This window comes from Paenibacillus silviterrae, assembly GCF_030167925.1.
In the GTDB taxonomy this organism is placed as follows: domain Bacteria; phylum Bacillota; class Bacilli; order Paenibacillales; family NBRC-103111; genus Paenibacillus_G; species Paenibacillus_G silviterrae.
Genome location: NZ_JASKUT010000002.1, coordinates 2,133,843 through 2,191,513, shown reverse-complemented (window position 1 = coordinate 2,191,513; position 57,671 = coordinate 2,133,843). Strand labels below are relative to the sequence as shown.

Below are 57,671 nucleotides of genomic sequence, written 5' to 3'. Positions count from 1 at the left end.
AGTGTTTGCCGCTTCTTGAATGACCGGAATGATTTTACTACGTAATTCTTGGAGCGGGACTTTTCTCGTTTCGCGTATCTCTTCAAAAAGCTGACTCACTTGAATAACTGCCTCATCAACCATCTTTTGATTTTCTGCCGTTCCCGCAGCGGTAAAGGTGTCAACCGAATACAAATCTTGGCTGGTGAGAACAATTCCGTGTCTTTCAAGCAGTTTACTATGATCTCTCGTAATGATCGTGGAGGCTGCAACCAACAGAACGCCGCTTGCGCTATAAATGTCCCTATTTACTGCTTTTCCTATGGGATTATTTAGAATCATCTCTTCATGTGCCACAACGGGGCCCCTTTCTTTACCGTAGGGAAACGGGAACATTTACGGACTCGGTTGCCGCGCAGCTTATTTTATATACAAATTGATGTCTGGATTTATGATATGATGGATCTTCTCCGTAAAAGTTGACCCACATCCGGTCCAGCTCCTCTTTACGGTATTGTTCTAATGGTTTGATTTGTTCATCCCGTTCACGGTTCTGGTCTTTGTCGAATAACATCTTGTCAAATTCCGAATGACAGGCCAATTCGCTTGCAATTTGCGTAACGCGCTCACCAAATGTCTCCGCCTCGAAATTATCATCAATTAAACCTATGGACTTGGCATGGGTTGTACTAATCGGCATACATTCTTCCGTTAGCTGCATCGCCTTATCCCTACCCACCCATCTAGGTAAAAGGTATGTCCAGTATTCCGAACCATACAATCCGCCCATTTTCTTGTAGTGCGGATTGAGGACTACACCATTTCGGGCATACACATAATCTGCAGCCAAAGCTAGTATAACGCCGCCTGCACCGGCATTTCCCTGAATTGCGGAAATAACGAGCTGGTCCGGGGTTAGAATAATTTCACGTATCAGATCATTCATCGCATGAATATTAGCCCAAGATTCATCAGCGGGGTTCTGTGCGTGCTCGATGACGTTTAAATGGATGCCGTTGGACCAAAAGTCAGTTCCGCTCATCAGCACAATGACTTTGACATCTGATTTTTTTATTTCAGCTAATGTATTTCTTAGTCGATTGCATTGTTCGGTGGACATCGCCCCATTGTAAAATTGAAAATGGATGTAGCCTACCTGGTCCTTTTCTTCGTAATAAATTTCACGATAGGTACGCCCCTTATATTGTGCCAATGGGGATAGGCTTACATCAGGAACTTCATTCATTCTGTCTTGCATAGCAAGGGTTGCCGGAAGCTTAAAAGAACCCTTTTTTTTCAAATGGGTAACCCATATCGCGCCTTCGCCGGTTGCACGGCATATAGCCCCATCCCGATATCCCAAGATTTCGCCCGGTTCTCCTCTTAGGAAATCCTCCACATGAGCGCCGAAGAGGTAGACCGGTTCACCGAACATTTCATCCAACACTCCGGGCTGGCTGTCAGCAGCCCGAATTTTTCGGAAAATTTCTTCGGTAGGTCCGCTCCAATCCAATTTCCGATCGTTCTGTACGATGCACGGGTGGGCCTTCCCGCGAATGTCCGGATTCGAATAATCCAGCGGCTCCGGGCAGCTTGTCCCGCTCTCAATTGAATCTATGGCTTGAAGTACGCAATTCACAGCCGCTTGCGTCACTTCATTACGATATAAATGACTCTTACTTATCTCTTTCATGCTAAATGTGCTTGAGGACCATATGTCCCCTCCATCCATGACTTCGTTGGCCTGCAATAGGGTAACGCCCCAAGTATCCTCCGCATTCATTATAGCCCAGTCCAATGAATAAGGGCCACGATCTCCTTTGATTCCGGGGTGTACAACGAGACAGGTATGTTTCTTCCAGATGGACTCGGGAATGATCGTTTTCATAAACGGCGCTATGATAAGCTCCGGGTTTATCTGAGACACCGCCTTGGTCATATCTTGTTCCGTCTTTGAAATATGAATTTTGACGTCATGCCCTCTGTCTGTTAACTCAACATACAAGCGTTGACTCATGCTGTTATGAGCGGTTGTCAAAAATAAAACGCGCATGCCTTCTCCTTCTTTCTTCCGGTTCTAAAAAAGATGTCTTTCTTAACCTAACATGATAAACTCTACAAAAACTCGACAATTTCCACAATTTTTCTACAAGGATACGAAGTCGGCAATCCGCTCGTTTAATAATATAAGCCTATTGCAGTGCTCATACTGCAATAGGCTTTTTGGGGAATCCGCAGCTCAATGAACCGATTCGAGCTATGGTTTAGGGCTTTACAGTAATGGTCACTGTATTATTCAATAGTAATATGAACGGTTTACGGATATTATTGGAAATTGCTAGAGTACCATCTACACGTGGTACAGTGAGCCATAGGGTTCCACCTCCTTCTAATACATTGATATTCGGTAAGGTGAGATTGGCGTGGACTAAGCGAACGCAAATAAGCGGCAAGCCGGGTTGGCCGCCGCTCTAATTATTGTGAAACATAAGATCTCGCTAGATTCAGACTTACTCATACTCCAACACGGGATCTGCCGTTCCGGCGCCCGTCATGTCAATAAACGCTTGAAAGAGATTGGGCGGATACTCGGCGATCCGGTGGCAAAGGTACAAATACCATTCATGGCCATAGGTTAAATAAACGCGAACCGGATAACCCGCCTTCTTCAATCGGCTGCTCAAATCCGGCCGAATGCCATACAGCAATTCGAACTCAACGCCCGGCTCATGGATCCATCCCCGTTTGATTACCTCAGCTACGATGGTCTCATCATGGGTGGCAATCGACACTCGATGCCCCTTGCGGATGGCGCTCTCTACTTGCGTCAAATACCGCTCGTTCAAGGCGGCCGAACGCGGTATCGCCAGGTGCCCCGGCTCCTGGTATGCCCCTTTAACGATGCGGACCCTACCGGGACTGTTCTGTAAGCCGTCCAAGTCCTGCGCCGTCCGGTTCAGCTGCGCCTGCAGCGTGATGCCGATGTTCTCATATGCAGCTGCCGCTCTTTCATAGATCGATAATATCGCATCGGTCTTAGCCGATTCCTCCATGCTGATAAACAGCTCGATGCCGTGCCGCTGAGCTTGCGCGGCAAGCTCCGTCAGCTGCTTATACGCCAGCCCGCCGTCCAGCGATAAGCCGATGTGGGAAAGATCGAATGAGACGCGTGCCGGCAGCTCGCGCTCCGCTAGCGTTTGAATGAGCATCGACAGCTCCTGTGCCGCGGCTTCGCAGGCTCGGACATCCGCCGTATTTTCTCCGATATATTCAAGCGAGACAGCATACCCTTTATCCGCCAGCCTTCGTCCGGCCTCAAGGCCATCCTGCCTCTCCTCTCCCGTCACATACTTTACCGCCGCACGCTGCAGCAGCCGGTAGATGGCCGGAGTCTCCTCAACATAAGTCTTCAGATCGGCCCGTCGGGCAATCGATTTCATCGCATCGGCAAAGGTTTGTTCCACACTCTTCTTAGTCATCGCCAACTGGTCCCTCCTCTTGTCTTATAAATTCAGTGTACAATCGGACAAGAGGAATGGATTGTAAAAAATTGCGCTTTGTTAGACGGACACGGCGTAAGCCTGAGGTGTCGCCCCGACGATTTTGGCAAAGGCCTTTGAGAAATGACTTTGATCATAGTAACCGGTATCCACGGCAATATCGGCAATGGGTCGCCTATTTTTTAATTCCTTCTTGGCATGGTTGATACGAAGCAAATTTTGATACGCATGAGGAGGCAGATGCGTGCTTTTCTTGAACATGCGAATGAGATGATACCGGCTGACCCCGGTTTCCCGCTCCAGCATGTCAAGTGTGATCCGATCCGTGTAATGCGCATGGATATACTCCTTGGTTCGCTTAACGTAATTCTGTTCCAGCACTCCGTAAGGCTCATGCGCCGAATCGGACACATGCTTGGTTACGAGCATATGCACCAATTCGATTAACCTCGTTTCAATTTGTAGCGGCGAGCCGCCTTCCGTTAGCAACTCCATGGTACGATTAAGCAGCATGCTGCAGGCGGCATTTCTGCCCTTTTCGAGTAAAAATGGCATTTCTAACCGATCGATCCCGGGCAGTTCAAGATGATCGAACCATTGCGCCTTCAGAAACAGCATTTTGTATTCCCATTTAGCAGCATCCGCAGGCTGACAAGCGTGGAGCAGGTGTGGCGGAAAGCTGATCATTCTCCCCTTTTCTACACGCCATAAGACACCTTCACACCATGCCTGCGTTTCACCTTCATCAATGAGACCGATAGAGTACTCTTCGTGAAAATGCTTCTGATACGCCAGGTCGTTCTTCCGGCATCGCTTCGCTTCCAGAAAAGACAGCGACTCGTCCCGGTAAAAGGCCACTTCCTCCATAGATAAACCTCCGAAATCGAATATGGCTTATGAAGTCGTTACTTTCGCATATACGGCAAAGAACAACATCACTTCCCCGATAATGATGTAATTGGGCATGATGAACAACATATCCACTGCAAAAAAAGCACCAAGTAATCCTATAAACACCGCCAGATGAGATTTACCCAATCTTAGATGCTTATGTCTGTATTTGTGGAATACCAGCGTCGTTGAAGCAAAGTACAGCAGTACGGACCCGAGAGTAAAGCTTACCATAAATGAGTAATGTAATTGTTCCAGGAATATCAATTGAATCGAAGCCGCGATCATACACATGGATAAATAAACGAATAAATGGCCGTAAATGATCGTTTGACCGGCAGTCGCTATCGTTTTGTCCACTTTCTTTTCTACATTGTCAAAGTACTGCCACCATATGAAGATAATCAGCAAAAAAGTGAGGGATGCGAATAAAATCGATTGCCACGTCCAATGACTGGAATGCAAAACGGCTAGTATGCTTATTACGGATTCACCAAGTAGAATAAGCGTAAACAGTGCGAACCGTTCTAATAAATGGTGGGTATTTATCGGGCTTTTCACCAAATATTTCCGACCTAGTAAAGGGAGCAAGATGTCCACAGCAATTCCCGCATACAAAACGGCATAACGAATCCAAGAGTCAAAAAATAGCGATAAAGCGGAGATCACCAAACCAATCCAAAAGCGGCTTCCCAAAAAACGGGCGGTGCTCCGTCTGTCCGCTTCTTCTCTTTTCTGTACCGCAAGGTATTGAATGGCCGTCATAGCCCTTAAACCGAGATAGCCTGTCAAAAATGGAATGTAGTATTGATCAAAATCAACGGACAGGCTTGCCGTCATAATTAAGACAAAAAATAATTGCAGAATCAGAAATATACGGTGAGAAAGGTTATCCCGTCCGAACCGGTTGACGAAGAGCGATTGCCCTACCCAAGCCCACCAGATCGGAACAAAGATTAGAACGAATTTCATTAAATATTCCAGCGGAATAAAGCCGTCATGTACATGTAACAGGACGTGACTTGCCTTGGAAACCGCCGCTACAAACAGAAGATCGTAAAAAAGCTCCAGCCACGTTACTTTCTTCTCCGCGAATGCCGCATTGTGCTGGAATCCCGATGCATGTTTATTCACAAATGTGCCCCTTTGCTTTAGAGTGAACAGGAAGAAACACACCTATCGCAAATGGAAAGGTGTGCTTCCCTCGACCTAGTCAGCTGATTCAGTGATCATCAAGTGTATTTTTACCGAAAACGCCCTCGAAAAGAGATTCTTTCAATAAACGTCGGTTGCTCGGTTGTTCCCGCTCCCGCAGATTCTCCGGCAGAGCTTCAGGTTCGCCTTGATATCCAATGGCGATGACGGCATGAGCTTCATATTCGTCAGGAAGATGCAATACGTCACGGGCTTTCTCCTTGTCAAATCCCCCCATTGCATGGGTAATGAGACCTTTCCGATTTGCCTCTAAAGCAAGATAACCCCAAGCAGTCCCCGCATCAAAAGCATGCCAAGCATTGGGTCCGCGTTCTGTTGTTGTCTGCGACAAGACGACGGCTAAGACAGGTGCGCTTTTACACCATACAAGGTTGGCCGGTACGATAAAGGAATAAAATGCTTCACGATCTTCTTCGGTCCGGGCGATAATGAATCTCCAAGGCTGAAGATTCGAAGCGGAAGGCGCCCAACGCGAGGCCTCAAACACACTGTGAAGAACCTCATCAGGGATCTCCTTCTCCAAAAAAGACCTCGGTGACCACCGATCGATAAATTGTGGGGATACTTCGAAGCTCGGTTTTCGTATATCTGTTTTATTCATTATTGTTGATCCTCCATCAAGGGTATAGGCTAAATTTACCATTGAATCGTCATTGAATCAAATCATTTAGCAAACCGCCTTGTGTTTCCTTTACCTCGAATAAGCACCTCCGGGACAATCATCAGCAGCACGATCGAGCCGTAAAGCCCTAGGGTGTAGCCGGTCGCGTAAGGGATGCCGATCATTTTGTGAAGCACAAAGGTAAACAGATGGATCAGCACGTTCGTAAAACAGAAGGCATAGCTCCGTATCATCCATTGACGGTGCAGGCGAACCCGTTTCTTGAAGATGTGGATAAGAGCTATCGCCGTCACGGCAAGCCAGACGATATTGAGAAGATTAAATCCTATGCTGCTCATCTTTCCCCCCGTTGCGTAAGGCGCCATGTATCCGGAAGTCAACACGACAATCAGCACGGATGATACATATACGTAGCCGTTCATGCGATGAAGCCTAGGGCGCTTCTCATAGCTGCGAGTAGAAAAGTTGATGAGCCCCGATGCCAACGCTATACAAGCGAACCCCACGTGAATGTACATAACCTTTAACCAGATCCAAGGCTTAAGCTCACGAGCAAGACCTGCTTTTCGACTCAAAAATGTCTCGGCTCCAGGATCAATAATGAAATTGCTGACCAAGACATAAACCATGTAAATCAAAAGCAAACATACGATCAGCTTATAGAAGGCTTGGCGATTGTCCATGCTTTTCTCCTTTTTCTTTTTCTGATAATAAGAATAGCAGGAGAAGCTCTCAAATGAAGTGGCAAAAAGGTTACAAAACAATAAACAAACCGTCACAATATGCAGGAAGTCGTTTGTTTTTACAAAAGAGATGATACACTTACAGTTAGATGGGCTTTATATGATGGATCCTAAGTAGGAAGGCGGGATATAGTGAAAGAACGACCTGTAATCTTGGTTGTGGACGATGATCCGAGCATCGTTGAACTTATGAGGGATTTTCTGGAGAACGATCATTTTCAGGTCGTAACGGCTGCTGACGCAACCCAAGCCTGGACTGTGTTTCGCCAAAATAAGGTTGATTGCATGATCTTGGACATTATGATGCCTGGACACAACGGATTTGATTTATGCCGGCGCATTCGGACGGAGAGCAACGTACCCATCCTGTTCTTAAGTGCCCGTGGCGATGATGTGGATAAAATCCGCGGACTGACGCTTGGCGGCGATGATTATATCGTCAAAACCGCTTCCCCCGGCGAAATCGTTGCCCGCGTGAAGGCCGTTTTGAGGCGTACCGGCACGGAGCAAGCAAGCTCGGTCAAAGTGTTGGACTATGGCCGCATCAAGCTGGATCTGGCTACAAGAGAGGTACTCGTCGATGGAACGAACGTTTCGCTCACACCGAAGGAATATGAGCTGCTGCGATGGTTCGCGGAGCATCCGAGACATGTGTTTACCTACGACCAGCTGCTCTCGAGGTTCTGGGACGGCATCGGCGATAAGCATACGATTCGCGTCCATATGAGCCGTCTTCGCGAGAAGATCGAGCTCGATCCGGATCAACCGCAATATTTAACCAACGTGTGGGGCGTCGGTTATCGGTTTGAAGGGCTTTTCGTATGAGGAAACCTACAATTCGAACGTATTTTGTACTCAGCCTGCTGCTCCTTCTGCTGATGCCCTGGCTTTTCTTTGTGGCTGCACACCTCATAACAACCCAATCATTGAATATTGGTGCCGAGCGGCCGAATTCGTATACGGTTCAATGGGCTGCCGCGCTCGCAGGGCTGCTGCTTGCGTTCCTGATTGTAGGCGTTCGAATGAGAACACTTCTTCTTGTGCCCCTGGAGAGGATGGGTCAGGCAGCGCGGCGCATTGCCGCAGGCGACTGGGACATTCAGCTGCCCCAATCCGCCATCCGAGAGATTGCCGAGGTTCGAGACGGATTTGAAGTCATGGTGAACGGACTTCAAAGCTCCCACCGGAAGCAGGCGGAGCTGGAGGAGGAACGAAGATTCGTTATCGCCGCTGCAGCGCATGACTTGCGGACCCCGTTATTTGCTCTACGCGGTTATTTGGACGGGCTTGAGCAAGGCATCGCACGAACACCGGACCAAGTCGCAAAGTATGTGGCGGTTTGTAAGGAGAAATCGGCGCAATTGGACCGGTTGGTCGAGGATCTTTTCACTTTTACGAGGATGGAGTACCTGGAAACGGGGATAAGTGAGAACACGGATGACTTTGCCGTTATTGTTCAGAAGTCGGTTGACAGTCTGGGGCCGCAAGCACAGCAAAAACACATCTCAATTGCTGTTTTTTCCTCTGCGGATGACTGTGTGATTCGAGCCGATTCGCATTTAGTGGAGCGTGCCATAAGCAATTTGTTGGATAATGCCGTGCGGTACACACCTGCTTATGGTCGAATAGCCGTCCAATGCCGCAGGGAAGGCGAGCAAGTGGCCTTCACCATTCACGATTCAGGACCGGGCTTTGCGCCGGAGGAGCTCAAGCGAATCTTCGAACCGCTGTATCGAGGAGAGCAATCGAGGAATCGTTCGACCGGGGGCGCCGGGTTGGGGCTCACGATATCGCAGCGAATCCTGCGCCAGTATGGAGGCGAGCTTACGGCTTGCAATCATCCGGACGGAGGCGCCATCCTGTCAGGATGGATTCCTGCCGCCAACAAGTAAGAAGGCTGCCCATGCGGCAGCCTTCTTCTGTGCTTATGTATATAGATATGTATGCTCTTGCTTGTCCGATCAGTGAATGTCACGTTTCCGGAAATTCCCTCCGCGCACCTCGGAAACGTCCGAGATGACAACGAACGCGCCTTCGTCAATGTCCCGAATAATGGACAACAATTTCGTTTCTTCCATCCGGTTAATTACGCAATTTAAGATCTCCGTCGATTCATTCGAGAAGCCCCCGCGCCCTTGCATATACGTAACGCTTCGGCCCAGACGCGCTTGGATGGCCTCGCCGATCAGGTCCGATTTCGGACTGACGACTCGAACGGACTTCGATTTTTCCAAGCCCACTTGGATGATGTCGATGACGTTTTTCGCGATGTAGTAGGTAATGGCGGAGTACAACGCACCCTCCAAGCCATAAATGAAGCTGGCTCCGACGAAGATGAATGCGTTGATAAAAAGGATCACGTCACCTACCGAGAAGGGAATATTGCGGGACACCAGGATGGCCAATACCTCTGAGCCGTCCAAGGCTCCGCCGTTCCGAAGCACGACTCCAATGCCGACACCAAGCAAGATTCCTCCCGCAAGCACGATCAACAGAGGGTCTTCCCGCCCCAGTATGGTCTCAACGTGATGCAGCAAGGACGTCGAAACGGATAAGGCGGCGATCCCTATGGTACTTCGGATCGCGAACGTCCTCCCCACTTGTTTATAACCCAAGTATACGAAAGGGATATTTAGAACGAATAGCAGTACTCCTAATGGAACTCCGAATAAATAGGCTCCCATCATGCCTATTCCGGTAACGCCGCCATCCACGACATCGTTAGGAATCAGGACGGCCTCCAGCCCGTACGCAGCAATGACTGCACCGATGACAATCATGACAATGCTGCGAATGTGGTCAACGGTATGGTTTTCTTTGTGTTCCTTCATCTCTCTTCTCCTTCATCTATATAACATTACGGCAGGCCCGTGAACGACCCGATTCATCCATTATAACGTACAATGATTCCGCGTTCATCCCGGCCGCTAGAAGTCCTGGGAGTAAGAAGATACTTTATTTCGCCATGACTTACGAATTACAATAAGAAGGGCATGCCATTTCTTGGGTATAGCCACCCGTTGCAAGGGTATAATAGGATATTCGAATGTAAAAGAGGGATAAACATGAGTGCGCATGTAGTATTTTGCTATGCCCATCCGGATGATGAAACCTTTCTAAGCGGCTGCCTCATTCGCATGCTTGCTGACCGCGGCCATCCTCCTGGACTATTGCTGGCTACGAGAGGCGATGCGGGAAACAAGAACGGCGCTTACACGCATTTATCCAGGGCAGAGCTCGGAGAGCTGCGGGAGAAGGAGATGGAGCTAGCCGCAAACATCCTGCACCTGGGCGAAGTGGAATATTTGGGGCTTCCTGACGGGAAGCTGTCAGAGGCGGATGAAACTTTATTCCTGAACCATGTCGTAGATTTTATTAACCGGCTCCAACCGGCGGCGGTATTTACCTTCCCTCCGGACGGCGGAAACTTTCACCCGGATCACATGGCGATATCCCGGATTACAACAAAGGCTGTCGTCGGCGGAAGCTGTCCTAGCGTGGCGCAGCTATACTATATGTCATCGGACACGTTAGCGAAAGAGGGGCACCGTCCGACTTTTGCGATTGATACGAAGCCGCTTTGGAGTGTGAAAGCGGATGCTCTAAGAGCGCATGATTCTCAAATCCTTGCTATCGAAAGATACTTCGGTAAGCTTCATGAATTTCCTGAAGAAAGAAGATACGAGGCCTTTGTTCTGGCATGGGAACGAGGAAGGCACTGGCCGGTAATTTCGGAGGAGAAGGCTCATAAGGATCTCAAATTAAAGTAAGGGGGCACAGGAAGAACGTATGCCACAGCTTGATCTGCCATCCGTTGTGCTGCTTATCTTAGCGGCGTTGGGAATCCTCGGAAGTAATTCCTCGATTGCCATTGCCGCCGTCTTCTTGCTGCTGCTAAGGGTGATGCAGCTTCATCAGGTATTTCCCTGGCTTGAAAAATACGGACTTTCCCTTGGCATTATCATTTTAACGATCGGCATCTTTGCCCCTATCGCAAGCGGCAAGATCGATATACAAGCATGGTATGGCTCCATTTTTCATTGGAAATCCCTGGCAGCTATCGCCGTGGGGGGACTTGTAGCTTATCTGGGCGGAAGAGGCGTCACGCTTATGACGAATCAACCTACGATCGTCGCCGGATTAATGCTGGGCACCGTTCTCGGAGTCGCCTTTGTGAAAGGTGTGCCTGTAGGGCCGCTCATCGCCGCGGGGATATTGTCCCTGCTTATCGGCAAAACGTAAACTGTCATATCCCCCGCCGATTACATAATTGTCCAAGCGAATGAACACATTACAATTGTTATTCCAAAAACAGGAGGCCAATTCGAAATGAACATTCAGCGTGCAAAGGAAATTTCGGAATCCCCCGTGATGGCGAACGTCACGTGGGACGGGAGCGCCATTTACATTCAGCACGTCGATGAGACGACGGAAATGGTGAGAATTTATCCGCTCAACCAACCGGAGCACGAGCAAGAGGTTCCCGTCCGTGCCTTGGTTGAACATTGAACACTGATAAAAGCAGGCTGTCGCTAGTGGGCAGCTTGCTTTTTATTAGGCTTGGTAAATTCAACCCCTCCGGGCTGCGGGTAAAATAACTGACCCAGCACGGGAATACGAAATTTCGTGTGCAAGATTGTGAAACTTTTCCGGTCATAGTGCTGTCTATAACGTGAAGCAGATGTCATATCGGGGAGTGATTATCATGGCAAACATTCTTCTTATTTTGCTTATCGTCTTAGGCCAGTACAGCCATACTGAATTTTCAGCATACGAAGAGCTTCAGCAGCAGGAAGCTAGAACTTTCACCCTCTCTCAAATCTACCCCGGAGATATCATGAAGGCTACATCGGTTGTGTTGGTGGACGGAAGGAATGGGGCGCGTAAGACAATTACGAGTCAAGACAAGGTCAAGCGAATAGTCTCGGTCATGAAAGATATTGAACTGACGCCGAGTAATGAGGAAACAATCGGTTATATCCACAGAGTATTAGTGTATGAGGATAGCGAACTCAAATTAGACTTGAGCAACAACAGTGTAAATCATCTGTCTTTTTCCAGTAATGATCGATTGAATACCATACTAACTGAATTATTTGATAGTGCAAGCTTTTCACCCGGAAAAAATTGAATACCCCGGCGCCGACTTCTTGACCCTGCAGAAGGTCCCCAGGGTTATCCGATCTTTGATAGGCGCATTTCTGCACAGGTGAGTTGCTACGATCCCTATCGCACAAAAAACCGACCAGTTGGCCTGCTTAATCGCACTTCTGCCACTACACGATCCCTATTGCGCAAAAACTAACCAACTGGCTTAATTGCAAATCTGCCATTACACCCACGTATCCAGGCCCTCGGGGCACCAGTAATCGCACATCTGCCATTACACATCCCTATTTCACAAAAAACCGACTAGCTGATCCTCTTAATGGCAATTCTGCCATTACACTCGTGAATCCTAAGCAATGACCGCCAGTAATCGCATATCTGCCATTACACAGCCCTATCGTGCAAAAAACCAACCAGCTGGCCTGCTTAATCGCATTTCTGCCATTACACCCACGTATCCAGGCCGTCGGGGCACCAATAATCGCATTTCTGCCACTACACGATCCCTATCGCACAAAAACCGACCAGCTGGCCTGCTTAATCGCATTTCTGCCACTACACACACGCATCCACGCCCTCGGGATGCCAGTAATCGCACATCTGCCATTATACAACCCCTAGTGCATCACTAGTTGGTCATGTATAGGTAAACAGTCTGATTGCATCGATGAATGTAAATTAAACTTGACATTATGATAAAATTTGGATACTTTATGTATATAATACTTTACATTATGTAAAAAGAAATATACAGGAGAGTGTATCCATGACTTTTCAAGAGAAGAAAAGCATCGTTTCATTGATCAGCGTCATACTCATCTTTGGGACTTATTGCTTGTACATGTATCCGCAGCACCCCGCAGGAGGGCTGGAGTCAGCGGCAACCTTTCGCTATTGGGGGTCCTTCGTGCTTACCTTGGTTTTGGTTTCCATTGTCGCCCATATCCTGATCAGTATCCTGTTCAACATCATCTTTCGAATCACAACAGGTGAGAAGGAGCCCGGCTTTGCGGATGAACTGGATAAGCTTATTGACCTGAAGGCGACTCGCAATTCCTTCTACGTGTTTGTCCTAGGCTTTCTAGCTGCCATGGGGTCGCTGGTAGTGGATCAGCCATCCCAAGCGATGTTCATGATTCTGATCGTCTCCGGATTCATGTCCGAGGTTACCGGCTCCGTCACCAAACTTTATCACTACCGGAAAGGAGTATAAGATGGGCAAACCTCTTGTCGGCAACCATATTCGAAGATTACGCTTCAACCATGATGAAATGACCCAGCAGCAATTAGCTGACAAAGTAGGCGTAACAAGACAAACCATCGTAGCTCTGGAGAAGGGTAATTACTCCCCGTCTCTGGAATTGGCTTTTCGCATTGCCCGCACCTTTGATTTGCCATTGGAAGAGGTATTCTTTTATGAGGAAGTGGAGAAAGGGGAATGAAGATGAGTGCGAATCAAAAGACAGCAAAGATTGTAGGGGTATTATTCATATTGGCGGCGGTTACGTCGATTATTGGACTGCTTTTATACGATCCTATTCTCAATCATCCCGATTACCTTACGAACGGCTATGCAAATAAAACCCAAGTCATCAGCGGAGCGCTGTTTGAATTAATTCTTGTCTGTTCGGCGATTGGCACCTCAATTATGATGTATCCCTTATTCAGAAGGCACAATGAAAGCATCGCTTTGGGGTATGTTTGCTTCCGATTTCTTGAAGCCGTACTTATCACGGTGGGTGTTCTGAGCGTGTTAGCCTTATTGACCTTAAGCCAGGATTTCGTAAATGCGCCGGCCCCGGACGCTTCCTCTTATCAAGCGGCAGGGACCCTCTTAACAGCTATACATGACTGGACCTTTATGCTTGGGCCTAATTTCATGTTGGGCATTAATACGATGATGTGCAGCTATTTACTCTACAAATCCAAGCTTGTTCCCCGATTCATATCCTATATGGGACTTACCGGCGCGGCGCTCATTTTCATTGCAGCCTTGCTGGAAATGTATGGAGTCATCCTGCAGCTCTCAGCATGGGGAGCAGTGTTGGCAATACCGGTAGCCTTGTATGAAATGACGCTGGCGGTGTGGCTGCTCGTAAAAGGATTCCATGTAGCTCCCCAAATGAATGAGGAGTATTCAGGTCAAAGTGCTCTTGAAACCTATACCTAAGATCAAGGAAGTGACCGTATCGACCTTTAGCTTTACGCTCGCAATAAGAATAGAAAAAGTCGTTATATAGATACTATGGTAAATTATTCTTTAATATGGTCGTGCACGCTGTAGGGCGGCCGGCTAGTCCTCTGTGAAAGGAGGATGATGCCTATGACAACACAAGAAATGTTAGCCTTTGGGTTAATGCTGATTGTGATTTTGTCTTTCCTGAATAGGAAATAGACCGCCCACCATCGCAAAGGTCGCGGTCTACCGTGTTACCAATGCAGTACAGCCGACCGCTTAGCGGTTGTTGCACTGGAGGTCGTGTTTGCCGCACGGCCTCTATTTATTTATATCCTACACCATTCAAATTATAACATCAAGGCCGTAATGCTGCTTTGTTTATCTTACCGCCATTCATTGCTGCTACAACAATCTATGGGAATCGCGAGCACCCATGGTTCGGCTTAACAGCTGAGTACGGCTCTTCACGTTGAACTTGTGAAACAGCGAGCGCAGGTGCTTCTTCACGGTCACCTCGGAGAGAAACAGCCTTTCACTCATTTGCCCGTTGGTTAGCCCCTCAAGGAGTAATGACAATACCTCCTGCTCACGTTCCGTCAGAACGGGCGCTTCCGTTACCGTTGTCGTTGAGTCCGGCCGCATCAGAAGCACTTCTTGCTGCCCGATCTTCTCCAGCATCCGCTGCACGAAGCTTTCAAGAGAACCGGCTCGGCGATCCAACACAAACACAGGTGCTGGAGTGACCCCATCATAGAAGGTGTGCTCGCCCTCATCTGCTATCTCGAACCCCATGCTCCGATGCGGCAGCTCAAAGAGCGGATGAGGCGGCGGCGAATTGATCACAAGGTAGTCCGAGAACATCAAGCTGAGAAAGAAGTGGCCTAAAGAATCCCGCACGCCTCCCAGATCCTGAAAGTCGATCGTTTCAATGCAATAGCCTGCCGGAGCAGCGGCTGGTGCGGATAAGCGCTCCCATTCCTCCTTGGACAACGCCTCAAAATAGGCTTGATATCTTGGAGATGTCCTCAGGTAAGGGAGCGTCCCTTCATGAATCGGGATGACGGCGGCGAATGCCTCTATTCTCCCTTGCCCATCCCTTACAACCCGGATCACATCATCTCCCAAGGATAGTAGGACTGTGAAGTCAATTCCCTTTAGCGTGGCCAGCGTTTGCTCTGCCGTCAGCTCAAAGCGATAGGCTTCTTCCGTAAAGGGGTCCTGAAGCAGCAGCTTCGCCGGTCGCGCCTCCCGCCATCTTCGCTCCACATACGCCTCAAGCTCGGCCAGAGCCTCCGCCCCTACCGGCACGAAGGGTCGCGTCCAAGGATTGACACTGTGAAGCAAAGCGCGAATGATGCCATCGCCCAGGTAATAAGTTAGCTCCCCCGCTTCCCAAGATACAAGCGACCCTTTGGGGCTTCTCTGTACCTTATGATAATAATGAAGGAGAGCCTGCTTCATGTAGCCCGCGAAGCGCTCGGGTGATCTATCCCTCAGCTCCCGCACAACCGCCACCCGCATCAGCTCGTGCACCTCCCAGCCGGGGGCTCTCCTGCGAACAAAAGAGTAGCGCACGAGCTGTCGAAACTTAGCGGCGCTAATCTCCCGGCCCGCAACGAAGGAGAGACTGTCCTGATTGAACCGGCTAAGCACACAGGCCGCTTCGATGAAGGGAACAAGCTGTTCGTCCGGCACCTCTCGAAGCCATTGATGCACAACATAGGCAAAAGCATCGCTGCAGGAGCCGGCTTGAGGACCCCCCACACCCGAAGATGGTAAAGCACATAGCAAGGACATCATCAACGGGTGGCCCTTGCTATGTCTCCATATGTACTCAAAACGTTCCCGATCCGTATATCCGCAGCGATGCAAATATTCCTGAACGTCCCCTTCCGTAAGCTCCGTCAACCTTATCGACACGATCAGGTGCCGCCAGCCGGAGAGCATCCATGGCTCGGCAAGGGGCCTTCTTCCCGCTATGACAACAAGCAGATTCTCGTGCAAACCCGGCAGCCACGAGCACCGGAACCAATCGTCCAGAGCCTCCAGCCGCTCGTAATGGTCGATAAAGAGCACGACGCGGTCATGACGGGCCATTTCATTCAGCGCCTCCGTACACAGTTCCTCGGTTGGCTTCGCCGTGAGCCGCTGTATGTAATATTGATCCTGGAGGAGCTGCAGAATCGAAGAGTAGATTTCGGACGGCTCGGAATGAAGCCCCAAACCGCCGATCGATAGCGTGATGCAGCCCGCCGCTCTTGCCCTGCGGCCGAGCTCGGCGAGCAGAGTGCTTTTGCCTGTTCCCCCGGTGCCGTGTATGGAAATGATTTTCTCTATGCCGGTGCGCTCAAGAAGAAGCCTCTCGAACGCTGCTATCTCCCCGCGGCGTCCCACGAGCGACTGTCCCTCCAGTTGCTCAAACGTATCCACGATTGGCATCATATCCTCCAAATTGACCTATGGTTTCCTCCTTTCATCATATACAAAGATTGTTTTCATAACAATGTGAAACTTTACACATATTGGTAGGAAAATAGACCGAGAACGGGAAACAGATCTCGCTTCCCAAACAACAAAAGCTGCCCTCCGAAGAGGACAGCTTCCGTAACATTACCATTTCTTAGAATAACATCCTTTTGCCTTCAATGCCGCTTCAAACCCGAAGCCCGGCTTCCCGTTGCGGATCGCATCCGCAGGAGACTGGAACTTCTTGTCCGTGATCTTCTTGGTCTTCGCCTTCGACTTCGTCGGATCCGTGAGGTCCCCCTCATAGGAGCCGATGCTGAATTTATCCACGAGCTTCACCTCGCGGCAGCCGGTCCCGAACGGTGCAAATCCTTGCACGCCCAGTGTAACGGACGCCGGACCGCCTTTGATTTTCACCGTAGCTTCTAGGGTAACCCCGCTATTTGGAATGCTCTCGGTTGGGCTGACCTCAACGCCTGCTCCGACGCCAAAGCCCGCTTCCGCACAAGCGCCGAAGCCGTCTTTATCGATACAGAATCTCGCTCCGCCGCCAACACCTTGGTAGAAGGAGGCACCGATACAGAACAGTCCGCAGGTATCGCGCAGGGTGACCGGATTATTCCCGACATAGGCATACAGGTTCGCTTGGCGCCCCTCGAACAGGATCGGGTCGATCGCCGTCCAACGGCCGGAGGCCGGATCGTAATCCCGCGCGCCAAAGCGAAGCAGCTTCGTCTTCTCATCCTTTAAGCCGCCGGCATAGCCGATTTCAAGCTCAAACGCCGGGTTCGAATCCGACAGTTGCACGCCAAAGCTGTCATAACGCATAGCCTTCACCACGTTGCCCTCAGCATTCAGCACCTGCAGTGGAGTGCCGACCTGGTCGCTAACGACGTAGTAGCTGCTGCCTTCACGCTCCATACCAAGCAGCAAGCCGCGCTCGTCATACTGGTACAGAGTGACGACGCCTGCGGCATTCACAGTGGCTGTTACCGTGAGCGGCGCGTTCACATCGCCATAGAGATACTGCGTTTTACCGCTCGCATCTTCCCTGGAGGTACGTCTTCCTATGCCGTCATATGCATACCGGATCGTTTCTCCCTGGACGGTCGCTTCCAGCAGCTCGCCCTTCACGCCGTAGCGGAACGTATCGCCGCCTCTTTGGGTTAAATAGCCGTCGATATCGAACTGATACTCCGTCCGTCCGACCTGCCTCAGCAGATCGTAGCTGCCATAGGTGCTGATCTGCTGTTCAGTGCCCGTGACTTCACGGCTGCGGCGGTTCTTGTTGTCATCGTAATCGTACGCTTCCACATACGCACCGCTTACACCGCTGCGAGTGACTTTGCGAAGCTGGTGATCCTTGTCATACTCATAGACATAGACGTCAGAGCCCTCTGTCGTCGTCACCGTTTTCCGAATCAGCAAACTTCTCACATCATACTCGTGGTTGACACGGTAAACCTCTTTGCCCGCCAAGGTATAAAGCATCTGCTTCACACGGCCCATGTCATCGTAAGTCATGCCCACCTGCAAGCGGTCGTCACGAATCGTACCCACACGCTTACCGGGACCTGTACGGTCAAAATAGAACTTGCCATACTGAATCAGCTGGTTATCCTTGTTCCAGTTCAAAGCTGCGTTTGCCTGGAATGTACCTCCATAGACGCTTCCGGTTACCGTGGTCGAGATGTTCGTCAGACGGAACTGGCTGTCATACTGGTAGCCAAACCGTCCGTTCGCTTGCCCGGACCATGCAGCGGACTGCACCTGATCTCCGTCGTACGTGAATTCGATCGCCTGGCGTAATCCGTACGCAGCTCCCGTTACCGTTGCTCCGTAAGTGGAAGAGGCCACACTTTCAATCAGCCTTACCCGGTCTGTAGGATCTCCGTCAAAATAAGAATAAGTTCGGCTTACATCCGGATCGATCACCTGATGAATTCTTCCTGTGTCGGTCTCTTGTTTGTACTGCACCACACGTCCGCTGCGGAGCGTGGATTGCTGCATATCTCCGTCCAGGCTGCGCTGAATCGTAATCCCTGCCGCAGCACCCTCCTGGCGGAAGCCGACGTAGAGATCGTCTTGGTCAAAGTCTTGCCGGTACCTGTCTCCATTCGCCGTAATCACCCCGGTAAGATTGCTGTTGTCGTCATATTCTTGACGAATCAGCTTGCCTTCCGGTGATTTGACGCTCGTAATCCGGTTTAACCCGTCATAGCCGAACACCTTCTGAGCTCCATAGGCATCCGTTACGGTCTCCAGTCGATTGAACGCATCATACGTATAGTCGAGGTACTGATCCCCCTGCAACTTGCGCTTGAGCAGTCCTTTTTCATTATACTCGTATAATACAGGCGCAATCGCCTGGCCGACCTCCTCTTGCTTGGTCACACGGTCGTAAGCATCCATGTACGTGCGTCGCTGCAAGCCTTCCGGACTCGTCTCCAGGATGCTATGGGTTGCCCGGTCATAATGCACGGTATATACGTCGTTCCCCGTCTTGTTCTCTATCGTCAGCGACTGCAGACTGAAAGGATCAAGCGAGTTCGCCAGCACGGCTTTCCTCGTTTCGGAATAGTGCGACACCTGCCCCTTCGGCGTGGTGTATTGGAACTGCCTGACTACCGGCACATCCATGCCCCAGCGCGGATCCGCATCCAGCTGCTTGATCAGCTTGGAGCCGTCCGGGAACGTAGTCTCCTCCGGTCCGTGAAGCTTGCGTACCACCGTCGTTTTCTCACCCGTAGGCTCAATGGTCGCGGTAGTCATGCTCTTATCGCCGGGATAGGTTTCATATTGCGTAACCTTGCCGTCAGGGTTCGTGAACTGCACCCGGACTCCGTTCTCAAGCGGAATCGCCTCGAGCTGCTTTAACCCGTCCTTCGGATTTTCCGCACGAATGAGCATCCCCCGCGGGGTGTAGCCATAATCGCGCACATTATCGCTAGTGTCAGTAAACTGCTTTAATAAGCCCTTCTCGTCATACACCATCTTATGTGTCTTGCCGCCCGGATGCGTTACGGTAACCAGCTGTCCGTTCTCTACCGTCAGCTGGGTTCGCTGTCCGTTCGGAGCGATGATCTCCTCAGGCTTACCCGCACTATCTCGAACGATGGTCGTTACATTGCCGAAAGGATCCCGCATCGCGGTCAATCTGCCTGCAGCATCATACTCCAGATTCATGAGCACCTGACCGGTGTAGCCGCTTCGTGTTGTCAGGTGCCGGCCGCTCTTCTTATCGAGCTCGTAAGCGACCGTCCCCGTTTCGTCCGGGAGGATGGCATTGACGCCCTCTTTTACCCTATAGTGATAAAAGCTCTCTCCTGTCGGCAAAACGGACCCAAGCGTGATTCTGACGTACAGCTCTTCATTCGGACCGATTCCGAACAGCTGCATAGGGACTCTTCCCGATTGATCGTAGCCTTCTTCGCGAACGCGTTTGGCCATACCCAGAAACACTTGCGGCTCCACCTCTTCAATAAAGCCGTCAAGATTGATTTTGTAGAAGACGCCTTGCTCCAGCTCTTTAAAATAGACAACGCCGACAGGGCTTACGTAGATGCGGTCTGTATGGAAAACCGCTTCTTCCGGCTTCACTCCCGTCATGATGTTGGTCACCTTCATTTCGCCTGGGGCGTCGGTGAAGGCCTTACCGATCAGCTTCGCCATCGTTCCGTCAGGGCGAATCACGCGGATGCGGCTCTCGTTGCTATTCCTGCCTCCGATATCCAGAAGATAGATGCTTCCGTCCGAGCCTACTTGAAAATCGTTCACCCGGCCGATATTCTCCGGTGTAGCGCGGCCATCATCTCTCGGATTCGCCTCAAACCGGTTGCCCCGGTGATTATAGGTCATAATGTAGCCGTCTGCACTCAGCTTATGCAGTGCATTGCCGTCCATGAAATACAGGCTACCGTCCGCTCCGGCCGTCAATCGGTAAGGATCGTGGAGCTTCGCCTGCAGACCGTGCGTTCCGTCAGGTATCGAGTCGTAGATGCCGCTGCTTGGCTGACCGCCCGCAATAATCGTCCAATCAGAGTCACCGGGGGAACGGCGGGCGATGTACATGATCGTCTCTTTGATAATCACAGCGTAGATGGTTCCGTCAGTGCCTACGGCAAGGCGGCCAGGATAATTCGGAACCTCCAGATACGTATTCGGTTCGTAGCTGAACAGCTCCCGGACCGCCCCTTCTTGGTCCACTCGGTAGAAGGTATGGGTTTTGGAAGACCCCCAAGGTGAGTCATAGGTCTTTTTGACAAAATAATATTGTCCGTCGGGACCGATCACTCCCGTCTCAGTGCCTCTCCCGTTCTCGAGCACCAGACTGCCCGGTACATCGGCTCGGCCGCGGAAGTTGATTTCTTGACCGCCGGCCGCACGCTTGCGCTCAGAGGTGCCGTCCCCCTTCAGCAATTCGTCGGTGAGAAGCATGTGGTGGTTATCCAAGCTCCAGCCGGCGATACCCGTCTCCTGATACGGATTAATCGGACTTAGCACGGAGCCGCTCCATGTTTCGCCAAGAGTAATCTGGTTTAAGCTGCGGTTCATCAGCACATGCTTGACGCCCGCTACCCGGCCGAAGCTGCTGGCTGCGCCGCTGCCCGAACCCCCGGAGCCCCCTCCGTTCGCGTAATACTGGGCTTGATATACATAACGGATATCAACGGAGTACCTCACATCTCCGATCATGTCGCGGCCATAGACGTCCTTGCCGTCCCAATCGTATTCGAACGTCTGATTCGGAAAAGCAGGGAACGATTTCTCGATCGTCCGGCCGGCAAGGTGCAGTTTCACTTCTACACTGCGTATAAACGTGCTGGGCTTGAACGTCGGCTTGGTCACCGGCACCGTAATGTGGCTCTTCTCCATATAACCCGGCGTCCGCTTGCTCTGATAATTGAGTGTAAGCGCACTGCCTTCGATCGGAATTGATTCGCCGAGCGTTTGATTCTGACAGCCGATGACGGAGTTCTGTTTATTGCAGAGCTCCATCTTGAACTTATCCTTCCACTCATCCTCCTGCTCCGGCGGATTCTCCGAATCCTCGGGCGGTCCGTAAGGCCAATTCGCATCCCATGGGGTAAAATGCTTTACCGTCACGCGCCACAAGCTCTTGCCTGCGGGATATAGGGCAGCGAGCTTCGCCTGCTCTTCGGCGGTGATGCCAAGTGCGGCCAAGGCTGTCTCCGAATCCGGCAGCTCGTCGCCGTTCGCATCGATGGCCGCTGTGCCGCCCTCCACGGAAAGCACCTTGATAACAACGCCGTCCTGAGACGGCATCCACCCGCCGGCCTTATAATCGTAGTAGCCTAGCGGCACGATGGTTCCCGTCGGAAATTGCAGGAAGTTATCCACGTAAACCGGAACCGGCTGATTGAAGCGGACCTCTGTCGCCCCTGCCGCCACCGCTTCGTCCACGGACAGCTCCACTGCATAGGTGTAGCCGACATTCGCCGGCAGCTCACCCGGCATCGCTTTGAGTCCGTTATCCCCTACGGTGTATTCGGTAGCCCGTACGTGAAGTGCGGAAAGCTCCTTCATCGTTCCATCGATCAGCTTCATCTGAGCTGTCGTTCCCGGCGTAAACAGCAGAGTAGCCTGACGGCTTCCGTCTGCATCCGTTACAGGACTGCCTTGCGCTACTTGAATGCCTGCCGCACCGCTTAGCTGAATCTCCGTTACGTTACTGTCATACGGAGTCATTACCACATCCGGTACGGTGAGATAATCGTTCCAAGGCACGGTAGCCTTACGCTGTACCGGCATATACCCAAGCTTCTCGTACTGAAGAGTCACGGTCGCGCCGCCGTTGATCACAAGATCGAAGGCGCCGTCGGCGCGGCTAACCGTATAACCAAGCTTGCTCTCGTTCAGTACGCGAATCGTTACTCCGGATAACGGCGCTCCTGCGCGATCTTGTACCTTACCGCGAAGCACGGACATACGTTCTTCATCAAGAGCTCCAGGCTCCACCTCAAACTGAACAGGACGGCTTCCCTGATATAGGAAGTCTGTCGCATCGGCGAAGCTCGTCGTTCCGGTGGCGGATAGCTGCGGCGCCGAGGCAGCAGGATCTGCCGGAATGCCCGGCGCCTTAGGGCTTACTGCAACAGGTGCCGAGAGCTCCGAGGCGTTCCCGCTTTGATCCACTGCTTTGACTGCATAATGATATGTCGTCCCGTTGGTCAGGCCGCCGGCATAGTAAGCCATTCCCTGAATGGAGGCTTGCAGCGACCATGGACCCTCTGCGGCTTCCGACAGATAGACTTGGTAGCCGGAGAGGTCCGGTTCCGTGCCCGCTTTCCAATGAAGGATCACCGCTGAATCCTTGGCGGTGGCCTTCAGGCTAGTCGGCGCAGCCGGCGGCACAATGTCATTGTTATTGGGTGTAGCCTTCACGAAGGCAGACCGCGCGGACTCGTTCCCGTTCTCGTCCACAGCAGAGATGGCTACAGCATATTCGACGTTGTTCGTAAGTCCCGTCAGCGTATATTCCGTAACCCTGCCTGTCTCTGCCCCGAGACTCCAGCTATTGCCGTTGTCTTGAGAAAGGTACAGCTTATACCCTGCGAGGTCGGCATCGGTCACAGCCGTCCATTGGAGCTTGATAAGCGCATCCCCAGCCGACGCGGTCAATCCCTGTGGAATGGCCGGAGACGTGCCTTGCGGCGTCGCTTGAACGGGCGTCGAGCGATCCGATTCCTCTCCACGATTGTTCATGGCTGTGACGGCAAAAGCATAGGCGGTACCATTGGTGAGACCGGTCATCGTGTAGCTCGTTTCGTTCCCGGCCTGCTGACCATAACCCCAAGTGGCTCCCCCGTCCATGGAGACATACACCCGGTAGTTCGTCACTTCGCTGTTATTCGTCACGGCGTTCCAGCTTAGCTTCACGGCTCCTTCGAGCGGCTGCGCCGTTAGCCCTTCAGGCGCTTGAGGCTTGCCGATGAATACATGATAGAGCGCCGATTTGGCGGACTCCGAGCCATTGCTCTCATAGGCCGTTACGGCAAAAGTATAGCCTCGGCCACTGACCAGTCCGTTCACCATATAAAACTGCATTAAGCCATTGTCAATGGGGTCTCTCCAAGTGATGCCTCTGTCTTCCGATACATAAACTTTGTAGCCTGCTACCGCCGGATTCTCCACCGCACTCCAGCTGACCACGCGGGAGGTCTCTCCGGCATAGTGGACCTGGATTCCTGCCGGCGCCGGTAAGGAGGAGGCCGGAGCACTCGGAGTAGCCTGCGCGGGAACAGACTTGGCGGATTCATTCCCCGACACGTCTGTCGCTGTTACTGCAAAGGTATAGGCAACTCCGTTCGTCAAGCCCTCGGCGATATAGCTTGTGAGCTTGCCCGTTGGTTTCGCCGACGACCAAGTACTTCCTCCGTCCTGGGAGATATAGACCTTGTAGACGTCCAGATCACTGTCACCTACCGACTGCCAAGTGAGCGACACCTTGGAATCGCCTGCTGCTGCAGATAATCCGGCAGGAATTGCCGGTGGAGTGACATCCGCAGACTCCTGTACCTTGATAACCGCCGCTTGGGAGTTCCAGTGATACAGCTTTCCCCAGCCTGGCTTAAACAAGCCGATACGTACGGTATAGTCGCCTTCCGTTGCTCCGGCAGGCACCTGCCATGACATCGGATAGGTGTGGACTTGATTGGCGCGTAGCTCCTGAAGGTCCAGAAACTGCTGATGCACCCTCTCGCCTGTCGGACTATAAATCTCGGCATCCACGAGCACCGTATCCTTCTTCGTACTGCTGACCTCTACCTTCAGATCGACTTTCTCACCGGGAGCCGTCTGTGAAGGCGTTGCCGTCGCGCTAGACGTGTACTCCGCCTTCCCGCCCGGCTCGCCGTTCGCCGTGGCCGGCAGGACGTTAATCACGGCCCGCTTCGCCCGATCGACATAAGTTACGGTGCGGTCAGGACTTAAGACGCTCATTTCCACAGCGTATTGCCCTGCCGGAGCCGCTGCCGGTACATTCCAGGCTAACGGGAACAAGGTTTCCATGCCTGTGTTGAGTGTCCGATTTGGAAACTCCTGATGTGCAACAACCGCACCCTCCGCGCTGCGCAACTGGATCTCAACCAGCGTCTCGAGCGTGGTAGAGCTGCTGGCTTTGGCCAAAATCTCCACAGGCTCCCCCGCGCGAACCGCACTTGGTGTTACGGTAACCGAAGTGCTTACGCTCGGTCCTGCCGCTTTGCTTACCGTGATGACGGCTGCGCCTGCATGCCAGGCATACTGCACCCCCCAGTCGGGCTTAAAGATCCCTATGCTAACGGTATACTTCCCTTCCGGGAGGGTCTCCTCGAGATTCCACTCGAAGGGAATGCTTTTGGTTTCACCCGCTGTAAGGGACAGCCCATTCTCGACCTTCTGGAAAACCCTCGCTCCGTTCGAGCCGAATACCTCCAGGTCCACCAGCACCGATCGGCTGACCGCAGCTGTAATAGAAGCCGTCAAACCGACCGCTTGCCCCGGCTGCACCTGCGATTCCGAGACGGCTACGGTGGTTACGTAGTCTGTCACGGGTTCGGCGGCGCCTGCCGTCGTGGCAGGCAGCACCGAGGTAACAACCAGCACCCACACGAGCAGGGAATGCAGCCATCGCCTGTGATGGGGCTTCATCATCTTGCCGTATTTCATCATTTCTCCTTCCTCTCCTTCAGCTCATTATGCACGAGGTTCAGCTTAGCACATCGCCTTAGGAGCGAATAAGTATCCAAAAGGATACTTTTGGGGTTTATCTCTCAAAGTGTGTAAAATTTAACAAATGGCGATAACGGACAAAAAAGAAGGTGCTATCCGAGGCCGTGGAAGCGGCCAGCGGATAGCACCTTTCGGTCCATTCTTATTCATCCGAGCACGATTCGCTCGACGACGGCTTCGAACCCCGCCGGGGGTTCAATAGAAAGCTCCAAGTCGGCAGGCCCCTCGATTCTCATGTACAGCTTGCCTCCAGGACGGTCGGCACGCCAGGAGACGTCGATTCTGCCTCTGCCGGGAAGCGGAACCGTCCCGCGGGCCCACGTAAGGTCCGCGATCTGCGGCTCGATAGCAACCTTCGACCAGCCGGCGTCCATGCCACGCACGCCCAAGACGAAGGCACCGAGGAAATAGCCCGGACCTGCCGACCAAGCGTGACAATGACTGCGTGTCAGCATATTCGGATGCGTTCTGTTTTCCGGAGGGTTTGGATACATTTCCCAGCATGTCGTCGCGTCATTTTCGAGCATTTCCCCGTATCGTGCCCGAATATCGTCCAGCATGATATCGAACCGGCCGAGCTTTGCCAGCGATTCATGGTAGAAGAAGGACATGAAGGCGCTGCCGATCTGCACGAAATGCCGCGGAGGAGACACAATGTACGATTCCAGCCGCTGCAACCGAGCTCCAGCCGCAATACCGCACAAATAGGCAACCACCTGCGTCTGCATGCTGAAGGTCCGGGAGCTCGTGCCGTTGGTGTGGATGCAATCCACATAAGCCTGGTTCTCCTCCGACCACAGGAAGGTATTGATCGCCTCCTGCAGCCGGTCGGCACTTGTCATAAATCGCGCAGCACATACCGGCTCGAATTCGTCCGCCAGGGAAGCGGCGGAACGAAGCGCCTGAACGAAAAATAGGTTCTGGTGAGTAACGATGCCGTCATTCGGCTGATCGATCGGCGCCCAGTCAAGCAGATTCCATCCCTTCATGTTCAGCAGCCCGTTCCCGTCAAGCTTCTGCAAGTAATGGTCAAGCGTATAACTTACATGCGGCCATATTTGCTCGGCAAATTGTCTGTCCCCACTGAACCGATATAGCTCTAAGCAGGCAATAGCCCAAAAGAAGGTCCAATTCGGTATTACGCTGCTCCAGCCGCTGGGAACCTGATCCGCGTATAAGGGAGATTGAAATTTCGAGCCGGGGACAAGACGCAAACACCGTTTCACGATCGCATCGTCGCCGAATACATAGTAGTTCACCAATGCTTCGTTGCGGGCATCCCCTACCCAGAATGCCTGTTCGAACGCCGGACAATCGACGAACGTATCTTCCATGCACAGCCGCGTCGTATGCTTGCTGATCTCCCAGACGTCATTGAGCAGGGGATCCGAGCAGCGGAACCTGCCGATTTCCGCAACCGCGTAATTGCTTTGAAGTACAGTCACACGGTGAAGCTTGAGCGGCCTATCCGCGTTTCGCACGACAACCATGACATAGCGGAATCCTCTGCGAACGGGTGAAATATACGATTGGCGCCCTTCCCGGCATACGTACCTCAGCGTATTGTCCAAACCATAGGTGATCTGCTTCCAGCCATCCCTCATGTATTCCAATCCGTAAAAGTCGATGATCGTTCCGTCGGACGCTTCCGCTTCGAAGGAGAGATAACCGGAATACTCTTTGCCGAAGTCGATGACCAGCTCCGTGTCCTCTCCAGGGTAGACGGGTACAACGGCGGCTGCGTCATTGGCAATGACGGCAGTTTGCAGCGCATAAGGGATCGGCAAAGGCTGCGATTGTCTTTTCCATACACATCGGCTGAATACATCATCACGGCTTACATGACGCGGATCGACCGGCTTCAGCCACGAGGCGAATTCGTCCAGATCAGCCGGCGCGGCTATCCGTTTGGCCCGAAGATAGTCCGGGTGGTTATCTTGAAACGACGGCTCGGGCTGGTGATCGATGATCTCGATCGCATCAAACGGTCCCAGCGTCGCGAAAGGAGTACCACGGCCGCTGCCCTCACCATTGTAGAGCGGCGAAACCACCTCGAGAGCTTCCTCGCAATCGATGCCGAAATGAAAGCCATGACCATGGGTGACCCCCCTGACCTCCACCATGAGAAAGTTGTCCCCTTCTGCGAGCTCGACGTCCAAATACCGCTCCGGCTTGTCTCCGTACTCCCTGTTCTCATCGTACCAAACGCCGTTCAGGCTGAGCGGTCCGGACAAACGGCCTCCGTCCACGATGCCGATGGTCGCGCGGGCCGGGCCGTTCGCTCGAATGACGGTGGTCAAATAGCCGTAAAGCCTAATGTTGTTCGCATGATACTCGCTGCTGGGAACGAAATGATTGCGCAGATCGAGCACGACGCCCCACGATCTCGGCGTAACACGGCTTAAAGATTCCACACGGACAGGGTACACGAGTTCCTCGGTTAAGGGCGGAATATCCCGCGGCACAAGCTTGGTCCACGGCTCCATGCCGACCTCGCCGATCTCGGTTGCCCTCCCCCATTCCGCTCCTGCGGATCCGTCCTGTGTCCAAGCCTCGTCCCAAAGTCTCGAATCGATCACCTCGGTAAAAGGCAGCTGGCAGGATATGCGGGAAGAACGGTTATCGTAGCCGGCGTGAACAGCTGTAGCCCAGGTGGAATCGGTCGCGGCAATGACATCCCACCGATTCCCGCAAGCGCTCTCTACTTGGGCGAGAAGACCGCCGCGGCCGCGCAAATATTGGAACGTCGGAACTCCGTAATGCATGACCATCACGGCGATCGTATTATCCTCCCCGGCGGTAAGCAAATGGCCGATTTCATATTCGTCGTAAGGGAGCTCGAACGGCCAGGATCGGACAGGACCCCGCCCTATCAGCGTACCGTTCACATAGAGAACATACCGGGAGTCCGCCGTGATTCGGATCCTGGCCTGCCTCGAAGCACATTCGTCCGCATAGCGAAACTGCTTGCGAAAACAGCGCCATTCGTTCCGGGGACTTTCTTCTTCACCGGTCCATATCCACCTGGCTTTCCAGGTCGTGTTGTCGTCCATCGTATCCATTTCCCACTCAGCTCCTTCTCTAACATCTTCTGAAACCTATTATAAAGGAGCTATGAAGTTGAATAGGGGGTTCGATCGGACATGTTAGTAGGTCGAATCAGACGAATATCACAGGAATTTCCACCAAATCCTGAATGCTTCCATCACGAGCACTGCGTGTGTACACCATGACTACCCCGCTTGGGACGGTAGGACGCTGATCGAACTGGAGCGGTACGTCGAATGTTCCGAATGCCGGAGCACCTTGGGAAGCCATGGCCGCCTTTTCCTGCGTTACGGTCTGCCCCATCGAATCGAGCATTTGGTAGTTTACCGTCGCTTCGAATGCACGGGCGCTGCCTGTCAAATGCTGTCCGGGGGCAACTGTCGTTCCGGGCAACGGCTGGTATACGACGATATTCGTCGAGGACGGAAGCGGCACAACCAGGCGAAATCCGGGATAAATGACATCAGGCGATAAACCCGGCCGATTTCGGTTAGCCCGAATCAATTCGCTCATCGATGTGCCGAAGCGCCGGGAGATCCGGTACAATGTGTCTCCTTGCTCTACTTCGTATACGAAGCTCGCAATGTAAAGCAGTTGAGCGACACGGAGAATGTCCGGCTGCTGTATCTGATTCAATCCGGCCAGCATGTCGACACTTACGGAGAATCTTTCGGCAATCCGATATAGCGTATCTCCGGGCTGAACCTGGTATATCACAGAGCTTTGCTCCGCCATACCCGGCAGTCTTGCCAGCAGGACCAGCCCCGGATAGATTCGATCGGGATCCATTATGGGCGGATATAATGCATTCATTTGCACTAGCGACGGTACGTTGGTGCCCAATTGTTCTGCTATCGTATACAGGGTGTCACCGGGTCGAACGGTATACAGCAAGTGGGTGCCTGGTGAAATCGGCATGGGTACGCCACTCCTCTTTTTAAGTAGGTTAATACCCATCATATGCCGTTTCCGTCCGCTAATGTGAATCTATTTTATCACTTATGCAGGTAGTGCGATTTCTTCCACTAGTTTTCGATTCGTAAAGTGCCCTGTCGGCAGCACGAAAAAGCTCCTCATGGGATTCTGCGTGAACCGGAAATTCGGCAATACCTAGGGAAATCGTAATTGTTTTACCAATTGGAGTTATGGTATGTTCTACAGCCGCTCGGATATCTTCTGCGATAATGAATGCTTCAGACGCTGCAGTATTAGGTAAGAGTACAACAAACTCCTCTCCTCCGAAACGGAAACAACGATCCTCGCTTCTTACCTTGCCGCTTACGATCACCCCCAAGTGTTTGAGTACTTCATCACCTGCTTGGTGCCCGTAAGTGTCATTTACACTTTTAAAGTGATCTATGTCTAATACAATAATGGAATATGTTCTGTTATCCTTTGACCATGATTGAAGCGTTTCATCTAACGACCTTCGATTCGCCAGACCGGTTAGTTGATCATTATATGCGTCACGTTTTAGTAAATGAGTGTTCTTCTGAACCGTTTGGATAGCAATAATAACGGACTTCGTGAGTAAATCCACCTCTCGGTTCCAATGAGAGTGCTTTTTCGGAATGGAGATGGTTTCACCTGTTGAAAGCCGGTTCACAAGATTTGCTAAATTCATAAAAGGGGATGCAAGCTTGCGGGCAATAAATACGGAAAATAGCAATAGCATTATGAAGGGAGCGAGCGTATATAGGATAAGCTTTTTGGTATGATCCATCAACATAACATTAACTGATGACACCGGCGTTTGCTGTACGACTCCCCAACCGATCTCAGGGACAATGGTGTAGGCAGCCAACATGGGAACCCCTTTAGTATTCTCTATAATTTCCATGCCGCTCTTACCTTGAGCGAGTTTGCTCACTATCGGATTTGCGCTTACCACTTCCCCCAGACGATGTTTATCCGGGTGAAATAAGAGATCTCCTTTAGGCCCTATCACATAAAAATAAGAGCCGATGGAGTCAATCTCATTATTTCCAACAATTTCGTTTAATATATTTTTCTCTTGAAGATAAATGCTGCCCCCGATAATCCCTCTATATTTCCCATTCTTGTCATAGATAGGTTGGCTCATTAATACGATTAGTCGCCCGGAAGCAGCATAATAAGGTGGCGATAGAGACGGTTTTCTTGAGTTCAGTGCTTCGTTCGTTGGACCGGAATTAACGGTCTGGCCCTTCAGACCAACACTAATCGGGGCGATATTTTGTACCACCCCTGTTTCATCGACCCAAGAAAGGGAATTAAAATATCGGCTCGTCGATTGTAAAATCTCTAATTGTGATTGGATATCTTCAGCCGACCGTTCGCCGGTACCGAGATAATTAGCTGTATTCTCCAAGCTGCTTCGCATGTTTTTGAACAAGGAATCAATCGTACTGCTAAGATTTTTCGACTTTGAGTAATTTAAAGAAAGACTCGTATGTACCAACGATTCTTTCTGCGAGTGATAGGATGAAATCAATAAAACAATAAGAGTACTTACCACGGAAGCGGTTACTAGAGCGGCAAGTAAAGTAGCTAATTTTATTTTTTGCTTATGCAGCCGATTCCTCACGGTCCGCCCCCTATATAAAACAACAAAATTCGACGTTAATCTACTTAATTATACATTGTTTTACAATAGGTAGAAAGGGAAAATGCATTTTTTCCTGAGCTCCGCTCAAAACTTATAAATTCTAATGTTATAAAAAAAAGGAGTCGCATCTCTGCGAACCCCTTATTGAATACATAACGGCATCTATGGAAATCATGTAAGACAAAGCTTGATTATCCAGTCAAGACTGCGTAATGTTAGGATACCGTCCGGTTAGCCGTCTGAACCGGCTGATTATCGCTTAAGCCAAGCGTCCGTGCTGTTGAGTTATGAATTTCATGAATGAGCTCCGGATTCTTGATTAAGGACACGCCAAAGGAAGGAATCATCTCTTTGATCTTCGGTTCCCACGCTTTCATATGCTGAGGGAAGCATTTCTGGATGACCTCCAGCATGACGGAGACAGCGGTAGAAGCCCCAGGAGAAGCGCCGAGCAATGCGGCTATGGAGCCGTCAGCAGCACTGATTACTTCCGTGCCGAATTGAAGCGTTCCTTTGCCGGCAGCCGTATCTTTAATAACTTGGACACGCTGGCCCGCTACCACTAAATCCCAATCCTCGCTCTTGGCGTTCGGTACGAACTCACGCAACGCTTCCATGCGTTGCTCCTTCGATTGCATGACTTCCTTAATCAAGTATTTCGTCAAGGACATGTTGTTTAAGCCTGCCGCGCACATCGTAACGAGATTATCCGGCTTGACGGAAGTGATCAAGTCAAACATTGAGCCGGTTTTCAAGAACTTAGGCGAGAAGCCGGCAAACGGACCGAAAAACAACAGCTTCTTCTTGTCGATCACCCTTGTATCAAGATGCGGAACCGACATAGGAGGAGCACCCACCGGAGCTTTGCCATAAACCTTGGCATGATGCTGCGCTACAATCTCCGGCTTCTGACATACCATAAAAATGCCGCTTACCGGGAATCCGCCGATACCCCGTCCTTCCGGAATACCGGACTTTTGAAGCAAATGGAGGCTTCCGCCGCCGCCGCCGATAAAGACGAATTTGGACGTATGGCGCTCGACAGAACCGCTGTCGACATTGCGTACCTTCAATTCCCATAAACCGTCGCTGGTACGTTTAATATCATCAACCTGATGTTTGAAACGAATGTCAACGCTCTTGTTCTTTAGGTTATCAAACAATAGACGCGTTAAAGCACCAAAGTTGACATCCGTTCCGGAATCGATTTTGGTCGCCGCGATCGGTTCATTCAGTGCCCGGTCTTTCATAATAAGCGGAATCCATTCCATTAATTTATCGGGAGAATCGGAAAATTCCATCCCTTGGAACAGGGGATTGGCGGACATCGCTTCAAAACGTTTTTTCAAAAACGATACATTTTTTTCCCCTTGAACTAAACTCATATGAGGCAGTGGCACGATAAAGTCCCGCGGATTCTGGATCAGCTTGCTGTTAACAAGATAAGACCAGAACTGCTTGGAAACCTGATACTCTTCGTTAACCTTAATAGCTTTACTAATATCGACGGATCCGTCCGGTTTTTCGCTAGTGTAGTTAAGCTCGCACAGGGAAGCATGTCCCGTTCCCGCATTATTCCATTCGTTAGAGCTTTCCTCTCCTGCGCCCCCGAGTTTCTCGAACACAGTGATTTTCCAGTCCGGCACTAGTTCCTTCAGCAGTGACCCCAAAGTCGCGCTCATAATTCCGGCACCGATTAAGATAACGTCTGTTCTAGTTTGTCTGTTACTCATTTTAAACCGTCCTTATACCCTAAGATTTGCAGAAAAGGAGTAAGCCGGCAGCCAAGGCTTGACCTAGTCAAACGCCTTCTCTGGATCAATTAACCCTATACATTTTAATATTTATTTTACTATTATACGATAGTTAGAAGCTATTTAAAAGCTAGTAAAAAGTGTGAAGTCCGCAGGCAGGCTGTTTTCACTCTTATTATCCCTTATATAAAAAAAACGGCCTCGTCAGAGACCGGTTTTGCCGCTTGCGGGGCCAAGCATCACACCTTCTGCGCTCTGGGTGCGCTTTCGAAGCCGATCGACTTGTGCGCGCCGTCACAGAACGGCTTGTTGCCCGATGCTCCGCACCGGCACAGAGAGAACGATTCCTTATGCTCGAACGGGTTACCTTCCGCATCTACCAGCTCAACCGGACCTGTTACCCGAAGCGATCCGTTGTCGTTCACTTTGATCGTCACTTTACTTTCATTCGCCATGAGATGCCTCCTATGTACGGTAAGTTATTACAAGTATATCCGGCAAGTCGGATAATAAGAACAAACTCTCGGCAACGGCATCGGCAGTCGCTTGGCAGCTTGCCTCACTAAGGTTCCCTATTCGAGTTTCTTCATGCGATAACAGCGTGCCGAATCCTGGAATTTGAATACAACGAAGCATGCCCGCCGGTGATCGAGATCGCCTGGCGGGCTTCTTTGGTTACGTTGGCTTTCCATTCCCCAATCGGTCGCTCATCACGGCTAGATCGTGGCCCTTCAATGCTCCTTCAATCAGCTCCGGCAGTTTGTCCGGAGAGCAGCCGAAGCACGGGATCCCTTGCTGGGCCAGCCGCTTCGCCACGGCCTCATCATACGAAGGCACGCCCTGGTCGGACAAAGCGAGTAAGCAGATCGTCTTCACCCCGGCCTGGTGCATATCGATCAGCCTGCGCAGCATCTCCGTTCGGTTGCCTCCCTCATACAAGTCGGAAACCAGGAGGAACAGCGTTTTCTTAGGTTCCGCAATAAACTGCTCACAATACGCAATGGACTTGTTAATATCCGTTCCTCCGCCGAGCTGAATACCAAACAGCATATCGACCGGATCGTGCGCACATTGCTCGCTCAAATCCACTACCTCGGTATCGAACGCCACGACCCGGGTGTCGAGTGAGGGCATGCTGGCGAAGATGGACCCGACAATCGACGCATAAATGACGGAGCCTGCCATCGATCCGCTCTGATCGATGTCCAGAATGACCGTCCACTCCTTGCTGCGACGGGCACGGTCGAAGAAATACACCTTCTCGGGAATGAGCAGCTTACGCTCCTGATCGAAGTGCCTCAGGTTTTTGCGGATCGTCGTATTCCAATCCAGGCCAGTAAAGGAAGGCAGCGGGGAGTGCCGCCTTCGGTTCAAAGCCCCTGTCACGGCACGCTGCAGCTCCTGAGAGAGCCGCTTCACGATTTCATCCACCACAGCCTTCACCAGCTGCCGCGCGGATTCCTTCGTTTTCTCGGGAATTTGTCCTTTGAGCGCCATCAGCGTGGCCACCATCTGAATGTCCGGCTTCACCTGAGAGAGCAGCTCCGGCTCAAACAACAGCTGCTTCAGCCCTTTGCGCTCAATCGCATCCGACTGAATGACCGATACGATGTCCGGAGGGAAAAAGGTGCGGATATCTCCCAGCCATTTGGCCAGCTTCGGCGAGGATGGCCCGAGACCAGCCCTGCGGGAGCCGCTTTGGCCGCGGGCATCGCTTGCAGATACGAACGTCTCATCATATATGGCGGCAAGCGCTTCATCCATGATGGCGGCCTCTTCGTCGAGAATGCCGCCGCCGGTGCCGTACGACTGCAGCTTCTCTTCGGAAGAGGCACCCAGGATAAGCCGCCAACGTTTTACTTGCTCCGGATTCGGGTTAGGTGTCGTCATGGCTACAAGTCTCCAAAATCGAATTGGTTGAGTTCATCCAGCATCTCCTTCTCTTCCTGACTCAACGGCTGCTGCAGCCTCGCTCCGATGTCATCGGCTCCGGCACCCCAGATCTCCCCCATCATCTCGGCGACAGAGGCTTTCTCCCGTGGTTCGAAAGAGCTGAACGCTCTGCGCAGAAACACCAGCGACCGACCGAATGCTTCCGGCTCGAGCGATTCGATATAAGCGTCGAGCTGCTCCCACAAGGACAATCGGGAGAGCAGCGCATAGCGATTGCGCATCGACAAGCCCTCGAACCAGCCGGCGCCCACATCCGCGGGAATGCCGGGAGACAACCGGCGCGACACTTCTCTGGCCACCTGCTCATCCTGACAATCGCCCCGTTCCAGAAGAATGGCGAAGGCAAGCCCCGACAGCAGTGCATTGCGGTCGTCCCGCTCCGCCAGCTCCCGCACCTTGACACGCCACAGCGCATCATCGACGACAGCATGATCGTCTTGTGTAATCAAGTGCATTATCTGCATCGACTTGGCCATGCCGTGCGCGGCGTCATCGTTGCAGGCCGCAGCGTCATTCAGCAGAAGGCAGCCCCGAAGAAACAGCTGCTCCAGCAAAGGCACAAGCGAGGCCGTATCCACCCGGCGAACCGAGCCGTACCGGATAAATACGGACAGCTCGTAGGCAGCCGCCGCAATTTGCTCGAAGCTGCCCGAATCCACGGCGAGAGCCTGCAGCACAGACCTAGCCTGCTCCATCAGCGCGGTCAGCTCACAATCGCAGGCTTGCCGAATCAGGCGCGAGGCTTCCGCCAGCTCCCGGCAGCTCTCCAGCCGCTCCTTCAGCACGAAGGCAGCCGCCAGCTCGACGGTTTCTCCTTTCAACGTCGATTCTACCGCTTGAATCTCCGCCTCCGGCGTCCATTGCAGCACCCAGCTTTCCGCCCACGAGGCGGAATCCTGTTGCACGCGCTGCTTCCGGGCAAATGATATTCCCAGCAGCTCCAGCCGGTGAAGAAAAACAGATCGATGCAAATCCAGAAAAGCGGCTGCCTCGGTCTTCACTCTGCGGTTTTCTCGCAAATCCAGCTCCAGCGTAGCCGCGACGGCCGACTTGTATTTCTCCAGCTTGAGCCGCTTCAGCTCGCGATTCATGTCATCCTGAACAGGCGTCTGGCTGACGCCCTCAGGCAGGTGGCCGATAGCCGTGCCGATATCGGCCCTTGCCAGCGCCTCCGCTACAACGGAAAGCTCACCGTAACCGAGGCATACGACGGCGGCATCCCGCAGGTCTTTCCAGGTAGGGCGGCTTCCGCCGTGCAACGACGCAAGCGCTTCGGCGAGCCGTACACCTTCAATGAGCGATGCCGTGGAGCGGAACGTCCCCTGTTCCCGAAGATAGGAAACCACCTTGGATAAATACAACGAAGGGAGTCTATTCAAATCGCCCTGCTGAAGGCACTCCCAGAATAGTCCGAAATAAGCCGGTGCCTGATTCCCCGCCCCGTAGCCCGAATGCGAGGACAGCTTGTAATAGGAATAAGGCATCAGGGTAAGCTTCGTCGTTGTCTTGGGAAGCCCCTTCAGCTCCTTGTCAGACATAGCCGGAAGCCGCAAGGTAAGCGCGGAAGCATGATGAGCGCCCGTGACGACAACGATTCGCTCCGGACGGTGGCCGGCAGTGATCGCTGCGGCGATTTTCCGCCGCATATACGCTTCGCGAATGTCATTGTAGGCCGCTTCCTCAGGGGCAAAGCACCGTTCCTGCGGCTCCGTAAGCTCACGCATCTGCAGCGAAAACTCGGTTATTGCTTCCCGATAGGCGTCTTTGCGCGTTTGATGCTCGAATTGCCGTTCCCAATAAGCCTCGTAATCCGGCTCATCCGCGAGCTCAGCCAGCTTCTCGTACAACAATCGCTGACCGCGGACATAGGTTTGAAAGCTTTCCCTCGCTCTTCCCGCCGACGTTTCTCCTTCTCCATCCCGCGACCGTTCGCTGCGGCTTCGCAAATCATAGAGAGCGAGCGCGTTTGTCGAGGGAAGATCGATAAACTCGGAATGGGCCTCGTTTCTCTCCGCCCAGCGGAAGGCCTGGTACTCCGGTGAATAGTCCGCATAAGGGTACAGCAGCGTTCGGACCGGCAGCCGGTCCGTGTAGGCCAGAATGGCAATCGGCGGAACGACTCCCCGTGCGGTCAGCTGCCGGATCCATTCGCTTGCGTCGCTGGGGCCTTCCACGAGCACGGCCGTCGGCCTCACTTCATCCAAAAACGACAGCAGGTGGTACGCGCCGCCGGGGGACAAATGCCGGATGCCGAAGACATGAACCCCCGCTTCACGCTCTAGTTGTTCATCTCCGAGCACGCATAGTACAGATTTCTCCATGTCGAACCCCGCTTTTTCATCACGTTTTCCAAGTATTCCTTCCAGACCAGGCGGTCCTTCTCTTCATCCTTCACGATCGCCCCTTGCAGTCCCGCGGCGATATCCTCTTCCTGAATCCGTCCGCTGCCGAAGCTTCCCGCGAGCGCCATACTGCCCGTTAAGAGCGAGATGGCTTCCGCTGTAGAAATGACGCCGCTCGGCGCCTTTACCTTCTCCTTGCCGTCAAGCGTCATCCCGCTGCGCAGCTCACGGAAGATGGTGACGACCTTCCGCACCGCTTCGTCCTCCGGCAGCTCCGCCTGGAGCTCGTAGCTCGCGGATATTTCGGCGACCCGCTTGCGGACGATATCCACCTCGGTCTCGATATCCGACGGCGCCGGAAGAACGATGATGTTGAAGCGCCGCTTCAATGCGGCGGACATTTCATTCACGCCGCGGTCGCGGGTGTTGGCCGTAGCGATGACGGAGAAGCCGCGCGCCGCCGATACTTCTCTGCCGAGCTCGGGAATGGAGATCGTCTTCTCCGACAGGATGGAGATCAGCGCATCCTGCACCTCGGAGGCGCAGCGCGAGATTTCCTCGAAGCGGGCGATGCCTCCCGTTTCCATCGCGCGGAAGATCGGACTCTTGATCAACGCCTGGTCGGACGGACCTTGTGCGAGGAGCATCGCGTAGTTCCAGGAATAACGGATGTGTTCTTCGCTGGTACCGGCCGTTCCCTGAATCACCTTGGACGAGTCGCCGTCAATGGCGGCCGTCAAATTCTCCGACAGCCACGACTTCGCTGTCCCCGGTTCTCCGATCAGCATCAGGGCACGGTCCGTCAGCAGTGTGGCGATGGCCATTTCCACCAGCCGCTTGTTGCCGATGTACTTCGGTGTAATAGGCATTCCCTTCACCTCACCGCCGACGAGAAAGGTCAGTACGGCTTTGGGCGACAGCTGCCAGCCGGCCGGCTTCGCTTCGCGGTCCGCGCTTTTTAGAACCTCCAATTCTTCAAGATACAAACGCTCGGAGGGCATTCTTACGACATTGTGCTTTTGATCCATCCCCATAATCCCTGTCCCTTCTGTATTGGTTCCCCGTCGTCGGCTGACTCCGGTTTGGCCGCTATCGCTTCCGCGATTTCGAGCAGTTGGTCTTTCATCGTTTGATAAGTCACCGTTTCGGCAAATGGCTTCAATCGATCGGAACAAGACTTCGGAAGCGAAGTCAGAAGCAGCTGCTGGGTCCGGTCCAAATAATACAGCTGTCTGCCCCCGCCCTTTTCCAAGGCCCGCATCACAAGCTCCGGAGCTTCCGGAGCCTTCATGGCGGTGAGCGCCAGCAGCATAGCCGCCGTATTTCCCTTGTTTAATCCGGAGGCGCCTTCGCATTTTTTCAGCAAGTAATCGGCAATGCTCCGATCCGGACCGGTAACCAGACGGCATACAAGCTCCTCTTCGTCTAGGGAGGCAAACAGATGGATCCATCGCGGATCCCAACGGCGAACCAATTCGCCGGCAGCAGCCTCCGTCGCGTAATTCCAATCTAACGGCCGTGTTAATTCGTGCATCGAACGAATCAGTTCTTTGGCCCAAGGCCGTTTCTTATCCTTCAGCAAAGAACTGTACCGCTCATACACGTCCTCCGGCGGCATGAGCTTCACGGCCGCTTTGAAGCTGTACCCGATAAATTTGCGCTGGTAGGCATCCTGCAGCGTGATTGCAAAGGAGTCTGCCTCAGGCATATCAAGCTCCAGCAAGAGCTCCACAGCCGCTTCCTGCGCCGCTTCCGTTTCGGGTGCAATAAACTGCGGCGTAGACAACAGCCGCTGCAGCAGTCCGGCAACCTCCGGGGTCCGTTTGTCTTGCAGGCTCTCAAGATTCGCAAGCAGCTGCTGCACCGATTCCTTAAGCTCCGTTCGCCGGACGATGCAATCCAATGCATGCTCCGTATTCGCAATTATAGAATGTGTCAGCTCCTTCGCCTGACACAGTCGAACGGGTTCGACGGCGATGTCCCGATCCTTTCCTGTAAGCGCCCGGTACAGGCGATCAATCGCCGCTGCGGTACCAAGCCGGGATAGTGCGGAGAAGGACGCCCTGCGGATCTCTTTCTTCTTATCTTCCGCCTGCTCAAGTAAAAATGCCTCCTGCCCGGGATCATCTCCGAGCAGCTCGATGGCAGAGGCACGAACCTCTGTCGAGCCCGTAGTGGCCGCGAGGAGAAGAAGCTCCGTGTCCGGGGACGGAAGCAAACGGTGAAGCAGCTCCAGTCTTCGTGCGTCTCCTTTGCCGCCGTCCAGTCGCAGCTGCCGGCGCAGCGCAGGCACCGCTTCGGCACCGTAGGCCGGGATGACCTGCCTCTGAAGAAATTCGGGTATCTCCGAGTAGCTGTCATCCAGCGCTGCTACCGCGGCCGGGATAACGCGAAGGTCGTGGAACAGCTGCTCCTCGTAAGCCTGCCTCAGCTGCTCCATTCGCCCTTGGCCCTTTTGCGTTAACGCCTCGATCAGCGGCTGCAGCTTGCGATAGGGAATTGACGTGCTCAGGGAGATGGCAGTCCCTTCCATCGGGAGGCATTCCTCTTTGGTTTCGGTAGTACCCTGTGTGTACATTACGGATTGCACCAGCATGTTCAGCTCGAGCAGCTTTGCCGCCGTTCCCCCGGGTTCTGTCCGTATTACGTCGCTAACCGCCTCCGCGATGCGCTGAAGGATCGGAGCCGATGCGCCAAGCTTCTCGAGGTGCGGAAGCAATTTGCTCAAACGCATATCTTCCGTCGCCATTCCGCTGCCCGCAATCAGCAGCCGCCGGACCTCCTGCTGCAGTTCCATCAAAATCGGTATACTCATCTAATTTCGTCTCCTAAGCTTTGGTAGCGTCAGTAGAGCAGGCGAACGACCGCCTCCGGTGTCACGATGCTCAGCGGCTGCGCTGTCAAGCGTCCTTCCTGCATCCGCTGCTCGAACATGACAAGGACCGCCTGCCTCTTCAGCAGCGTTTCGTTCAGCATCGGGAGCAAATGAGTCGTAGGCTCGTTCAAATAAGCGATATCCGCCATAGATATTTGCCGGTTATCTTCGTCCAGCAGAACATAGGATTCGCCGGCCCGAACAATCTCTTTATAATGTAAAAGAACGACCGGATGCTTATCCGACAACGGATGCTTGATCTGATTTTTCACCGCCTTGATTACGTCAGGGTAAGACGGCTTAGCAAACGATTGCACACGCTTATAGTCTTCCGAAGCCGCCTGACGATGCACCGCCTCCTCCCAGCGCACTCTGGCATTGCCGTCCCCTGGGTATCGTGCAACCTCCTTTGCCTTAACCACGTCAAACACCGAGTCTTCCTCGCGTATGTATTTAGCCGCCCGGAACGGACGATACGTGCGGGTCAGCCGAATGTCCCCGCTCTGCAGATCGGCCCAGAAGCCTTCGTCTACGAATTCTCCCCTCGCGTCATCCGAATACGAACGGAAGGCAAGCTGCAGCAGCTCAGCATCGGAACGAACGCGCCCGTTCTCTCTCAGCTCCGCCATCTGCCATGCATGGCCGATCCACTCTTCCAAAGAGGAGTTCATATCGACAGGCAAATCCGGTGTATCCAGTCTTTCCTGCAGGTAATGTTTACTCCTCTTGAGCAGTGATTGCAGAACTGCCAGCCGGTCAATCGCTTCGGAGTAGGCTTGCTCCCGGTCCGTATGAATCCGAAAAGGCAGGATTACGTCGCGGATCGCCTTTTGAATCCCAGGAATGTAGTAATTACCGAGCTGCTTGGTTTGCTCCTCCATCGTTTGCAGCATGCTCTTATCTACGCTTCCTAGGCCTGTTTGCACCATTTGCTCAATAAGCTTTTCCGCCATAACGATCCCCTCAAGCTGGGACGCGATTTTTTTGGCGAGCGCTGCCTTGTTCGTTTTGCGTTTTGTCTGCGGGGCGTCCGAATCGGCCGATTCTTTTTTCTTCTCCTCGCGCTTTTCCGCCTTCTCCCGCTTCTCCAAAATATCCGGCGGAATCGGGACAGCCGCGAACGGTTGACCTGCCGCGTAGGCATACATCAAGCCAAGATTATGCTTGCATGGGAACTGCCGGCTTGGACAAGAACAGCGGAACACCGGCTGGCCGGGGGCTGCAAAATCGACGGAGCATCGGTACGGCTCCTTTCCGCTCCCTTGACATTCGCCGAATAGCAGCGTTCCATCCTCCGAATGCTGCAGCAGAGGAAACTTATTTTTTTTGACCAAATCCTTACCGTTCTTAATCGCACCGCTGTTCTGAGCCAAGCTGTCCACATAGGATTCCGTTACGTTAATCATCGCTAACCTCACAACAACATGGTATAAGTAACTTTCCCATAATATTCCTTGTTTCCCTTTTTCATGACAATTGAGGTAAAGCTTCACCTAATAAGGACGATGCTCTGCAATCAATAAAGTGAGGGCTGCATCCTTGAATGAATTATCCGGTTAGCGGGGAAGCTATCAAAAAATCCCAACAAAAGGAGGAATATTTCCTATCGACACGATAACCGGCGTTGGGCTGCTAATAGCAACTATTACCTTGATTATTTTTTATTCGGCGGCTCCAAAACATCTCAGCATATTTCAAATCATCTTCTCCTGGATGATGATCGTTTTTCTCGATGACGCGTATTTCACGATATTCTCTTTAAATTTAAAGCTAATCGACATTTCAAACAGACTTGACCATCTTTTGCTTCGAGTGTTGTCTTTATATGTATGGTCGCCGATAGTAGTGATTTGGACGATTGATGGCATGCGCTTGCTGCGTAAATGGTCGGGAAAAGTACTCCTCCTTATTCTAGGTACCGTCTTGCTCCTCGGAGAGGATGCTGCGCTTATTTTCATCGGAGTATGGTCTTTCCCCTCCCAATGGCCCTATGTCATTTGGATCTTAAGACCGGTCTTGCTCATCAGCCTTGTTTTCCTGTCCATCTCGGCATTCCGTCAATTGCTTATTAAGGAGGGGTTTTCCAATTGAACATGCTGCCCCAGACTATGAATGAGAACGATTGGTTCATTATCATCACTCTTTGTATAGCTTATACGTTAGTTTATCGCCTGCCCAGCTTGTTTCCAAGGTCTCTATCCATCTTGGTTATGTTTTTTAGTTTAAGTCTTGCCAAAGGGGCGGATAACACACTTGGTGTAAAGCCCCTTGATCTATACGACACCAATGAATTACCTATTTTTGATATCATTGATTTGCTGACATGGGCCATTTATCCTGCGGCCGGTTATTTGTTTATTTACTTTTTCCACCGGCAGCGAATTACCGGTATTTATACTGCGATTTATCTCATCATCTGCGCGCAGTTAGCCACATGGTTTGAATGGATTTGCGTCCATTTTCGGGTGTTTCACTATAAAGATTGGACCCTGGCTTACTCCTATATCACTTATTTGATCGTACAGCCCTTGACCATCGTTTTCTTTGAGTATCTTAAAAGGAAATATAAGTCCCTAAGACAAGAAAAGAAAGGCAAGCTTACTATGAACACGTAGATTTACCTCTAGCCGCTTCATAAAGCCTCACCATCTCCTTTACATCCCGGGGCCCCAGCTCCTCCAGATCGAGAAACCGGTAAAGCCGGCCGTACTGTTCGTTATACGACTCCCGATCGTACACCTCGGCCTCTTGCAGGCTCGAACACTGCATTCGATGCACGCAGTATTTGTAGACGTAAAGTATGCTTTTGTCGTACCCCCATTCGAGGTTCCCGTCAACCGCCTGCTGAAAAAACTGAGGCGAATTGCTGCCCCACAGCGTCTCAGCCAAGGAATGAATTTCCCTTTTGGCCTGCAAGAGGCGTTCCTTCATCTGCGCCAACGGTTGATCCAGACAAAAGGCCCGGATGAAAGCTTTATACAATTGGTCATGCCCGAAAACGCGAATATTTTTCTTCAAAAAATACTCGGTGCGGTTTTGGCTCCTTGGGAGCATTCCGTGCTGCCAATAGGCAGCCAAGATCAAGTCATTGAGTCCGATGCGCAAATGCGCTGCGGCTGTACGAAACCGCCCCTCGCCTAACAATTCCTTGGCCCTGTCCAACCGCGTGTCTGCTTGACGGAGTGCTTCACGGGATTTCAAGCCGGTCACCTTCTCGTGAAATAAACTACGGTCGAACGTAGCTTTAAACTCGCTGAGAAGTCCCGTAGGATCGTAAATGATTCTGCAGCCGTAGATTTGAATTCGAAATTCCAGTACCGACTCATCCGGCCCCTTGAAGTCTACCAGGAACTGTTCTATACGCGGTCTTGTAAACTGAAAAATTTCGACCCCCATGCCTTCCATCACGTTAAAATGCTGAAATTCCTCGATCCGCTCCTCGACCAGAATGCACAGCTCCAGATCGGAATGCTTCCAGGCGACCCCGCGTCCCAGGCTGCCTCCAAGTGCTACACCCAGAATTCGCGGATCCTTCATAAATCCGGCTGCTATTTGATTGGCATTACTGTACAGCTTCGCTTTCCAATGCATGCAAAACTCCCCCCCTGCTTCCTCATGATTCCTTTGGATGTAGTATAGGGCTGAAGTTATTTTCCTGCAATTGGACTTTTTTACAATCGAAGCTAGATCTTCGTTCCGGGAAACCACCAATTCCACCTGCCCATCAGCTTCATAAAGGCGGGAACCAGCAGCATGCGGATGAGGGTTGCGTCGATCAGTACCGCACAGGCGATTCCGATACCGAGCTGCTTGACGCCCGATACGCCGGCTGTGGCGAAGGGGAGCGTCACCGCAATCATAATAGCGGCTGCCGAAGTAATCAGCCTGCCGGTCAAAGCGAGACCTTGCTGTACGGCCTTGGCATTGCTTCCCGTTCTCCGGTAAGCCTCCGCCATCCGCGATATGAGAAACACCCCGTAATCCATACTGATTCCAAAGGTGAGGCCGAAGATAAATACAGGGATCATCACTGCGACATCCGTTTCCTCAAGACCTAACCGACCTTCTTGAAAAAGCCATGCCAAAAGGCCGAATGCCGCTCCAAGACTAAGCATGTTCATCAGGATCATCTTAAGCGGAAGCAAGACCGACCGGAAGGCAATGAGCAGAATGCATACATTACTAACAAGGATAAACAGGGCGGCTTCATCCATGTGAGAAATGAGCTGATCCAGCACCTCCTGCCGATACTTTGCTTCGCCTCCGATCAGCCAGTTTGTGCGGCTGTGCTCCGCATTGCGAAGCCATGCCATCACAGCCGGAGCATCCGTGCTGCCTAACAGGGAAAGCCGAATAAGGCTGGTGCCGGAGGATGCCGTATGAGAGACAACGCTGTGCGGCACTACCATGGAGTCCTGCAGCAGCTCTTGGACGAGAATCGAAGCTTCCCGCGGCTGACTCTTTGCTTTGGAAATAAAATACAGAGACGTGGAGCCGGGTGGTTGAAACAGCCTTTCCCATGCTTCAGCCGCTTGTCTGGACTCAGCGTCCGGCGGCAGAGATTTTGCGTCCGGTACGGCAAGCCTAAGCTCCGCAGCCGGGGCCAAGCAGACCAGCAGCAGTACGATGCACAGCATACAGATGCGGACCGGACGCTGCATGACATAAGAAGAGAGCTTCTGCCAGAAGCCGTCCTGCTTCCGGTCGTAATCTCCTGTCTGCAACCGATCGGCCATTACCGCCAGTAGAGCGGGAACAAGTGTTAAGGTAACGACAGTGGACAAAGCCAGGACGACCATGGCCCCAAAAGCGACGGAGGTGAATATGGTCATACGGAAGAAACAAACGCCAACGAGTCCTAGAAGCACACATAGGGCGGAGAATACAATAGCTTTGCCGGAAGTCCTCAAGGTGTCCGCGAGCGCTTGTAAGGCAGGCTGCCGCCGCTGCTCCTCCCGAAACCGGCTAACAAGAATGAGGGCGAAATCGATGCTCAAAGCTAAGCCCACCATGGGAATGACGTTCAGCACGAATACGGATAAGGGCTGCTCCGTTCCTATCGCGTGCATGATCCCCATGGCTCCTGCTACGCTCACCAGACCGGCTGCTATAGGAATGAACGCTGCTCTCAGTCCACGGAACGCCCACCAGAGAATGAGGAAGGCGACGGGCAAGCCTACCAGCTCCGCCCGGCTCAGGTCAAGACGGCTTGACGCGTTCACATCCGCTTGCACAACCGGCTTCCCTGTTAGCGCCACCGAGATCCCCTGCTCTTGCACGAGTCGGCTTCGGAGCTCCCTGATCAACCGGTCCAGCTGCTGCCCTTGCAGGTGATAACCGACAAGAACATAGGCCGCATTTTCTGCCTGCATTCCCTCTTGATCCCATGGCGTCACAAGCTCCCCGACACCAGGGATCGGTTGAACGAATTGTATCGCACGTTCGATCGCGCGAAGGAGCTGCTCCTCCGGTATGGAAGCCTCCTTCCGGAAAAGCAGTATGATCGGCTCACGCGGCAGGTGGAATTCAGAGGCTAACCTCTTTTCCGCAAGCTCCGAGTAGGAGCCCGCAATACGCAGTCCATGGTCGTTCAGCACATGGGGCAGCTGGAGTGCCGAGGGCACGGCTGCCGAGAGGAAGAACACCCAGAACAGAATGATCCTTCGGGCGTACTTCACCGACCACTTCGCAAGCATGGTTATCATTTCGAGACTCCCCCTAACCGATTATCGGATGAGTCTTGTCCTGCGAATGCACATGGACGTCAGCCAAGGCGCCGCAGAGCCGAGCCTCAGCAGCAAAGGAGCGAGCGAACGACTTTGCAGAGCCGTCTGCAGCAGGGAGGACCAGCGGAGGGGGCCGGTCCATTCCGTCCGCAGCTGCGCCTCGTACTGGCGTCTCCAATCCGAGAGCGTAAGGCTCCCGCGCAAATACCGATCCGCATACTCCGCGGTTAGCTCGGTCGACCGAAGGGCCAGCGCCATCCCGTCGCCGCTTAACGGCGAAATGACCGCGGCCGCATCCCCTACATGGGGAGACTTGTCCCATGCACAAATCCGGCGCCCCGGCATGACAGGCGCTACCGCCGCAGCCGTCCCGGGAATATGGGCTTCGGGCGCAAGCTTCGTTCGAAGCTCGGCATTCCCCGCCCCCATCCGATCCCACATCCCCTGCATCGTTGATCCGGATGCGCGGAAGGCCTCCGCGCGCACGAGGGCCGCTGCGTTCCAGTTCCCGCCTTCGATAGGGGATATCCCGAGATACCCTCCTTCGGTAAAGTAAAGCTCCACCTCCGATGCCTTAGGGCTGGAGCTTCGCAGATGCGTTGTCAGCCCGATATAGGAGGAGGCAGGGACGGACTTCTTCTGATTCCTGCTGCGACCCCAAGCCCCTGCCACAACGCGGGACTTGAGGATCCGCTTCTCGCCTGCATAGCGCAGCTCCACTTGATAGCCTTCCGGGAGAAGCTCATGAATGGCGGTAACCGTTGCCCCTGTCCATACGGTGACTCCCTGTCGTTCGCCTGCCTCGAGCAAAACCAGATCCAGCTTACGGCGGCTGAGTCCCCATGCTTGCCCTGGCAGAGGCGCCTCCAGTGTCGGTCCGGCATCGCAGGTGATCCGAACGGTATCAATGAGGGCCGGCCGCAAGGATCGGACTAGCGAATCCAGACCTAGCGCGGCCAGGCTCCGACCCGCTTCCGGCGATAAGAATTCTCCGCACACCTTATGACGCGGGAAGGTATGCCGGTCCACGAGCAGCACGTTCCAGCCTCTCCCGGCCAACGCATACGCAAGGCTTGTGCCCGCCAGTCCCGCGCCTGCAACAATGACGTCCCAGTCTTCCGTCTCCGGCCGGTTCATAGCTCCACCCTTCTGGCGGTCACCGCATAGCGAAACAACGGTCGCCAAGTATAATGAAGCTGCGTATGAAACCCCAATGTCACCTGAAGCTCCTTCCAATCTCCGGAGCGAAACCCCTTGGCCACTGAGAGGGGGCCGTCATGCCGGATATAACGGTTACGCGATAGCAGCCTGGTCGCCAGCCAAACCGCACCCCAGGCTACGGGATGTCTATGAATGTCATTGATGACGACTCCGTAGCGAGCCGCCCCAAGCAGATGCCTTACCACCGCTGGAACCTCTTCCGGTGAAAAATGATGGAGGAATTGACTTGCGGTCACCACGTCCGCACAAGCTGTTTTCAATGCAAACACATCCCCCTGAACGACTTCAACCCTTGGCTCTCCCTTGTAGAGCAGCCTCGCCTCCGTACATGCCTCCTCCGTGATATCCATTAAGAGGATCCGGAGCTGTATTCCATGCTTATCTGCCCAGCGCAGCAGCCGTTGGTTAATGTCGCCGGAGCCCGCTCCTATGTCGAGCAAGCTTAGAGCAGCGGGGCATCCCGCTTCCCTCCAGAGCCGTTCCACGCCGTAGAGGGTAGGTCCCGCTGCTGCGAACAGACGGTTCAGGCGCCGCAGATGCTTTAGCGCTTCCCGAAGCGAGTCCCCGCCCTGGCTGAAATCATCCATGAACTCCGGCACGAGTGAGCGCTTCTTCAACCGGCCCGGCATGCAGCTTCCTCCTCCATGGCCCCTTCCTCTCCAACGGCGGGACGATAGGCAAACCGCATCAGCTCCGCTTGAAGCCCCGGCCCGAAAGCAAGCGCAAGCCCTTCGCGCCTGCCGGCATCCAGCTCGGCCAGCTCCCGTCTCATCTCCTGCAGCACATAAAAGATCGTCGCCGACGATAGATTCCCGTAATGACGCAGGGTCGTCCTGCTGGCCATCGTCTGGGTCTCGCTTAACCCGCACAGCTCCTGAAGCGTGTCGACAATTCCCCGTCCCCCCGGATGAATCGCCCATAGCTCGGGGTACTCCGCCCCTGCCAACAGTCGGTCAATAGCCTCGGGAACATACTGACCGATCAGCTGCGGAATTCGCGGTGACAGATACAACGAGAAACCGTGATTTCCAAGCCGCCAGACCATTTCCTCCGCGGAACCGGGAAACAGGCTCGTCAGTGCATCCCCCAGTACAAAGCAGCTCTTCTCTTGCTTCGGCACCGAAGTGACGACACTTGCAGCCGCTCCATCGCCGAAAAAGGCAGCACCGAACAGGTCCTCCTTCTTGTCGGAGGGCTGGATATGAAGGGTACACAGCTCCACACTAATGATCAGCACCTTAGCTTCGGGGTCCGCCTGAACGATCGAGCTTGCCGTGCGAAGGGCGGTGAGCCCTGCCGCACAGCCAAGGAATTGCAGCGGCGTCCGCCGAACCTCGTGAGACATTCCCAGCTCGAAGGCCACCACCGCGTCCAATCCCGGCAGAAACATCCCGGTGCAGCTTACGGTAATCAGGTGAGTCATCTGGCCGGAATCCAAACCGGCGTCCTTCAATGCTTTTGTCGCTGCGTTTATTGCCAGAGGAACGGAGGCGTGCCGGTACAGCTCCATCCGTTCCTCCGTAGTTGGAATATGCTCATATGGCGTATTTGCCAAATAACGGCATGTCCCTGGAGGATCAAGTAAATTTGGCTCACAGGTATACCGGGTCTCCACACCGCACTGCTTAAAGATACGTCGGGCCCACCGGGCCGAATCCGGCCGGTCTGCGAGCGCCTCCGCCAACCGTGAGGCTGCGCCGGCCTGCTCGACTTTGTACTCCGGAAGCGCCGTTCCAAGACCTACAATCGCTGCTGCCATTCCCTCTTTATCCATCGCTTCACCCGCCTCTAGTTCTTGTCTACTCTATATCCCATCTTATTAATCGCTGTCCTGTTATATGTGTTAAGTAGAGGCTTTGCGGGAATTTCCATCGGGAACAGCAAAAAAGCGGATTACAGAAGGATGTAATCCGCTTTCGCTCCGTTATTTCGATTCCATTTGGCCTAAAATGATTTTTAGCCCGTTAATTTTCAGCTGATCCATTTGAATGACCCATTCCTTTAATGCATGGACGGTCTCATCCGAAATCCCCATAACACGCTGCATTTCCTTGACGATTTGCTTCTCCTCCCGGGCATAATTCCCATCGGCATAGATCAGCAAGAACATTTCAGCCAGAAAAATATGTTTCACCTGATCATTGTCTATGCTGCCTACGATTTCGGAAATATCCTTTACTTCCTTAGGCTGGTAATCCGTTTCCGTCATTTCCATCTCACTAAGAAATGATTTCAAGTGGCTTCGTTCGTTCTTGGTTATAAAACCATCCGCTTTAATAATTGCATCCGCCAAAGCCAGGAATGCTTCTTTATGCTGCTTGGTTTGAAGAAAATGCAAAAACAATGGGGTCATTCCTTTCAATATGCATATTATCGTCACTAGTAAGTATATACGCTTGTTAGTCTGTATGCGTTTCCTTCATTAGCCTCGAATCCATTATCCGTGATCCGGGCTCCAGCTTGCGAGACGGACGATGCTCTCTCCTCTCCGGATCCGCTCAACGATCTGCCCCAGCCAACGGGTCATTCGCTCGTTCATTTCACCGGGGGCAACCTTTTTACGAATGACCAGGTACAGATTCAGGTCACGGAATGCCAAGAAGGTCGGCAGCTCCGAGAGCCATTCCGCAGGCAGCTCATATGCTTCCCGGTATCCCTGCCAGAATGCTGACAGGAAGTCCGAAGCAAAAGCTTCTAGGTCCCCCATATAAGATTCCGGTACTCCCCAGCTTAAGGAATAATACAAGGGAATGGCAATATCGTGGATAAACCAGTTGTAAGCGGAGTCGTCAAAGTCGAACACCTGCAGTCCCCCACGGCCATCTACAAAAAAGTTGCGAGGATGAATATCCGTGTGGATCAGTCCGTAGGCGTCCGTTCCCTTCGGGAGGCTCCGAAGCCGGGTCAGCACGGCCTCCAGCCTTTCCAGTACAAATTCCTCCCCGGGAGCCGTATATTCCGCCGCGTTCTCCAGGAGATCATCCTCCTCCCATGCAGGGCGTCTTGCGGCTCCGGGGGCCGGCTCGTACCGGGTCGTCAGCTTGTGCATTTGCCCGGTGATGCTTCCCCAGCTTCGGAACAGCTCCGCATTCCATTCCTCAGGGTTGTCGAATTCAGGCAGGTGTCCCTCCGCTTTCCGGAACAAACCTGCCGTGAAGTACGTTCCCCCATCTCGTGCCTCTATCCTCTCCGTAAGCCGACCTTCCCGCGACAAGATGCATCCGGGAATGGACAAGCCGCCTTCCTCCGTCAAATACCGTATCCAATTCAGCTCCGCCTGAACCTGCTCCTCCGAGCGATGGCTGCTGTGGGTTAGACGGAGTATAGCCGGCTCCCCCTCCTTCTCCCTTACCCCTTCAAACACATAGTTTTCAAAATCCCCAAGCTTCTTATATATCCCTCGCTTCAGACCGAAGCGGTCTCCCGCTTCTTGAAGAATTCGCTCTTCGAACAGCTTCTCTACCTCGTATTCCATGTCAATTCATCCCCTCCTATCCCCTATCCTACACCATCCGCGCTGCAAACGCATGGGAAAGAATGGGTATAGACTTGGGGAGATTGCCATGCCCACAAGATTAGATCCTAAATCCCTTGATCAATGGAAAAATGAACTGCATAGCACCAAGACCGATCTTGAACAAGCTCCCCATATTGCCGAGGCCAAAGCCGCCCGCCCCGACACCTGCCGCGGCGCCGCCGCCTATACCGCCGAATAAAGAGCCGAGCAAGCCCAGCATCGAAATCTGAGCCTTTGCTTTATCTTTTTTAGCGGATATTTTACGATCGCTGCGTAACCCGTGTAATGACAAAGCCCCATTCTCCATTGCCTCAAGCGTGCCTACATAGACCGATCCGTCCTTGAGTACCGCACAAACCGGCATGCCGATCATGCCGCGTACCGATTCAGCCGTTACAAAAGCCTGTGATGCTTTGCGACGCGTGGCTGTTGTACGATGACGCCTTTTGATATTTCGTGACATTGGGTACACCACCTGTTGTTTTGATTTAACAGAACAGTATATGTCCAAGCAATTCGAACGGCTTGTGCGAGTATGGAGAAACTCCCGGTTTTCCATAATATTCCGAATAAGACGGACAAAGGCAGCGGGAATCGTTTATAATAAGTAATGAACTAACACTCCGAAAAACAGGGGGAGCTACCATGCCGAAACCTGCTCCAGGTGAACATTTTCAGCCAAATCAATTTATGAACTTTGTGCATAGGGAAACCACGGAGGTTTTCAGCGTATTTCACTCTCACCAGGGCATGGAATTTTTGTTCATCCACGAGGGCAGCGGACATGTCATTATTGACCACAAGCTTTACCCTGTAGAAAATGACACCCTGATTTTTTTACAGCCGTTTCAGATTCATAAAGTATATATAGAGTCCAAGTACAAGCGGTCCGTATTTTTTGTGAATCCGGTCGGGGCGGAGCCCTATTTGACGCCTTTTCCGGAGCTGTATTTATTTTTTCGAAAGCTTCTTAAGGTTGAACTGCCGGCTCAGGTTTTCTATCTACAGAAGGACAACCTGCTACAGAAGCTGATCCATGATTTCCGTCAATCGTTGAGGAACGGGGAACATACCTCACAAGAGGACTATGCCATCTTCTTCCTGCAGCTGCTGAAAATTATACGTAAATGGATCAGCAACCTGCATCCGGACGATTTACCGGCGACCACCCGTTCCCAGCACCATGTCGAGAAAATGCTGGATTGGCTGGAGATGCATTTCCGTGAGCCGTTTTCCCTGCAGGAGCTGGCTGATTCCGTATTTTTATCGCCCTATCATGCTTCCCGCTTGTTTAAGAAGCATACCGGAAGCACAATGACCTCTTACCTGATAGCCAGACGTATTAAAGAAGCTGCCGCCATCATTGCGACCACCAATATTTCCGTGAAAGAAGTATCCCGGAGGGTGGGCTTTCAGGGAGGTGCCTATTTTTGCAAGCAATTTAAGCAGCTGACCGGTCTCTCTCCCTCGGAGTACAGACTCCAAATTGAGAATGAGCTGATCTCGCCCAAGTGGATTGAATAGCATGGCATATAGTGCCGACACAGACGAAAAAGCCTTGCCTCCGTAATAAAAAAGGGGCCAGGCTTTTCTTCTTTAGACGTTTACTCCAACCCTCTATTGCCGAACATGACTAGCCGATCCGACAAACTATTATGCAGAGCCGCGTTCAAGTTACCGTCCAATCCGTTTCCATATATAAGACAATCGTCTGTGTTGTACAAATAAATGCCTTCCGTCTGCGTTTTGCTTTGCTGGTCATCTGTAATGTTGTTTCCGCAGACGGTCGTGAAGCTGTAGTTTGCCAGAAATACGGCTCTGCCCACATTGTTCTTTACTACATTGCCTTCGATCAGGGTATCGTGCCGGACGCCGACGGTGCCTTCCAGCTTCATGCCCTCCGCTCCGCACCCCTTCACATGGTTTCCTTTGATAATCAATTCCTTCGCCTTCCATATACTGATTCCCCGGCCCGAGCACGACCCGGCTGCAAACATATTTCCTTCAATGATGCAGCCGTGAGCCTCATCTATGAAGATACCTATCCCGAACTGCGTGTTCGAGGGCGAATCTCCGATCAGCTGGTTGCCCTTGATCGTCACTCCTTCGGCCTGCTTGTATACCCTCACACCGTTGGCCGACCCGCCAAGAAGCGTATTTCCTTCCACTATCACCGCTTTGCCGCGATAGATCTGAATGCCGGACGTAACCGGATTCCAGCCCATTTCCGGGGGAGCGGTTTTATATTTCGGTGACTCTACCACATTATTGGAGATGACATTCCGGCTGCCGTAATTCATAATCCCCCAGAACGTTTGCCCCTTTACCGCATTGCCGGTAACGGATACGCCGTCGGCTTCAATATGAATGGCTCGGCGAAAGCCTCCGACAACGACATTGCCGACTACAGCCCCATGTCCGTCCTGATTGCGCTGCACGGGCCAGCCGACATGGACAAGAGCTTCAATGTTGATTCCGATTCTCGGATCCTCTCCGCTTTTGCAGGTGATATAATTGTTTGCTACTACAGCGTCGGAGCCGAATACACAGACGGCGTCTCCCAAATCCTCACGACCTGCACCGAGGCAGTTGGTAATCTGGTTATTGACGATTCGGGTGCCCGTGTATTCTACTGTTGAGCTTCCGGAATTCACAAGAATACCGATAAGCATTTGATCAATTTGGCATTGTGTCACGGTCACACGATGAGCCCTGATTTCGACGGCTCCTGATCTCGTGCCTTGTCCATGCGGCTCTCCCATCCGTTTCAATCCCGCCGGGTTATGGAAGATCAGACCGTCCACAATGACATCATCGCCGTATATCCTCATGATGTACGTATTGTCCGCGCCCAATCTCAGCCTGCCGCTGCCGGTCACCCTCAGCTTCGGCACAGTGATGTCGATAGCCTGTTGACACAATATATCCACTTCCGGAGGGAAATACAGCACATCCCCCGGCTGAAGCTCCGCCATCTTGCTCTGGATCAAATTCCGATCGCCGGGGGTGTTGCCGTCGCCCACTACGCCCCAGTCCTTCACATTAAACGTTCTGGAATTCAACAACCAAGGAGGATTCCCGTTGCGTGAATTCCACCCGGGAGGATTCCCGTAAACCGCTCCCATAACATTGCCTTCGGCACTTCCGAAAGCTTTCAGTAAACCTCCGGAGGCGAAGGCCGCCCCCGTGAGACCTAACGAGGCCAGCAGCTTTCTGCGGCTTAGCCTCGTGCCGCCATCTTTACCCGTTTTCATAACAAAACTCCTCCTCCAATTACAATGTGCATATCCTCGTTCGATACAACTTGCCGTTTGGAAATGTGCTTGAGTCTCGTATCAAAGGGCTGGCATGATCACTATTTTTTGGCGTCCGTATCGATGACCTGCTGAAATTTTTCTTGGAATTTACGAAGCGCCGTGTTGATATCCTCATTATTCGTGCTCATATTTCCTATCGCGTTCGACGCCTCTGTGCGGAATTGAGCATTGTATTTCAGCATATAGCTGTTATTGCGCACGCTCGGATAGTTCGGTTTTTTCAATACCTCCAAATTTTTCGTTTTCATCTGAGGGTGCTCCCACCAATTGTAGCCGGGAACCGATTTCTGCGCCTCAACCGAAAGAATCGTATCCAATACCCGAATGGCAAGCTCTTTATTTTTCGTGGTCGAGCTAATCGTCCACATGCCCCCGTTCGGTCCAACCACAGTATGCGGAGACATGCCCCCGAAGACCGGATACGTTGCTACGTCCCATTGCAATTCGTTGTATTTGTCAGGCGAAGTAAACACTACGCTCGCATCTCCGGCGTACATGGCAACATTTTTCTTCGCAAACTCACTGAAAATCCCGCCTTTCGGCAAGAACCCGCCCTGCTCCTGGGAAAACCTTTTATTGATGCGGAACAATTCCATCCACTTCGGATCGGTTATTTGCACCTTGCCGTCGGCTCCGACAAATTCAAGACCCATTTGGAACGCAAGAAAATAGGGAGCATTATGCACAACCAGCCCTTTATAATCCACTCCGTTGTCTGACCGATAAAATTTCTTGGCCAGGTCCATCGTCTGATCCCATGTCATATCGTTTTTCGGGTATGGCTCGCCGAACCGGTCAAAGACATCTTTGTTATAGATAATGGCATACGTATTGTATGGACTTGTTTCATGTAGAGTGTCGGGCAGGGCGTAGATTTCCCCCTTATCCCCGTAGCTTTTGATGACCTCGATTTTTTTCTGCTCAAACTTGCTCATGTCCATCTTCGTCTGCGCAATCAGCGGGGCCAGATCCTGCTTCAACCCCAAATCCCCGAGTGTGCCCAGCTGAGCGATAATCGTGGCAATTAAGTCCGGCGGTTGACCGGCCGTTATTGCATTCTGCAGCTCACTGTACTTCATGTACTCAAAAGTCACATTCGGAAATTTTCTCTTAAGCACTTCATTTTGGGTCAATTGCTTGAACCGCTCCTCCGAGTCGAAAAAGGCTACCTTCAAGGTTACCGGTTCATTCCCCGTCTTCGCTTCATCGCCTTGTGGTGCCATGCTCTCGGGTTTCCCAGTTAGGGAGCACCCGGACACCATGATCGCCATAGTCAAAGCACCTGTCAGCAAGCCTCTCTTATTACAACGTTCTAATAACAACATTACTGCACACCCCTTTATTTACAGCGTTTTCATTTCGAAGCACCTACCCGCAATTGCATCATACAGCGCTGATGATTACATAATCTAATGTACCAGACCTCTTTATCACTTTGTTGCGTGATCATATAACGTGGTTGCTCTCCCAGTGTTATGAGGCTCCAACCCCTATCGGAGTCCTTTCGTGGTATCCATGTTTAATTTAAAAAGCTTACGCTTTCAAAATAAACAAGTCCTTGATTTTCAAGGACTTGTTCAGAACACCCAATTTGATTTTCACTTGCCATTCAAATGTCTTAACTTTTCCGGATTGGCGACAGTATAAATCGCTTCGATCTTATGATCTCGATAAGCAAAAGAATAAACATATTGAATCCCTTCATCCAAACGAATGTGGATTCCGGGGAGCCCATTCACCATGAGGAACGAGTACGTAAATTTACCCGCATGCATGTTGATCACATTTTGATGAAGCTTCAGCACTTGCTCAAACCCGACAACAGGCACTTGTGCCGCGCTTACTTTGCCTCCGCCGTCCGAGTAGAGCACAACATTCTCACTAACCAGTTCAAGAAGCTTCGTCGTATTTCCTTGCAACAGCGAATTCACAAACTCTTTAATCTTATCCTCCGCAATGGAAACCGACGGTTGTTGGTCCGGGTCGAAATGGATGCTTTTTTTGGCGCGGTGGAAAATTTGCCGGCAATTCGCACTGCTTTTCCCGACAATATCGGCAATTTCTTCAAACGAATAATGAAAAATCTCTCGAAGAAGAAAAACCGCCCTTTCCGTTGCACTCAATTGCTGCAGAAGCAGGAGATAAGCCGTGGAAATCGACTCCGACCGCAAATACCTATTGGATGGATCGTTATCCGAAGCCCCTTTTTCAATCAGGGGCTCCGGAAGCCATGGACCGACGTACATTTCCCGTTTTTTGACGGACGAGCGCAAGAGATCAAGACAACGATTCGTTACGATTTTGTATAAAAATGCCCTTTCGTTTCGGATTGTCCCGACGTCAGACAGTCCGTCATAGCTCATAAAAGCATCTTGTACGATATCTTCCGCATCCATGACGCTGCCGAGCATTCGATAGGCTAACGAAAACAGCTCCGTTTTATAACGTTTATATAATTCCTCAGTGCTCATAATAGGCTTTCCTCTCCTTACCCTCAAGGGAGAGCATGTGTTGTACCGCTCTTCTGGCGCTTGCCGTCGCGGCATCGACCAATACTTCACCGTGCGACGCCCATTCTCCTGCTACATACAATCCTTGTATTTCCGGGACGGCGGGTCCCGGATTCTCAAGACGTTTCATATGGATAAAGTCATGACAAACCGTCATTTTAGGAAGGTATTGCTTGACAATCAATTCTTCCCGCCATCCCGGCTGCATCAAATCCAGCACGCCTTCCAGTTCTTGCATATCTTTATCCGGGTCCGTTTCTTTCCCTTGGTACTTAATGAGCGATATGACTTGCGCGCCGTCGTCGCTTAGATAAGCCGCACGCGAATAATTGCTAAGAAGCACGGTCTGATCAATCCCGTAAGCAAATTGTTGTTTGGGCTTGGGAAGTCGTTTCAAGGCCACATCCAGGCAAGCCGCGGTGACCTCAATCGCTTGTTCTTTCCAGGTATGAAGGGCGGTTTTTTCTGCAAAGGGCACCAACTCATTGGCAATAGAAGGCGATGTGGCAAGAATAACATGGTGCGTATCGATTTTCGTTCCGTCTTCACAGAGAACCTGCCGTACGATCCCGCCTCCGGTATCGATGGACGAGACTTTGATATTGGTTAAAAACCGCACGCCCAGATCGGATGCCTTTTTCCGCAATTCCTCGATCAATTCGCCCCAGCCACGATCCAGGTACAACGCGCCTTTAAGGGCATTCTGCAGCTGTTTCAATACAGGACCCGCGGCTGGCAAATCCGGCCCGACCACATAACTGGCGGCACGAAGTAACGAATAAAAGATATTGCGCACCATGGGATCTTGCAAATTCCCTTCGACCCATTCGCGGATACTGATCCTGTCAAATTGACGAGTATCCGCTTTTTTAACTTTCATAAGACAGGAAGCAAACTCCAACTTTCCTTTCCAAGACAATAGCGGGGTCGTAAACAAGGATTTCATATCCGAAGGCAAGGGGCTCAATTTCCCTTTCCAAACGCCATAAGCGAACGATGAAGGCCGCTTTCCTTGCAAGGTCAGCCCCAAATCCCGGAAAGTCGCGTACGCATCTCCCTTATACAAGGAATGCGCGCCCAAATTGAAGTAAGCTCCTTTTTTCTTATTGGAAATGGCTCGGCCGCCTAAGCGATTCTGTTTTTCAATGACCACCGTTTGTTTCCCGGCTTTGGCTGCGTAAATAGCAGCGGTTAAACCCGCAATTCCTCCACCAACTACGACCACATCAACCTTTTGCATTGCTCATCATCCCTTCGCAATTTTACCTGTATGACGGGCAAGGGATGAGAAATGTGACAGATACGCAAAAAAATTTAAAGGAAATTTCCTCTCTCCGCTTTACCGTTATTGTGATACGGTTCACCGGAAATAATATTCAACTAT

Annotated in this window: 44 protein-coding genes (1 of these 44 only partly in view); 11 read left to right on the top strand and 33 right to left on the bottom strand. The window is 52.2% G+C overall.

Translation table 11 applies throughout. The annotated features are described in order from the left end of the window. The 7 genes from QMO62_RS32455 to QMO62_RS32425 form a co-directional block, all read right to left on the bottom strand. On the bottom strand, positions 1–336 hold the 5' end (the start) of the coding sequence (locus QMO62_RS32455; protein WP_284646638.1) for an HD-GYP domain-containing protein. The gene continues 699 nt to the left of window position 1, outside the view; 336 of the gene's 1,035 nt are visible here — the first part of the coding sequence; its start codon is at positions 334–336; its stop codon lies off the left edge, out of view. 16 nt (positions 337–352) lie between these two features. Then, positions 353–1,996 carry a hydrogenase maturation protein gene (locus tag QMO62_RS32450; RefSeq protein WP_284646637.1) on the bottom strand — a complete coding sequence of 548 codons (1,644 nt, stop codon included), beginning with the start codon at positions 1,994–1,996 and terminating at the stop codon, positions 353–355. A 493-nt stretch (positions 1,997–2,489) separates the two neighbouring features. Next, the gene (locus QMO62_RS32445; protein WP_284646636.1) at positions 2,490–3,458 is read right to left on the bottom strand and encodes a proline dehydrogenase family protein; all 969 of its coding nucleotides are present in this window, start codon (positions 3,456–3,458) and stop codon (positions 2,490–2,492) included. A gap of 81 nt (positions 3,459–3,539) precedes the next feature. After that, positions 3,540–4,346, bottom strand: coding sequence for an AraC family transcriptional regulator (locus QMO62_RS32440; RefSeq protein WP_284646635.1), 807 nt, complete (start codon positions 4,344–4,346; stop codon positions 3,540–3,542). A gap of 27 nt (positions 4,347–4,373) precedes the next feature. Continuing rightward, complete coding sequence (locus tag QMO62_RS32435; RefSeq protein ID WP_284646634.1) at positions 4,374–5,504, bottom strand: low temperature requirement protein A; 1,131 nt, start codon at positions 5,502–5,504, stop codon at positions 4,374–4,376. An 88-nt stretch (positions 5,505–5,592) separates the two neighbouring features. Beyond that, complete coding sequence (locus tag QMO62_RS32430; RefSeq protein ID WP_284646633.1) at positions 5,593–6,186, bottom strand: nitroreductase family protein; 594 nt, start codon at positions 6,184–6,186, stop codon at positions 5,593–5,595. Positions 6,187–6,248: 62 nt separating this feature from the next. Further along, positions 6,249–6,890, bottom strand: coding sequence for a DUF2306 domain-containing protein (locus QMO62_RS32425; RefSeq protein ID WP_284646632.1), 642 nt, complete (start codon positions 6,888–6,890; stop codon positions 6,249–6,251). 192 nt (positions 6,891–7,082) lie between these two features. Between QMO62_RS32425 and QMO62_RS32420 the strand changes: the two genes are divergently transcribed. Together QMO62_RS32420 and QMO62_RS32415 are read left to right on the top strand one after the other, a co-directional pair. Next, entirely contained in the window at positions 7,083–7,775 is a 693-nt protein-coding gene (locus QMO62_RS32420) for a response regulator transcription factor (RefSeq protein WP_284646631.1), read from the top strand. Beyond that, positions 7,772–8,842: a sensor histidine kinase gene (locus QMO62_RS32415; RefSeq protein ID WP_284646630.1), complete on the top strand. Its 1,071-nt coding sequence runs from the start codon at positions 7,772–7,774 to the stop codon at positions 8,840–8,842. The genes QMO62_RS32420 and QMO62_RS32415 overlap by 4 nt, the downstream gene beginning before the upstream one ends. Before the next feature lie 69 nt (positions 8,843–8,911). Here the strand turns inward: QMO62_RS32415 and QMO62_RS32410 are convergent, their stop codons facing one another. Then, a complete protein-coding gene (locus QMO62_RS32410; RefSeq protein ID WP_284646629.1) occupies positions 8,912–9,781 on the bottom strand; it encodes a YitT family protein in 870 nt (289 codons plus the stop codon). A gap of 234 nt (positions 9,782–10,015) precedes the next feature. Here QMO62_RS32410 and QMO62_RS32405 point away from each other — a divergent pair, with 234 nt between their 5' ends. The 7 genes from QMO62_RS32405 (at position 10,016) to QMO62_RS32375 (ending at position 14,229) form a co-directional block, all read left to right on the top strand. Further along, on the top strand, positions 10,016–10,720 hold the full coding sequence (locus QMO62_RS32405) for a PIG-L deacetylase family protein (RefSeq protein WP_284646628.1): 705 nt from the start codon (positions 10,016–10,018) through the stop codon (positions 10,718–10,720). 19 nt (positions 10,721–10,739) lie between these two features. After that, on the top strand, positions 10,740–11,192 hold the full coding sequence (locus tag QMO62_RS32400) for a DUF441 domain-containing protein (RefSeq protein ID WP_284646627.1): 453 nt from the start codon (positions 10,740–10,742) through the stop codon (positions 11,190–11,192). A gap of 87 nt (positions 11,193–11,279) precedes the next feature. Next, positions 11,280–11,459 (top strand): H-type small acid-soluble spore protein, encoded by a 180-nt coding sequence (locus tag QMO62_RS32395; RefSeq protein WP_284646626.1) that lies wholly within the window; start codon positions 11,280–11,282, stop codon positions 11,457–11,459. A gap of 196 nt (positions 11,460–11,655) precedes the next feature. Continuing rightward, positions 11,656–12,081 (top strand): hypothetical protein, encoded by a 426-nt coding sequence (locus tag QMO62_RS32390; protein ID WP_284646625.1) that lies wholly within the window; start codon positions 11,656–11,658, stop codon positions 12,079–12,081. A gap of 744 nt (positions 12,082–12,825) precedes the next feature. Next, on the top strand, positions 12,826–13,272 hold the full coding sequence (locus tag QMO62_RS32385; RefSeq protein WP_284646624.1) for a hypothetical protein: 447 nt from the start codon (positions 12,826–12,828) through the stop codon (positions 13,270–13,272). A gap of 1 nt (position 13,273) precedes the next feature. Next, positions 13,274–13,501, top strand: a complete 228-nt coding sequence (locus QMO62_RS32380) for a helix-turn-helix transcriptional regulator (RefSeq protein ID WP_284646623.1) — start codon at positions 13,274–13,276, stop codon at positions 13,499–13,501. A 2-nt stretch (positions 13,502–13,503) separates the two neighbouring features. Beyond that, positions 13,504–14,229 (top strand): DUF4386 domain-containing protein, encoded by a 726-nt coding sequence (locus QMO62_RS32375; protein ID WP_284646622.1) that lies wholly within the window; start codon positions 13,504–13,506, stop codon positions 14,227–14,229. 411 nt (positions 14,230–14,640) lie between these two features. Here the strand turns inward: QMO62_RS32375 and QMO62_RS32370 are convergent, their stop codons facing one another. The 13 genes from QMO62_RS32370 to QMO62_RS32310 all read right to left on the bottom strand — a co-directional run bounded on the left by QMO62_RS32370 (position 14,641) and on the right by QMO62_RS32310 (position 41,864). Then, positions 14,641–16,680, bottom strand: coding sequence for a LuxR C-terminal-related transcriptional regulator (locus QMO62_RS32370; RefSeq protein ID WP_284646621.1), 2,040 nt, complete (start codon positions 16,678–16,680; stop codon positions 14,641–14,643). Between the two features lie 168 nt (positions 16,681–16,848). Continuing rightward, positions 16,849–25,377 carry a fibronectin type III domain-containing protein gene (locus QMO62_RS32365; RefSeq protein ID WP_284646620.1) on the bottom strand — a complete coding sequence of 2,843 codons (8,529 nt, stop codon included), beginning with the start codon at positions 25,375–25,377 and terminating at the stop codon, positions 16,849–16,851. A 206-nt stretch (positions 25,378–25,583) separates the two neighbouring features. Further along, positions 25,584–28,499 carry a family 78 glycoside hydrolase catalytic domain gene (locus QMO62_RS32360; RefSeq protein ID WP_284646619.1) on the bottom strand — a complete coding sequence of 972 codons (2,916 nt, stop codon included), beginning with the start codon at positions 28,497–28,499 and terminating at the stop codon, positions 25,584–25,586. 97 nt (positions 28,500–28,596) lie between these two features. Further along, positions 28,597–29,403, bottom strand: coding sequence for a LysM peptidoglycan-binding domain-containing protein (locus tag QMO62_RS32355; protein WP_284646618.1), 807 nt, complete (start codon positions 29,401–29,403; stop codon positions 28,597–28,599). 58 nt (positions 29,404–29,461) lie between these two features. Then, positions 29,462–31,051, bottom strand: coding sequence for a sensor domain-containing diguanylate cyclase (locus tag QMO62_RS32350; protein ID WP_284646617.1), 1,590 nt, complete (start codon positions 31,049–31,051; stop codon positions 29,462–29,464). A gap of 236 nt (positions 31,052–31,287) precedes the next feature. Continuing rightward, positions 31,288–32,805, bottom strand: a complete 1,518-nt coding sequence (locus QMO62_RS32345; protein ID WP_284646616.1) for a malate:quinone oxidoreductase — start codon at positions 32,803–32,805, stop codon at positions 31,288–31,290. A gap of 260 nt (positions 32,806–33,065) precedes the next feature. Then, positions 33,066–33,281 (bottom strand): CDGSH iron-sulfur domain-containing protein, encoded by a 216-nt coding sequence (locus QMO62_RS32340; protein ID WP_284646615.1) that lies wholly within the window; start codon positions 33,279–33,281, stop codon positions 33,066–33,068. A gap of 220 nt (positions 33,282–33,501) precedes the next feature. Further along, a complete protein-coding gene (locus QMO62_RS32335) occupies positions 33,502–34,716 on the bottom strand; it encodes a VWA domain-containing protein (protein WP_284646614.1) in 1,215 nt (404 codons plus the stop codon). Between the two features lie 2 nt (positions 34,717–34,718). Further along, positions 34,719–37,100 (bottom strand): DUF5682 family protein, encoded by a 2,382-nt coding sequence (locus QMO62_RS32330; protein ID WP_284646613.1) that lies wholly within the window; start codon positions 37,098–37,100, stop codon positions 34,719–34,721. Then, on the bottom strand, positions 37,058–38,149 hold the full coding sequence (locus QMO62_RS32325; RefSeq protein WP_284646755.1) for an ATP-binding protein: 1,092 nt from the start codon (positions 38,147–38,149) through the stop codon (positions 37,058–37,060). The genes QMO62_RS32330 and QMO62_RS32325 overlap by 43 nt, the downstream gene beginning before the upstream one ends. Then, entirely contained in the window at positions 38,125–39,936 is a 1,812-nt protein-coding gene (locus QMO62_RS32320; protein WP_284646612.1) for a HEAT repeat domain-containing protein, read from the bottom strand. Before QMO62_RS32320 ends, QMO62_RS32325 begins: the two co-directional genes overlap by 25 nt. 29 nt (positions 39,937–39,965) lie before the next feature. Then, entirely contained in the window at positions 39,966–41,402 is a 1,437-nt protein-coding gene (locus QMO62_RS32315) for an SWIM zinc finger family protein (RefSeq protein WP_284646611.1), read from the bottom strand. Positions 41,403–41,690: 288 nt separating this feature from the next. Further along, positions 41,691–41,864, bottom strand: coding sequence for a hypothetical protein (locus QMO62_RS32310; RefSeq protein WP_284646610.1), 174 nt, complete (start codon positions 41,862–41,864; stop codon positions 41,691–41,693). A 219-nt stretch (positions 41,865–42,083) separates the two neighbouring features. Here QMO62_RS32310 and QMO62_RS32305 point away from each other — a divergent pair, with 219 nt between their 5' ends. Then, a complete protein-coding gene (locus QMO62_RS32305) occupies positions 42,084–42,611 on the top strand; it encodes a hypothetical protein (RefSeq protein WP_284646609.1) in 528 nt (175 codons plus the stop codon). Here QMO62_RS32305 and QMO62_RS32300 read toward each other — a convergent pair. The 8 genes from QMO62_RS32300 to QMO62_RS32265 all read right to left on the bottom strand — a co-directional run bounded on the left by QMO62_RS32300 (position 42,598) and on the right by QMO62_RS32265 (position 50,923). After that, the gene (locus QMO62_RS32300; protein WP_284646608.1) at positions 42,598–43,587 is read right to left on the bottom strand and encodes a nucleotidyltransferase domain-containing protein; all 990 of its coding nucleotides are present in this window, start codon (positions 43,585–43,587) and stop codon (positions 42,598–42,600) included. The genes QMO62_RS32305 and QMO62_RS32300 overlap by 14 nt on opposite strands. 92 nt (positions 43,588–43,679) lie before the next feature. After that, the gene (locus QMO62_RS32295; RefSeq protein WP_284646607.1) at positions 43,680–45,701 is read right to left on the bottom strand and encodes an MMPL family transporter; all 2,022 of its coding nucleotides are present in this window, start codon (positions 45,699–45,701) and stop codon (positions 43,680–43,682) included. Positions 45,702–45,722: 21 nt separating this feature from the next. Next, entirely contained in the window at positions 45,723–46,859 is a 1,137-nt protein-coding gene (locus QMO62_RS32290; RefSeq protein WP_284646606.1) for an NAD(P)/FAD-dependent oxidoreductase, read from the bottom strand. Beyond that, entirely contained in the window at positions 46,856–47,572 is a 717-nt protein-coding gene (locus QMO62_RS32285; protein WP_284646605.1) for a methyltransferase domain-containing protein, read from the bottom strand. Before QMO62_RS32285 ends, QMO62_RS32290 begins: the two co-directional genes overlap by 4 nt. Next, complete coding sequence (locus QMO62_RS32280; protein ID WP_284646604.1) at positions 47,557–48,717, bottom strand: type III polyketide synthase; 1,161 nt, start codon at positions 48,715–48,717, stop codon at positions 47,557–47,559. The genes QMO62_RS32285 and QMO62_RS32280 overlap by 16 nt, the downstream gene beginning before the upstream one ends. Positions 48,718–48,867: 150 nt before the next feature. Beyond that, complete coding sequence (locus tag QMO62_RS32275; protein ID WP_284646603.1) at positions 48,868–49,296, bottom strand: TerB family tellurite resistance protein; 429 nt, start codon at positions 49,294–49,296, stop codon at positions 48,868–48,870. Positions 49,297–49,380: 84 nt separating this feature from the next. Beyond that, positions 49,381–50,418 (bottom strand): phosphotransferase enzyme family protein, encoded by a 1,038-nt coding sequence (locus tag QMO62_RS32270; protein ID WP_284646602.1) that lies wholly within the window; start codon positions 50,416–50,418, stop codon positions 49,381–49,383. A 100-nt stretch (positions 50,419–50,518) separates the two neighbouring features. Next, entirely contained in the window at positions 50,519–50,923 is a 405-nt protein-coding gene (locus tag QMO62_RS32265) for a hypothetical protein (protein ID WP_284646601.1), read from the bottom strand. A gap of 182 nt (positions 50,924–51,105) precedes the next feature. On the opposite strand from QMO62_RS32265, the gene QMO62_RS32260 reads away from it, so the two are divergent. Further along, positions 51,106–51,984, top strand: coding sequence for an AraC family transcriptional regulator (locus QMO62_RS32260; RefSeq protein ID WP_284646600.1), 879 nt, complete (start codon positions 51,106–51,108; stop codon positions 51,982–51,984). A gap of 80 nt (positions 51,985–52,064) precedes the next feature. On the opposite strand, the gene QMO62_RS32255 is transcribed toward QMO62_RS32260, so the two are convergent. The 4 genes from QMO62_RS32255 to QMO62_RS32240 all read right to left on the bottom strand — a co-directional run bounded on the left by QMO62_RS32255 (position 52,065) and on the right by QMO62_RS32240 (position 57,527). Beyond that, on the bottom strand, positions 52,065–53,714 hold the full coding sequence (locus QMO62_RS32255; protein ID WP_284646599.1) for a right-handed parallel beta-helix repeat-containing protein: 1,650 nt from the start codon (positions 53,712–53,714) through the stop codon (positions 52,065–52,067). 101 nt (positions 53,715–53,815) lie between these two features. Then, on the bottom strand, positions 53,816–55,000 hold the full coding sequence (locus tag QMO62_RS32250; RefSeq protein WP_284646598.1) for an ABC transporter substrate-binding protein: 1,185 nt from the start codon (positions 54,998–55,000) through the stop codon (positions 53,816–53,818). 375 nt (positions 55,001–55,375) lie between these two features. Further along, positions 55,376–56,248, bottom strand: coding sequence for an RNA polymerase sigma-70 factor (locus QMO62_RS32245; protein WP_284646596.1), 873 nt, complete (start codon positions 56,246–56,248; stop codon positions 55,376–55,378). Then, positions 56,238–57,527: an NAD(P)/FAD-dependent oxidoreductase gene (locus tag QMO62_RS32240; RefSeq protein ID WP_284646595.1), complete on the bottom strand. Its 1,290-nt coding sequence runs from the start codon at positions 57,525–57,527 to the stop codon at positions 56,238–56,240. The genes QMO62_RS32245 and QMO62_RS32240 overlap by 11 nt, the downstream gene beginning before the upstream one ends. Between the last annotated feature and the right edge of the window lie 144 nt (positions 57,528–57,671).

Bases quoted from the DNA above. Each gene is read 5' to 3' on its own strand.
- QMO62_RS32450 (WP_284646637.1), bottom strand. From the start codon at position 1,996: ATGAGTCAACGCTTGTATGTTGAGTTAACAGACAGAGGGCATGACGTC.
- QMO62_RS32445 (WP_284646636.1), bottom strand. From the start codon at position 3,458: ATGACTAAGAAGAGTGTGGAACAAACCTTTGCCGATGCGATGAAATCG.
- QMO62_RS32440 (WP_284646635.1), bottom strand. From the start codon at position 4,346: ATGGAGGAAGTGGCCTTTTACCGGGACGAGTCGCTGTCTTTTCTGGAA.
- QMO62_RS32430 (WP_284646633.1), bottom strand. From the start codon at position 6,186: ATGAATAAAACAGATATACGAAAACCGAGCTTCGAAGTATCCCCACAA.
- QMO62_RS32425 (WP_284646632.1), bottom strand. From the start codon at position 6,890: ATGGACAATCGCCAAGCCTTCTATAAGCTGATCGTATGTTTGCTTTTG.
- QMO62_RS32415 (WP_284646630.1), top strand. From the start codon at position 7,772: ATGAGGAAACCTACAATTCGAACGTATTTTGTACTCAGCCTGCTGCTC.
- QMO62_RS32410 (WP_284646629.1), bottom strand. From the start codon at position 9,781: ATGAAGGAACACAAAGAAAACCATACCGTTGACCACATTCGCAGCATT.
- QMO62_RS32405 (WP_284646628.1), top strand. From the start codon at position 10,016: ATGAGTGCGCATGTAGTATTTTGCTATGCCCATCCGGATGATGAAACC.
- QMO62_RS32400 (WP_284646627.1), top strand. From the start codon at position 10,740: ATGCCACAGCTTGATCTGCCATCCGTTGTGCTGCTTATCTTAGCGGCG.
- QMO62_RS32395 (WP_284646626.1), top strand. From the start codon at position 11,280: ATGAACATTCAGCGTGCAAAGGAAATTTCGGAATCCCCCGTGATGGCG.
- QMO62_RS32390 (WP_284646625.1), top strand. From the start codon at position 11,656: ATGGCAAACATTCTTCTTATTTTGCTTATCGTCTTAGGCCAGTACAGC.
- QMO62_RS32385 (WP_284646624.1), top strand. From the start codon at position 12,826: ATGACTTTTCAAGAGAAGAAAAGCATCGTTTCATTGATCAGCGTCATA.
- QMO62_RS32380 (WP_284646623.1), top strand. From the start codon at position 13,274: ATGGGCAAACCTCTTGTCGGCAACCATATTCGAAGATTACGCTTCAAC.
- QMO62_RS32375 (WP_284646622.1), top strand. From the start codon at position 13,504: ATGAGTGCGAATCAAAAGACAGCAAAGATTGTAGGGGTATTATTCATA.
- QMO62_RS32370 (WP_284646621.1), bottom strand. From the start codon at position 16,680: ATGATGCCAATCGTGGATACGTTTGAGCAACTGGAGGGACAGTCGCTC.
- QMO62_RS32365 (WP_284646620.1), bottom strand. From the start codon at position 25,377: ATGATGAAATACGGCAAGATGATGAAGCCCCATCACAGGCGATGGCTG.
- QMO62_RS32360 (WP_284646619.1), bottom strand. From the start codon at position 28,499: ATGGATACGATGGACGACAACACGACCTGGAAAGCCAGGTGGATATGG.
- QMO62_RS32355 (WP_284646618.1), bottom strand. From the start codon at position 29,403: ATGCCGATTTCACCAGGCACCCACTTGCTGTATACCGTTCGACCCGGT.
- QMO62_RS32345 (WP_284646616.1), bottom strand. From the start codon at position 32,805: ATGAGTAACAGACAAACTAGAACAGACGTTATCTTAATCGGTGCCGGA.
- QMO62_RS32340 (WP_284646615.1), bottom strand. From the start codon at position 33,281: ATGGCGAATGAAAGTAAAGTGACGATCAAAGTGAACGACAACGGATCG.
- QMO62_RS32335 (WP_284646614.1), bottom strand. From the start codon at position 34,716: ATGACGACACCTAACCCGAATCCGGAGCAAGTAAAACGTTGGCGGCTT.
- QMO62_RS32330 (WP_284646613.1), bottom strand. From the start codon at position 37,100: ATGGAGAAATCTGTACTATGCGTGCTCGGAGATGAACAACTAGAGCGT.
- QMO62_RS32325 (WP_284646755.1), bottom strand. From the start codon at position 38,149: ATGGATCAAAAGCACAATGTCGTAAGAATGCCCTCCGAGCGTTTGTAT.
- QMO62_RS32320 (WP_284646612.1), bottom strand. From the start codon at position 39,936: ATGAGTATACCGATTTTGATGGAACTGCAGCAGGAGGTCCGGCGGCTG.
- QMO62_RS32315 (WP_284646611.1), bottom strand. From the start codon at position 41,402: ATGATTAACGTAACGGAATCCTATGTGGACAGCTTGGCTCAGAACAGC.
- QMO62_RS32310 (WP_284646610.1), bottom strand. From the start codon at position 41,864: ATGCCATCAATCGTCCAAATCACTACTATCGGCGACCATACATATAAA.
- QMO62_RS32300 (WP_284646608.1), bottom strand. From the start codon at position 43,587: ATGCATTGGAAAGCGAAGCTGTACAGTAATGCCAATCAAATAGCAGCC.
- QMO62_RS32295 (WP_284646607.1), bottom strand. From the start codon at position 45,701: ATGATAACCATGCTTGCGAAGTGGTCGGTGAAGTACGCCCGAAGGATC.
- QMO62_RS32290 (WP_284646606.1), bottom strand. From the start codon at position 46,859: ATGAACCGGCCGGAGACGGAAGACTGGGACGTCATTGTTGCAGGCGCG.
- QMO62_RS32285 (WP_284646605.1), bottom strand. From the start codon at position 47,572: ATGCCGGGCCGGTTGAAGAAGCGCTCACTCGTGCCGGAGTTCATGGAT.
- QMO62_RS32280 (WP_284646604.1), bottom strand. From the start codon at position 48,717: ATGGATAAAGAGGGAATGGCAGCAGCGATTGTAGGTCTTGGAACGGCG.
- QMO62_RS32275 (WP_284646603.1), bottom strand. From the start codon at position 49,296: ATGACCCCATTGTTTTTGCATTTTCTTCAAACCAAGCAGCATAAAGAA.
- QMO62_RS32270 (WP_284646602.1), bottom strand. From the start codon at position 50,418: ATGGAATACGAGGTAGAGAAGCTGTTCGAAGAGCGAATTCTTCAAGAA.
- QMO62_RS32265 (WP_284646601.1), bottom strand. From the start codon at position 50,923: ATGTCACGAAATATCAAAAGGCGTCATCGTACAACAGCCACGCGTCGC.
- QMO62_RS32260 (WP_284646600.1), top strand. From the start codon at position 51,106: ATGCCGAAACCTGCTCCAGGTGAACATTTTCAGCCAAATCAATTTATG.
- QMO62_RS32255 (WP_284646599.1), bottom strand. From the start codon at position 53,714: ATGAAAACGGGTAAAGATGGCGGCACGAGGCTAAGCCGCAGAAAGCTG.
- QMO62_RS32250 (WP_284646598.1), bottom strand. From the start codon at position 55,000: ATGGCACCACAAGGCGATGAAGCGAAGACGGGGAATGAACCGGTAACC.
- QMO62_RS32245 (WP_284646596.1), bottom strand. From the start codon at position 56,248: ATGAGCACTGAGGAATTATATAAACGTTATAAAACGGAGCTGTTTTCG.
- QMO62_RS32240 (WP_284646595.1), bottom strand. From the start codon at position 57,527: ATGCAAAAGGTTGATGTGGTCGTAGTTGGTGGAGGAATTGCGGGTTTA.